Here is a 57,008-nt window from a genome sequence, read left to right on the forward strand (position 1 = left end):
TATCAAGACGACATAGGAAGAAAAATGATAAAAGCCCTCGAGAGTGAACTTCTCGAGGGCTTTTGTCTACAGTCTGAGAGCACCGTATAGACGGTGTTCTTATTTTAGGTTTGCACTTATACTAAATAGGAGGAGCTTTTATTTACATTTGAAGGGTGTGCTAATATGTCATACAATTTCCAACTTACCTCACCAAAAATACCTCCGAATCTTGACAAGGTAAATTTTCAGAATATTTTTTATGAGGAGGAACCCTATTTAACAAATTGCATGATTACAGATACGGTCATTGCTCACGAGAATATTGAACGATTAATCGTCTCTAATGTTATCTTTAAAAATGTCACATTCATCGATTGTACCTTTCCAAAAATTGATTTAACGGATGTCATTTTTGAAAACTGCGATTTATCTAACGCCAACTTAAGTGAAGGCATCATTCATAGAGTGGCCTTTAAAAATTGTAAATTATTAGGGTTGAATTTAACTGAATCGAACCTCGGCAATGTTTCATTTGAAAATTGCCTTGCAAACTTATGCAATTTCCCCGAAGTGCGCTTTAAACAAGTGCTATTTGATAACACCTCCCTACAAGGTGCAAATTTTTATGATTGTTTACTAAATAAAGTAGCGTTTCAGGAAAGTGATCTAAATGATGTGGATTTCTCCCAAACTTCCTTAAAAGGAATAGACATCAGTACATGTAAATTTAAAAGACTTCAAGTAACTCCAGAAAGTTTAAATGGGTGTGAAATCTCTACTGAACAGGCGATCGGTTTTGCTTCATTACTAGGATTGAAGGTTAAATACTAGTTTAAGGGCTTAAAAATTGAAGCGCTTATCCTTATGCTCGGATAGCGCTCAATTGTTGTAATTTGTAAAGCTTCTATTTTATCGTCTTTAGAATTTTATCCTTCCCTTTACAGGCTATCCCCCTAATTTGCGGGGCTATCCTTCACTTTAAGCGTTCTATCCGCTTCTTTTTCAGTTCTATCCGACACTTTTAGAATTTTATCCTGCTATTTGAGGGTTATCCCTCACTTTAAGCGTTCTATCCGCTTCTTTTTCAGTTCTATCCGACACTTTTAGAATTTTATCCTGCTATTTACAGGCTATCCTCCTAATATGCGGGGCTATCCCTCACTTTAAGCGTTCTATCCCCTTCTTTTTCAGTTCTATCCTCCACTTTTAGAATTCTATCCTGCTATTTACAGGTTATCCTCCACTTTAAATGCAAGGCGTCCGATAATTTATGCTATCGGACGCCTTGTATGTTCGTTATTAAATGAATATTATTATTCGACCGACAGCCTTTTATATAGCATTTCTATATGTTCTATTCCATCTTCTAAATAAACATCTGATGTCTTTTCAAATCCGAAGCCCTCATAGAATTTTAGCAAATATGCCTGCGCAGAAATGCGGATTGCGTCTTCTCCAATATCATCTAGAATGTAATCTATTGCTCTTTTAACCATTTCCAGAGCCAATCCCTTTTTTCTGTATGTTTGCTTTGTTAATACTCTTCCTATTGCTGCTTCTTGATATGCTATCCCTTTGGGTAGAATTCTTAAATACCCAACTACCTCTCCTTGGTCTTCACCAAATAAATGATAAGCATTTTCGTCTTTTGAATCGATATCCTGATAGACACACTCTTGCTCTACAACAAAAACTTCCGCACGAACCTTCAGTATTTCATATAGTTCTTTTACTGTTAACTCATCAAATTTTTTTATCTTCCAATCCACCTTTATATCCTCCTTATACTATTCAATTTAATAAAGTATAGCAAAAGTAGATATTAAAAGTGGATTATTGCATATTTATTCTCACCTTTTACAATGATTCATAATGTAAAAGATTAAACTACATATCTATCTAGAAATTTACTTGCGTCACTATTAAACTTCCATAGGATTCCGAATTCTAAATGATATGTTTTTACATCTCTTCTATGAGCAGTTTTCGTTTGGCTAATATCACCATATCATCCATCTCAGACCGTCAACTCATTTTCTAATTTTATATTCGTCACCTCTTGTAGAAGTCGTTGAAGGACAGCCGCAAAAATGGCGATAACCAATGAAGCAAAAATGATGAGGAGTCCCACTATTCCAAAAGGAGGATCCATTTTGTTTGTTATAAAATGAAAAAGTGGTGCACCTAATACATGCAAACCACTGATTATTATCGCACACCACTTTATGTACTTTAACGCTTTTACAGATAATTCCGAGAACGCTGTATTCGCATCAATGTATCGTAAAAGATTAAAAGCCTGATAGAGAGCAATGTAAAAAGGTACAGCCGATCCATACATCACAATGAAAATGAGATCGTTCATTGGGTAAAAATTCGGATATAAATTCGATGCGAAATGAGCCATTGGAGGTACAAAAAATATACATAGGGCAAAAATGACCATCCCAGCTAGAAGAATCATCACCTTTAAGAAAGTTGTTAATCCTCGTTTACCATTCACATAAAGCACCTCACTTATTTAATGACACTATAAATTTAGCACACAATTTATTGATTAACAATAAATAATAATTGTTTTCAATCATATTATTATTGTTATTTATATATTTGACATTCATTGAAATATTCACAAGAGCCTTACTACATTAGATTGTAGTAAGGCTCCATAAAGTTATTTAAAAAGCATTTGACTTTCCCCTGCACAGGAAACTGTATACTTGCATTAAGTTATTAGATTGGAGGTGATAGTTTGTTTAAAATCAGCGAATTTTCTAGGCTAAGCAAAGTATCTTTAAAAACATTGCGCTATTATGATCAGATTGGCATATTAAAGCCAAGAAAGGTGGACCATGATACTTGCTACCGATACTATTCAGCAGACCAGCTACTAGAGCTTAATCGAATCTTTCTCTATAAGGAATTGGGGTTTACCTTGCCACAGATTATACGCTTACTCCACGAAGATATTTCGTTAAAAGATATACAAGGGATGTTTAAGCTGAAAAAAAGTGAGATTCAACATATTATTCAGACGGAACAGGCCAAGCTTGCACGAATTGAAGAACGTATGCAACTTTTAGAACGAGAGGGTCAGGTGGAATCAGATCAAGAAATCCGCATCAAGGCAGTGGATGCTCAGCAATTCCTTTCTTTGAAAGCACGCGGGAGAGAAGAAGATATTCCAGACCTGTTTCGTACATTTAATCAATTACTAACAAAGGAAATGCGCCAACTAGCTCAAAGTCCTCAGGTTGTTTTATGGAAAGAAATAGAGGAGAAAGAAGACGAATTTGAATTTGAAGTCGGCTATTTTTTAACCAAGGAACTTCCCTCATTCCATGATACATTTCAACTACGGACTCTTCCGTCTGAGCCGATGATGGCCACAATGACCTTTCGCTCAGATTCTAACTTTGCTTGTACAGCCTGTGTTGATTTAGCGAAATGGATTGTAGAAAATAACTATCAAGTCAAGGAAAACGAACCAGGTAGAGAAATCTATTTACCATTATCTACAACCCAGAACGTCCAATTAATGGAGATACAAATACCTATTATAAATAGCTGAAGGAAGCGTGAATTGAGTTGAAAAATAAGCTGATTATCTATGTTTTATCACTCGTTGTTTTTCTAATCGGAACCATTGAGTACATTATTACAGGCGTTATTGAAATGATTGCCGTAGATTTTGGCGTAACGATTTCAGAAGCTGGGTTATTAGTGACTTTATTTGCCCTGGCAGCAGCCATTTTCGCTCCAATTCTCATTGCGCTTACGATCAATATGGATCGCAAAAAGTTACTTATGACTACCGTTAGTGTGTTCATTATTAGTAACGGATTCATGTTTATCAGCTCTTCTTTTGAGTACGCACTAGGGATACGCATTATTCAAGGGGTTAGCGGAGGAATTGCTACAGTGGTAGCCATGGCAGTAGCTACTCGATTAGTTGAAAAAGAACGAAGAGGTCGTGCTATTGGCATAATTTTGATGGGCTTAAGCAGTTCGCTCGTGCTGGGTGTTCCAATTGGCACATTTTTTAGCGAATTATTTGGATGGAGAGTTTTGTTTATGTTGATCGGTCTATTAACCATTCTTCCACTGCTTATCATCTATAAAAAAATTCCAGTTATTAAGGAGGAAGAAGCTGTTACACTCAGGTCGCAGCTTTCGGTTTTAAAAGATTCAAAAATTCTAACTGCCCTGGCTATTACTTTATTTTATGTCGGTGGCTACGCTACCCTATTTACTTATATTACGCCTTTCTTGCAAGCCACATCCCCTCTTTCTATGACCGAAATTAGTGGCATCCTATTTTTAGCTGGCATCTGTAGCTTTCTTGGCTCAAGAGTGGGCGGACAATTGGCTGATGCAAAGGGTTCGCGATTTACCATTTGTTTCGGATTGCTGTTACAAGCAGCAACGCTCCTCTTATTCGCACTAGCTGGTATCAATCTCTTTGTATTGATCTTGATTTTAATGATTTTTATGGTAGCAACTTGGAGTATTTCTCCTGCCCAGCAGCTCCTTCTTGTCACGCTGGTACCTCGAAATCCAGACATTGCCCTAAGCATAAATACCTCCTTTATCCAATTCGGTTTTGCCCTAGGGTCTGCATTAGGCGGGTTTGTCATCGGACATACCTCTGTCCTACATTTGAATTGGGTCGGTTTTGGTACTGTAAGCATGGCTTTATTCCTTGCCATCTGGCTATTCCAAAAATTGAATAGTAGAGTTGAAACCCCTATTATTACTAAAGTCAAATATTAATTTTTTTATCCTACCTTTATATTGAAAATGGCCTATTCAATATAAAGGTAGCTTTTCAAAATATGTACTCTTGATTAAATGTCCCTGTGGCAGCTTCCTCATCAATGCCATAGAGTCGGCAAAAGTTTCGGCTCTCTGCTGTATCAAGCGTAAACACATGAAATCCGCCTATATTATTTAAGGCATTAAAATCAGGCTTTAAAGCATACCGAGCATCCTTTGGTAGCTTTACATCCCAAAGACCTGTGCTAGAAGCTTGTGGTACTGGGCTGAAATTTTTATCTCCTATTTGACTTTTATCTATTTTAAAAAGGTTGCATAATCATCAAATGTTTTTCCTAGCTTAGGTTGATCGTTATCATCATGAATTTGCCAGATAAACGATCATCCTTCTAAACAACAATAAAAATCATTTAAAATTCCTTTCTATAACGAAAAGGACTCGCACTTTTACTGACACAAAAGCACGAGTCCTTTTTGATGAAAGCTAGAGTTTTATACCCAGTCTCTATTTTTAAGATTGTTGCGTGAGCACGCCATCTTCCATACGATAAACATGGTCACAGAACTGTAGCATTCGTTCATCATGGGTGACCATTATGGCAGCTTTGTTACGTTCTTTTGCTTCTTTGGCAAGAAGCTTCACCACCTCAAGTGCCCGTTTAGAGTCAAGGCTAGCAGTTGGTTCATCGGCTAAAATCACTTTTGAGTTATTCATGAATGCGCGCGCAATGGCAACACGTTGACGCTCACCTCCTGATAATTCATTCGGCATTTTTTTAAGTTTATCACTTAAGCCAAGCTCTGTAAGTAGTTGCTTTGCAAACTCTTTATCATCTTTTGTCACTTTACCACCCATTTTTTTCACAAGTAGTAATTGATCAAGTACATTTAAGTAAGGTACTAAGTTTGATGTTTGTAAAATGAAACCAAGCTCTTTTAAACGGAAACTTGCTAATTGTTTTGCTGAAAGATCAACAATATTCCTGCCGTTAATTTCTACAGTACCCTCTGACATCTGTAATAGAGCGCCTGCAATGGAAAGTAGTGTACTTTTACCTGAACCTGATGGACCGATAATGGCTACTAGCTCCCCAGCTTCTACTTCAAGTGTTGCTTGTTTTAATGCTTGGACAGTGCTAGCGCCTTCTTTATAGCTTTTAGAAACATTTTGTAGTGATAATAGCGCCATTTATTCCACTCTCCCTAATGCTGTTAATGGATCGATTTTAACGATTTGACGTACAGAAACAATTGAACTTAATAATGCAATAATTAATAAAACAATCGCATAGGTAATGATTAAGGTCGGTTCTAAGTCAAATGGCATACCCTCTGGTAAAATTTTAGCCGTTAAGTAAGTTAGGACTATACCAATAACGATACCTAATACTGATAGAATCGCTACTTGTGCAACAATTGCTTTACCGATGAAACCATTGCTAGCGCCAATTGCTTTCATGACACCAAATTGTTGTGTCTTTTGCATTGTAATGACGTAGAAGAATACAGCGATAATGAATGCAGAGATAACGATACAAAAAGCAAGCATCATCATAATAGTGCCGTTTTCTTCTTTATAACCTGGCATACCGTTGATTGCTGTTTTCTTTGTAACTGTTTCAACATCTTTTACGGCTTTGTCGATAGTAGTTGGATCTTCTAAGTTGGGAGCCTTTAGGAAGAAGGCTTGTACAGCTTTGTCTGTATCATTGTCAGAGCCGGGAGCTGCATATTGATAATCACGCCAGTTTTCCATTACTGTGAAAATAGCAGGTAAGTGATTATAGGTTTCTCCTTTTACATAACCTACCACTTCTAATTTCATGTCAGAGTTTGCTACTAGTAAGATATCACCAATCTTGTAGCCTGCTTCTTTTAACGTATCGTTAATAACAACTCCCTTTTTGTTGTCGTATGATAATTTTTCACCCTCGATTACCTCTGGCATAAAAAATGCGTCTGGCTCAACGCCTAAAAATGCGACATCTTCCTTCGAATCGGCATCTTTTGACTTTGTTTTGCCGACTGCAATTGTAGAAGCGCCAAACGCAGCGACTTTATCTACATTGTTTTGCTTTTCTAAATCATCTTGTAGATTTTCTGACAGGATCGATTTTGCGAATGTAGCCCCTGCTGTTTCTTCATATACAACGTATTCTGCGTCGATATTTTTCAGTGTAGCGGCACTCAAAGTCGCTAAACCGTTGCCAAGTCCCGATAAAATGAACACGAGCCATGCGATTAAAATGATAATTGTCGTCATCATTACATAGCGGAACTTCGCATATTTTAATTCTTTTAATGCTAAAAACATGATGTAGCCTCCATATTAGAAATAGAATTTATATGAGCAAAGATTGTATCCTGCTAAATATGAATTCTTTTTCATTATACACAAAAGTTACACATGTGTAACTAAAATAAGTGACACATTTGTTACTTATTTTGAAATACCATGTAAAATAAGCAATTTGATCTCTTTTAAAAAGCTTTCTATAGGCATATTGAGATGGTTTGGCATATCAATTAATTGAAAAATGAAGCTAAGCAAAATAAAGTCGTTACGATCTTCTGCAATTATCCCCTCTTCCTTACCCTGCTTGATTACTTGTTGAAGTGGTATGTAAAGTCCACCATGCATGTTATTTAATACTTCCTTTTTTTGCTTCACAACTAGTGATACGTCATTAATCTGTGAGGTGAATCCTAAAATTTGATGTAGGTCGCGCATATCAAACATACGAACAAGTAAATCCTCAAGCTGTTGTTCAAATGATTGCGAAAAATTAACATTTGAAAGGTTCTCGATGCTTTTTTCCATTTGCCAAACCATAAATTGAATAATAAGTTCTTCTTTATTTGGATATTGTTTATAAATTGCGGCCCTTGATACGCCAATACTTTGTGCAAGCAAGCTCATTGTAAACCCTTGATATCCAACAGATAGCAAAAGCTGATGCGTATGATGCCAAAGGTCTTGTTCAGAAAATTTTTTATCTCGTCCCATATAATACCTCCAATATTCTACAATGCTAACATTGAGACAAAAAAAAAGCGAGTAACCTTTAAACATGCATGACGTTTGAGTAAATTGCGTTTTTGTTAGAGGTAATTACCATTCTATAGAAGGTGACGACTATTTCATTTTCCAATCCCAAAATTCTCCATAGGTACTTATAACGTAAGAAAGATAAAAGGAATGACTTTCTTTCACTAATCAACAATTTTAATAATAATCTTGGTCTTCCAGAATTTTTTAGGCAATGGATCGCAAACTTTTCTAAAAAATTCTATTTCAAATCATCTGTGGTAAAAATAGAAATATACTGGTATATTATAGGTTATATTCTATTTATTTCATGAAGGATGGTGTGTTGATGGATAAAACACTGGAAGATTTACAAAAGGAAATGATTGGTGAAGTAAAAAAGGGATTTCCCATTTTACTTTCTGGTGCGGTTGTCTTTTTACTTTTTACTCTAATGCCCTTAGTTTTACCAATTGAAGCTGTACATTTAAGTTGGATATTTGGCTTAGGTGCCATTTTCCCTATCGGTTTTGGCATTAGTAAAATTCTTGGGATTAATTTAAACGCTACTGGCAATCCTTTAGGGACGTTAGGAGGAATTGTTGCCGCTCCTCAAGCTTTTTACATACCTGTATTTATCATTGTGTATATGAACATACCTGAATACCTTCCCTTTACAATAGGTTTACTTGCAGGCTCTCATTTTCTGCCATACATATGGATTTATAAAAGTAAGGCTTATTTATTTGTGACTTTAGGCGTCTGCTTCTCTGCTTTGATTTTTGGTGGGTTCTTTGTCGATCAAGCCTTCACACTTGTACCTTTAGCCATTTCTATTGTGTATGGAATGGGCGTTCTTTTAATTCTAAGAGAACTTAAAGTCAATCCGATTTAATCACCTTCCTCTAGGTGATTTTTTTTAATATTCCAGACCTCTTTCAACCAGAGAAATAAAGTATTCATTTCCTAGCCCGTACTTGTTCCTTTACAATAAACCTATTAATAAATGAAAGGATGAATAGATGTGCTATTTCCATATCGTAATGATCTTAGGAAAACGTTAATCCCTTACCTAAGCACACTTGATGAGGCATTTTGGTTTAAGACGTCTGATTTTTATCCAAATAATGTAGCATGGATTATTTCTCATTTATCAAGTAGCGAAGACTATTGGGTGAATGAAATTGGACTTAAAAATCCTTGTATATTAAACCTTCACGATGATTGTTCGCCTAAGGAAATACTAGATAGCTATATTCAAATTAGAAATTATACGGATGACATTCTACATACATTAGACGAATCGCAGCTCAATGAAATAGTCGAGGTGCCGAAGTTTTCCGATGGTTGGACGCCACCTTCCGTCCCTACACTTAACTGGTTGTTTCATCATGTTTACTCACATGAAGCTTACCATGTTGGGCAAATCTCTGTTATCGCGCATCTTAGTGGATTGCCAAAGCCTTTATTTTAATAAAAGGCAAAGCAATGAAAGGAATAGCTTTTTCAATGGAGGAACAGTAGTGGGAAAAGGCGTTATTTCCGTAACTTATGGCGACAAACAACCACAGAGCTATCTATTGTAGACTTTGACGAAGAAGGTTGGTTTAATTTGTGGCACACTCACCTTGATTTTTACGGGTACGGCAATGATGGTTTAAAGATAAGAAGAGAGCACATCAAAGCACATATAGCCCTATATAACCGCTTATCAGAAAAGCTCTCGACATTCGGAAAACCTTATCAAATATGGATGGAGTTTGTAGTGGAGGATGCTGGTTTGGATTCAGTTAATATACTTACAGCTACATTTCCCACTAACAATAGTAAATGTAGATTGGAATTGCCCTGTCCCCAAATTCCTTAAGGATTTAATCAACCTGAATGAGTGGAATGTAGGGCACTATAAGCAGGTATCAACTAACAGCTATTTCATCCAGTCTAATTATAATGAAATAAAATTGTAAGGTCGGAAACCATTTGTGGGTTTCCGACCATTTCCTTTAATCCAGATATTCTTGAGCTAGTTGTTGATTTTTATAGATGGCCATACCCGTTTTCAATTTTCTAAAGCCCATTTTTGCATAAAACGGTTCATTCCCTGTTGTGGCGATTAACTGAATGCAGGATACCTCCCTTAACTGTGCGATCATATCCTCCAGCAGTAAACGAGCAATCCCTGTACCTTGATAAGCTTGATGCACAACCACATCGTAAATGGCGGCATTAAATACGCCATCTGACAAAGCTCTAGCAAAGCCCACTATTTTTCCATCTACCACGGCGAATACTTGATGTGTGCTTGCATCGAAAACTTGTTTGATAATCTGTTCATCATGTTTCCTCCACCCAACAGATTGATAGACTTCCTTTAATACTGGCAAATCCTTCTCTTCCATCTTGTATTGAAGTATTACCATTTTCATCCTCCCTCTTTTTGCTTTCATGAAATCTCCCTATGAAAACGATGTGTATTCTATTATACTAATAAAAAATGACTTGAGGATGGTGGGATAATTATGATGTTTGCTCCATTATTTGAACAGGACGTACCAGCACTTCTTCTTCCTTAACGGTAGAAGCGCTTTTTCTCCGTTAAGGGCATAGGTATCTATGAAAACGGAGGAAAAAACATGAGAAATCTAGTAATCGGTGCCATCTTTTTATCGCTTGCTGCGAGTATTTGGGGTGCCATGTATGTAGTCGTTAAAGTAGTGGTGGAGGTTGTGCCACCATTAGAGCTTGTTTGGATGCGCTATTTAATTGCGGTGATTGCACTCGGTATCATTGGGATCATGATGAGGCAATCCTGGAAAATAGCTAAAAAAGATTGGCTGATCATTTTTCTTGTTGGCCTTATTGGGAACACGATTTCAATTGTGACACAGGAAATGGGCACAATGCTATCCACCGCGCAGATGGGAGCAATTATTACTGCTACAACCCCTGCTTTTATGGTTGTCTTCGCACGTTTGATTTTAAAAGAAAGTATTACGCTGAAAAAATGCTTGTCCATCGCTCTTGCCACGATTGGTGTTGGAATCATTGTAGGCAATGGTCAAATCGATGTGACACAGCAATTAGGCGGACACTATTTACTGCTTGCTGCCTTAACGTGGGCATTGATGTCGGTATTAGTCAAAAAGATACCAAGCCATTACTCACAAATTGTTGTCACAACCTATACATCTATGATTGCCGTGATGCTGTTGACCCCTTTTGTCCTTCCAAGGCTAAAGAATTTAGATCTGGCAAGTGTTTTACAGCCGACCATTTCAGGGGGCTTGCTTTACTTAGGCATTATCTCAACAGCTGGTGGTTTTTTATTATGGAATAAAGGGCTTCAACTAATGAATGCGTCTAGTGGCGGCTTATTTTTCTTCTTTCAACCAATTGTTGGCACATTTTTAGGCTGGCTCTTATTGGGAGAGACGATTGGGCTTTCCTTTTGGATAGGCTCCCTATTAATTTTTAGTGGCGTTTTTATTGTCATTCGAGACGAATAAATCGAAGTGCGTTTCTATGTTAGATAGAGACGCACTTTTTATGTTGGCTCAGCTTATGGTCATTGAATGACATGTTGGCACATATATTGCCAATGCCTAAAGGAGTTGATATTCTGAACATCTTTTTAGATAACTTAAAGGATTTTACTTTATTAATTTTTTTACTTGCTAGTATGATCTATTGTCGACAGCTAAAATTAACGAGGTGGCAACGAAAATTATCGATTGGTGAATGGAGCATGTATATCCTGCTCTCGATTGCCCTTCCCCTTTATGCAATTCTTTATCTTGCTTTTCTTTTAGGTGCATAGGAAAATAAGACATCATAGGCTATTTTTGGAGGGATTTCATGTTTCAAACAATCGATCATTTTTTACAGTCTTGGGCATTTGAAGCCGCTGCTACGCAAAAATTACTTAATCACCTTACAGATGAATCGCTACATCAGGCAATCACTCCTGAAAACTGGACTTTAGGACGCGTTGCTTGGCACACGGTTACTGCAATTCGAATTATTACCTCGAATTCGAATTTAGCGTTTGAAGCCCCAGCAAAGGATTTTCCAGTTCCTACTTCTGCTCAGTTCATTGCAGATGGCTATCACCAAGCGAGTGAAGCCTTTGTGGAAGCGATACAATCGCAATGGACTGACAAGACAATGACTGAAACGATTGAATTTATTGGTCAACAAATGCCCAATGGTTCCCTGTTATTATTTTTACTACAGCATCAAAGTCATCATCGCGGTCAAATGACGGTTCTGATGCGTCAGGCTGGTTTAACTGTTCCAGGTATTTATGGTCCAGCGAAAGAGGAATGGGCTCAGTTTGGGTTGGAGGCTCCTCAAATGTAGCTAAGCTTGTGCCAAATTATAAAGAGGTTGTCTATTCTAAGACAACCTCTTTTATTTATTGACTATAAAGATGCTAGCCAGTTATTAGTATCAGCGATGGTTGGGTTAGCGAGGTAATGTCCGCCTTCAATTTGCAATGTTTGGCCCGTCATAAATTTTGATTCGTCAGAGGCTAAAAATACAACTGCATGGCCAATATCATCCGCTTCTCCATGATATGGTAGCGCATTAAATTTCGCATAAATTGCCAGCATTTCTTCTGGCATATTGTTTTTCGCGGCTGGTGTTAAAATAAGACCTGGTGCAACCGCATTACAACGGATATGCTCCTTCCCAAATTGTGTGGCAATGTTTCTTGTCATATTCACCACACCTGCTTTTGTTGCCCCATAGGCTGTTCGGATTTGGTCACTGGCGAACGCAGCCATAGAAGCCGTATTAATAATTGAGCCCCCACCAGCTTTTTGCATATGTGGAATGGCAAAACGACTTCCTAGTAATATGGATTTTAAATTCACATTGACTAAGCGGTCCCACTCATCTAAATCAATATTTAATACATCTAAATCTTTCTTCAAGTTAGTTAGACCAACATTATTAAAGAGCACCGTTAATGAGCCGAATCGTTCTACAGTGAAGTTCACGGCCGCTTCAATGGAGGAAGCATCCCCTGCATCAAGGAAAATGGCTGCCGCCTCATACCCATCATTGACTAAATTTGCTGCAACTTCTTTAGCACCCTCTACATTAAAATCAGCAATGACTACTTTTGCGCCCTCTTTTGCTAACAAGCTAGCTGCTGATAAACCAATACCAGAAGCTCCACCTGTCACTAATGCCACTTTATTTTTTACTCGATTCATTTTCAATTCCTCCTTCAAATCACACGAAAAAGAGCAAATCAGCTCTCTTAACGTAAAATAGTTTAACATTAAACCATTTAATTTTAAACTAATATCCCTAAATGTGAACGCGTATATTTTCATCCTGAAACGAAATACTTCTATAAAGTGCTATTTAAATAAGGACGTGCAAGCAAATGCTAAAGAAAATTACTTTTTCACTATGTATTTTTTTAATTTACCAAACCATGGAACATGCAAGTGCGCAAACAAAGCCACCCACTTTTGAGGAAAAATTTGATGAAGCTGGCTATCAATCAGTAGAAGCTGCTGTGAAGGAATTTGAACAGCATTATAGTAAGGTTAAACTACCAACTGTTTTACCCCCGTTTTCCATCACACATAAGTTTGGTCGATTTTACAAAGATCATCAATATGGCATGAATGATTCACTTAACATTCTCTATGTTCATAACGAAATGAAACAGCATATTTTTAAAATGGATATTCGACCTATTCAACCAAAAGTGAGCTTTTCAGGAAAAGCATATACACTGCAAGATGGTAGTCAGGGAATTTATTTTGAGCACCTGCTTTTTAACTTCTTTGTCTTTGAAGAAAGCAATTTACAATATCTTCTCGGCATTTATAAAGATAGCACGAATCAGGAAACACCCAATCTTTTCGTACAAATAGCCAATTCGATAAAGTCAAATGAAGTCGCAACATCTATATATTTTCCTTCATCTATACAATGAATATGTTGTTATGCTATAATACTTTAGAAAACCTCAAAGGGTATCAACCAATTCTGAGCTACAGTGATGCATATCGCTGTAGTTTTTTCTATGCTATAATTTCCTTAAACTTACATTAAGAGGTGAGAATATGGAAACAAATACATATAGTTGTAAAGCCTGTGGCGGTCAATCTTTTTCTGAAGGGAAATTAGATGGCTATGCTGCTTTAAGACCCGTGAATACTATCTTTTCCTCAGGTTCACCCCTTATTTTCACTGTTTGTACGCAATGTGGAGAAATTGCCTCTATTAAAGCCACAAAACCTGAAAAGTTCAAGTAAAAAACAAGAGAGCATCATTTCAAAAAATGAAATTTGCTCTCTTGCTTTATGTTTCTTTCTTATTCTTCTTTCCCCATTGATACGGCTTTTTGGACCAATTCCACATCCAAACAAAGAAATAGATGAAGACCATTGTGATGACCATCATCGTCACATTTTCTCCCCATGCAATCGGCTCATGTTTCCTCCATTGGTTCACCGTTCTAACAATGAAGTACAAAAAAGGATAAATAAAATAACCTACTTGATCCCGTCGCATCTAAACACGCCTCCTCTTAGAAAAGATGATTTTCCCTACTCACCAATCATCGTCGCAAGCTTCATCATCGTTTTCCAATTGCGAACTGTAGCAGGCACTTCTAGCTTATGCAGTTGTTGACTAAGCTTGGCATTGCGAATGCTATCGCAAAATAAAAGATAGACATCTCTCCCCTTGATAATGCAGCGCTCTTTTTCACTTACATACTGTAATAACTTAGCACCGTTCTCTTCAGTTGGAACTGTTGAAAGTAGTGCAACATGGAGACTTTCCCCTGTAGCTGTTGCACTTGCATCTGCTAAGTCTTGTTCTGAGAAAGGACAATTGTTCACAATAGAGCGGAATTCTTCAGCTGTACGGATGATCACTGTACTCGTAATAATGAAGGTAGTTTGGATGGTCTCTTGAATTTGCTGTTGCAAAAGTTCTGCTGATTCACTCGATTCAAACAGAATATTGCCACTTTGAATATAGGTCCGAATGTTTTGGAGCCCTAGTGGTTGCAGCGCGTCTCTCAATTCAGCCATTTTTAATTTATTGTGCCCACCTACATTAATACCTCTTAAAAGTGCTACGTATTTAGTCATTCGCTTCACCTTTCCTTTTATCTATAGTATAGCAATAATTAGGGAATAATAGAAAAAAACTGCATCCTTTCATGCAAGGTGCAGCTTGATTGGTTATACTAATTGGTGGATGTCGTCTATTAAACGATCCACATTTTCTTTGGTCGTAGCCCAGCTTGTGCAAAAGCGCACAACCGTATGAGTATCATCGTATGCTTCCCAAATGGAGAAGGAATATTTTTCTTCTAACGTTGGAAGTAGATGGTTTGGTAAAATTGGAAATTGCTGATTCGTTTTTGAATCATAACGCATTGTGAAGCCTTTATCGAGAAATGCCTGTCGTATCAGCATTGCCATATCTACCGCATGATGCGAAATATCCATATAGAGCGTATCTTCAAATAGCGTTTCGAACTGAATGCCTAATAATCGACCTTTGGCAAGCAGCCCCCCTCTTTGCTTGATCATGTAGCGAAAATCCTTTTGATAAGCAGGATTCACAATGATGACTGCTTCGCCAAACAATGCACCCATTTTAGTGCCACCAATATAAAATACATCACAAAGCTTAGCGATATCAGCGAGAGATAAATCACTGTCTTGTGCCACTAGCCCATAGCCTAAACGAGCACCATCGATAAACAGCGGTAAGTCACAGTCTCGGCAAACTTCACGTAAAGCTGTTAATTCTGCCTTACTATAGGTCGTGCCATTTTCTGTAGGATGAGATATGTACACTAAGCCTGGCTGCACCATATGCTCATGTGTGCTATCCAGCCAGTGCGCATCATAGCAGGCTTTCACCTGTGCCGCAGTTAGTTTGCCATCATCGCTAGGCAATGTCAGCACCTTATGACCCGTTGCCTCAATGGCTCCTGTTTCATGCACCGCAATATGCCCTGTACTCGCAGAAATGACGCCCTGATGAGGACGCAAAATAGACGCTATCACGGTTGTATTCGTTTGTGTACCACCAACTAAAAAGTGAATGTCTGCCTGCTCCGCTGCAATCTCCTTTTTTATATAGGCTCTTGCTTTTTCGGAATGCTCGTCCATACCATACCCTGGAGATTGTTCTTCATTTGTTGCCACTAACCGCTGCAAAATTTGTGGATGGGCACCTTCTGCATAATCATTTTCGAATCGAATCATATCTACTACTACCTCCAAATTCTCTATCTATTCCTCTATCTTACGCCTGTTGCTTCATTTTCGCTATATCTTAAAGACAGTAGTTGTTAGTTATGAGATGATGAAATTTTAAATATGTACTTCGGAGGAGATCGATGCCCAGCAGATCTCATCCGCTTTGATCACGCTATAAACAATTTCCTCTTTGTTTGATTACTTTGAATCCTCTTTAGGGAGGTTCTACTACAGGGGAAGCAGGTTTCATCCTTTGTTAGATCACTTTGGATTCATTTTGGAGCAGATTCAACTTAGTTTGGATCACCTTGGACTCTCTTTAGAGCGGCTTCTCCTTAGTTTGGATCACCTTGGACTCTCTTTGGAGCGGCTTCTCCTTAGTTTGGATCACCTCAATCAATCTCTCAATAATTCAGAAGGGTCACTTTCATTCCCCGCCAGAGCCACAAGATGAGTCACTCGTAGTAGCACTAGAATCAGCACATTGTTGACTGTCTTGGGAGGAAAGATATGCATCATTTGTTGAAAATTCGTTAGTGGAATGGATATGGTGGTTGTGCTCATTCGATTTCCTGTGATTTTTATTTGCATTACTGACGATGCCTATAACAACGACAACCCCAACAAATACGATAAATATAATCATTTATTCCAGCTCCTTTCATTCATTCTATAAATTGTAACATTAAATCAACGATTGTTAGTAGAGAACTATGTAAAAGTGGCAATAGATAAAATAACACCACAATCGAAAAAGATTGTGGTGTTTACGTTATGATTGCGATTTGCGTGTGGCAGATTTTTTTGAACGATTTCCTTCGTTCGAATTTTTCTTTTGCTCTTGTGTTAAAGCATTTTCTTCGCGCACATCTAAATCATCTGGACTTAAATCTGTCGCTAATTCCGCCAACTCTGACTGACGTTTATATTGCTTGCCCTTTGTCAAAATGATCACCTCCAAGTAGTATTACATTGCCCTATTTGGTTTGATCTATTCCCGCGACGGTATGAAATGATTATTTCTAGCTAAACTAATTGCACCATCTGCTGGTTCAAAAGATGGTGATAAGCTTGTAAATCTTGCTCATATAAACGCTGATAGGTCGCTAGGCTATGCTGTTTGATATTGTCAAAGTCCTTTTCAGGAACTAAGTGATGTGTATTATTAAGCATCCATGCATTTTCCCAAGCCGTTTGCTCAAATTGAAGATTCATTTCATGTTCTTCAATCAGCATGGCTAGTAGTTGTTCCTGACGATATATTTCTTTTAAGGCATGTTGCTTTTTCATTGTAAAGATTTCTATTGTACGTGGAAGTGATGCCTGTAATGCTTCTCGATCCACTGCATGACCTAGCTCATGTAGGGTCATTGTTTTGACATAAATTTCAAGTGAAGTTGGAAGCATTAGTTCATTTCTTGCCTCTACTAATCGTTTCGCATCAAATCCTACATAATCCCCAATAAAGTTATAACTCATATTAATACCTGAATCGTCTTGTTTTATCTTAACCGTCATGTTCACAGTCTGCACGACGGATTGTATTACCTGAAATAGTTCTTTTTCTTTAAGTTGTGTCATTCTCTCTATCCTCATTTCCGCTAAAAACAAGTAGAAGCGGATTAAATATTATACTACAATTAGGAGAAATTCAACAAATTTATCCTGTGGATTGAGAGGAACTTAACAACAAAAAAGGCGCTTGTAGTTTAAAACTACAAACGCCCTGTGTGTGAAGGGTTTCGACCTATTTAAAAGTGATTAGTTATTATTGTTATTTCGACGATTTTGGTTGCCGTTGGAGTTGTTACTACGCTGTTTACTGCGTGCTTCTCCACCTTTACGTCCTATTTCTTCATAAAAATCGTCGTCGTGCTTTTCAGAGGTAGCTTCTCCGCCTTTGCGGCCAATTTCTTCATAAAATTCTTCGCCGTGGTTTTCAGCCGTAGCTTCTCCACCTTTGCGACCAATTTCTTGATAAAATTCATGTCCATGATTTTTAGACGTAGCCTCGCCGCCTTTACGTCCTATTTCTTCATAAAAATCACGGTCATGATTTCTGGAGGTAGCTTCTCCGCCTTTACGTCCCGCTTCTTCGACAGTCATGTTTTCATTGTTGTTTCTGTTGCGATTGTTTTGCTTGTTAGCCATTTCTATTCCTCCTAAATATTTTTTTGAGCTTTTTACTAGCTCGCTATTTATATTCCCAGTCAAAACACATCTAAACATATTTTTTTAAAAAATTGATTTTCTTATTGTAATAGAACACTGTTAGGAGCGGATTGTTAACAAACCCATCAATCATATACATGTACCCTTTCCAATATAATACTAATCTATAGTATGTCATCGATGATGAAAGAAGGGTGATGGAAACATGACGACGCTCACAAAGCCATCTATTGGTTTAACACAATTTACTGACTTCACAATGAAGGGAAGTGCAGCAAAAACAAAGTTTGTGAAGGATATAAAATATCAGGGAGAGTACCATCCAATAAAAGATTATTGGAAAGCCTTGCGTGATGGATTAAAAAAATACCATGAACATCGTTTTAATGATACCTATTTACTCGACCTCGTGGATAATGCCCTACCTGCACGCCAGAAAAATTACCAAGAAGCCGTTAAAGCCTATATAAAATTTGTAAAAAATAAAAACGTTCAGTGGTTTGAACCAGGTAAGGCGAATTGGTATTGCGACGATTTAATTGTGCGTTCCAATCCTGAGCTCGGTTTAATCATTGATGATGTACCCTATTTAATCAAGCTGTATTTTAAAGGAAAAAATGAGCGCATCGATAAACATAAATGTCGATCTGCCCTCACTCTTCTAAAAGACTCCCACTATGCGATTGAACATCCAGACTCTGTTAAGCATGCTATTTTAAACGTGCAAAAAGGTCGCTTGATCACAGATGATGATTCAACGGACTATCATCAAATTGCCCTCGAATCGGATGCAGCTCAATTTATGTTTATTTGGAATAGGCTCTAGCTACTTGTAAATTGGTACTTCCTTCTCTATAAAGTGACTGACAAAAATATATTCAGATATGATATTTTATATTCTAATATGATATGCTTTTATTCCATTACAAAAAGACATTCTTTATAGGATAATAAAAATAATCTAGAAAACAGAAAAAAAGGAAGTGCTACTTTGAATGCTGAATTGGTGATGCAGGAGCTAGAGGCTCTTGGCAAGGAACGGACGAAAAAAATGTATATGTCAAATGGCGCCCATGAGCCGTTATTTGGTGTGGCAACAGGTGCCATGAAGCCTATTGCGAAGAAAATTAAAATCGATCAAACTCTAGCAGAAGAGCTTTATGCTACTGGCAACTATGATGCAATGTACTTTGCTGGCGTCATTGCAGATCCAAAAGCCATGACTGTGGAAGATTTTAATCGATGGATCGAGGCAGCTTATTTTTATATGCTGTCGGATTATGTAGTAGCGGTTACTTTAGCAGAGGCACCGATTTCTCAGGAAGTGGCGGATGCGTGGATTGCCAGTGGTGAGGAATTGAAAATGTCTGCAGGCTGGAGCTGCTATTGCTGGCTATTAGGGAATCGCAAGGATAGCGAATTTTCCGAGAGCAAGCTAGCTCATATGCTGGAAATCGTGAAAAATACCATTCACGATGCACCTGAACGCACAAAATCGGCCATGAATAATTTTTTGTACACAGTGGCTATTTCCTATGTGCCGCTCCACGAACAAGCAGTAGCAACCGCACAGGCGATTGGTCCTGTAGAGATGAAGCGAGACAACAAAAAAAGCACGCAGCTAAATGCTTATGAAACAATTCAAAAGGAAATAGAGCGAGGCAGAATTGGCTTTAAACGTAAATATGTGAGATGTTAATCATCGCATTTTAAAGGCATCTATCCCATAAGGATGGATGTCTTTTTAAATGAAAAATCAATGAATGATAATATTTTTTTATTGAAAAACGATAAATTTTATTTTAAAATCAATATATCATTACCAGTGAGGTGTTTTGTATGAAACATAAAAAGGGGTCAACCATTTTCCTAAAGAGTGTGATTATGCTGCTAGGTATCCCTGTATTAGCTTTAGGGCTATTTTGGTTACCTGGGATAGCCAGTAGAGATGCAGCGGCACATCCCGAATCCTCCTATTTGTCTTATCTTTTTTTACTCTATGTGTATGTACTATGTATTCCCTATTACACAGCGTTGCATCAGACCTATCGCCTCTTAACGAACATCGACCAGCATAAAGCTTTCTCCAAATCATCTGTACGGGCTTTGAGAACGGTCAAAAATTGTGCTCTCACGATTGTAGCCGGCCTTGCGCTAGGTATTGCAACAATTATGATGATGTTTACTGGCAAGGAAGATATTACAGGAATTATTACGCTGACACTCATAAGCATCTTTGTAACCAGTACGATTGCAACCTTTGCAGCCGTTCTGCATCGACTACTCCAAAAAGCCATTGATCTCCAAAACGAAAATCAATTAACCGTATAACAAAATGGCACTAACCAATCTTGAATGGTAGTGCCTTTTAATGTTTCGATAGTATTTTTTAAAACTAATTTCCTATAAAAACATATCAAAATTCTCTTTTCAATAGTATAATAATTACATATTTTGAGAATTGGAGGATTTATATGAAGAAATTGGTTTTGTTGATGGCGATGCTTACATTATTTTTCACCACAGCCTCTATTGCGAGCGCACATCCAGGGCGTTTAGATAGCAACGGCGGTCACAACTGTTCTGACAAATCAAAGGCTAAAGGGCTTTGTTCTGGCTATCATTATCATAATGGCAATAGTGGCAATAATACAGGGTCTTCTTCAGGCGGTCAAAGTTATTCTACGCCAACACCTAAAGCAACGGTAGCGCCCGTATTAACGAAGGTTGCTGTCTATTTAAATGACGTGAAGCAAAATTATACACCTGGCGCTTATATGAAAAATGGCACAACCTTAGTGCCGATGAAGGCAATTTTTGAATCTCTTGGGGCAACGGTTAGCTATGATAATGCAACGAAAAAAGTAACGGCGACAAAGGACAGTAAAAAAATTGTGATTGGTGTGGGGAATAAAACGGCTTATGTTGATACAAATGGTTCTGCATCAACAATCACACTCAGCCATCCTGCTGATATATATCAAGGTACAACAATGGTGCCTTTACGCTTTGTCAGTCAAGCACTTGGCGCAAATGTAACATTTGATGAGGCAGCACTTGTTGTTTATATCTCAACTAAATAATGAACAAGTCTTAAGCAGTATGCTCCTACAAGGTGCTGCTTTTTTATTGTTTCCTAAAGTTAAAATCATACTTCTTGTTGATTTTACCAGCAATCGTTTCTAGAAATAAAGCCACTGTCATATTCTCGACTTCATTTGTATACCATGCTAGCTTTGCACCATAGTTCTTTTTATTATAATTCACTTCTAATGGCCAGAAATTTTTTGTTTTATACGTATAATCAAATTTTACATAGAGTTGCTTACCATCGGGACATTCCATCACCACCTGGTATAATGGATTTTTTCTTTCTTGTTCAAATTTTACTTTTCTTATTTTGGTTAACATCAAAACCCCTCCTCTCTTCTACTACATTCGACAAAATTTTGAAAAAACCTTTATTTAATGAAAAAGGATAAAGCTCTTGATGACTAGGAGCTTTATCCTGCACAATTAGTTGGCTATAAATTTGTCGTAATAGCGTTTCAGCATGGTCGCCATTTGCTCTCTTGTTAAAGCGCCTGCTGGATTCATGTTCTTACTTCCATCGCCTCGGATAATGCCTTGGCTAATAGCCCACTCCCAAGCCTCTTTATGGGCTGCCCCCACTTCTCTGCTTGTTTGTAAACTAGCTTTTTCAGCTAGTAAGCTTTTCAACGTCTCTATTTCTTGTTTTAGCTCATTATATTGTGACACTGTTAATCCCTCCTCAAGCCCATTTTTAATATCTTGCTGGAACTGTGCTTCTGTAATCCCCATACTTTTTAAATAGTCAAAAGGATCTTTGTGCGTAGTGCCTCCTAGATTTTCCGCAATCCATCGATGTGACTTAATACCGTTGCCGCTACCATCTAAAACAGTGGGAACACCTGCCTCTATAGCAAGCTTACGTAACAGCCAAATATAAGCTGCATAGTCCTTTTTAAATTGTTCCTTGTCAGCAGTCCGTGCCAGTTCCACCTGGGCATAGCTATATGGATTTCCCTTTGGTCCACAGCCATATTGCACGCGATTGACTGGGGCTACTTGCACGATTCTTCCACCACCACCTACCCAGTGAGAAACAAAGGCATTGGCTTTATTTCGATTCATATAGGCGATTTCGTTTTCCAATGCATTTGGACCTGTATTGCTGCCATTACCTGATTCATGCGCCACAATGTATTTGACTGCCGTTAGCGTCAGATTCGGTAGCCCTGACATCATCTGTTTTTCAATAACATAACTCATATTGCACCATCCTTTCCTATTATTTTTTAGCGACTGACGCCATGTTATTTTTGTCTTTTTGTGTTTTTTTAGGGTAAGCAACAGATAATTAGAGGTTCCTTTTGAGGCTTATTAGCTTCTTTTCGCGCTCAAGGCTACTGCGATCGTTTCACCTCTCTTTCCTCGAAGCTATGAAGTGTGAATATCACAAGGACATCCACTTACTATTAGTAAATGCTCGCACAAAAGTGTTTTCTAGTTAGTTGTGCTCTTTTACTATTTTTTCATTATGATTTTATAACCGCTTTCCTCGATTCCAAGCATTGACAAAGTATTATTTCCTGTAGTATTTTAGATCTTCTAAAATATTGAAAGCGAGGAAAGAAAGTGTGCAGGCAATAGAGATTATTCGTCAATTACCAAGCTTAAACGGCTTTACACAGCTGGTGAAAATTTACAAAGGCTATTCACCTGATAGCAAATATCTGGTAACAGTTGGTGAAACACGCTATTTGGTGCGCTTGTCAGATCTAGCACATCATGACAAACGTGCAGTAGAGTTTTCCTTGCTCCAAGAGTTAGCAAAGCAGGGCGTAAGAACACATAAAGCCGTTGACTATACCTTGTTTCAGGAAGCCAACGTATCCGCAATGGTCGTTAGCTTTTTAGAAGAAACACCAGCAGATGAAATTATTCAGGAACTTTCTGACTCTGAGCAATTCCACCTTGGTCTTGCCGCGGGGAAAGAATTGAGAAAAATACATCAAGTGAGCCCTCCGCAAATAATTCATTGGGAGACAACACAGCTCAAAAAGTTTTCTAGCTATTTGAAGGCATACCAACAAGATGCCTATCAACTTCCACAAGAAGCTAAACTATTGCGCTTTATTGAAACGCACTTACCACTGTTAAAGCAACGCCCCATCACCCTGCTTCATGATGATTTTCATCTCGGTCACATTATTTGTAAAGGACATACTTACAATGGGGTGATAGATTTTAATGGCTATGATGTGGGTGATCCTTATCATGACTTTTATAATCTTGCCTTGTTTAGTAGACGACAAAGTATCCCCTATTGTATTGGGCAGATTGATGGCTATTTTTCATCTGCACCAGACGATATGTTTTGGCGGTTATATGCTCTCTATGCAGCCATGACTGTCTTTTCAACCATTGCTTGGACTCGTCACTATGATCCACGCTCCTTTGACGATGCGTTGGAAAGAATTCACATGATTTTACAGGACCATGATGACTTTTCATCGATTAAGCCTTTATGGTATGTGGAGAATTTATTCACTCCGTAAGAGGGCTAATATTTTTTGTCGTTCTGCTGCAAAATCAATTGTTGGCTGAGATTTTGGTTCCTGATCGCCACGCTGCTGAAACCACTGCGGAATGATTTCCCGTCGTCTGACTTTAGAATGTGATGACACTTGCTGCTTGCGGGCTTGAAAACGCTGCTGGTCGATAGCAATATCTGCAAGATTCTTTATATTCTGATCACACCAATTTTGTAAGATTCTCTCGACATACCGCCAGCGTAAAACATTATGCTCCACCGCTAGCTTCATCGCATAGATGACCATGTCCTCTGAAAAAATAGTGAGCCAATGACGAATTTTACTAGCAATATAGGCTGTTTGTTTGCCAAAGCCTTGTTGCACATAAAAGTGGTAGGCAGTGTTAGTAGACTCCTTATCATCTTTATCTTTTAGTAATTGATTATTTAGTAAATTATTATTTAGTAGTGTGGGCTTTTCCGTCGATGGTACGACCGTTGACGAATTTCCCGTTGACGGTATAGCAGCACGTTTTGATGCTTCATAGACGAAAAATTCTACCCTACCGAACTTGCCGTCTTTTCCTCGTTCCTGTACTTTTTGAAGATAGCCCGCCTCTATGAGTTCATCCAAAATTTTGGCTGTCGCTTCCCGCCCACATTTACTACGTATTGCTAAATCTGCAAGACTAAATGACCAATCATCTGGCAAAGACAGCATATAGGCAAGCAGACCCTTTGCTTTCCAGCTTAATTGCTCATCATTTAAAAATGCTTTATCCAAAACCACAAAATTCTCCTTTTTAGCTACTCGATAAATCATGACGCTCCCTCTTTCCATCTAATGTCCTTTCTAACTATATAAAGAAAATTTTTAAAAATGGGACATAAAAAAAAAGAACATGCCATGAAGCATGCCCTTTTAAGCAGATGAAATGAATTTTTTAGCGAATTCCTATTAAGACAAAGGCATTCCAATTCATGCTATAAAACGTTTTGATGACTTTGCCTACTTCAAGATTTAGATGGAAATATAATCATGATCTGTAAGGGTAATGAAAGCAGCAGAAACAAACAATTGCTTCTGCTTTTTTATTCATAAAGCTCTTTATAGACGATGACTTTTAAAGCGGCAATCTCTTCATCGGATAATTTGCCTTCCACCATTTGCAGAGCTTCTTCCTGCGTCATCGAGCCGTCCTGCAATTTAACACGCATGTCGTTCAAATCGGTAATGCCCACTTTTTGAATTAGGACTTTCGTTGCCTCTTCTTTTGTCGTAAACGGTAATGTACTGCTATCGACCGTTTTCGCCTCTTCCATATAGGCTTTTAATTGTGGGTCATTTTCAATGGTACTTTTGATGTTTTCCTTTTGTCCGCTATTTTCTAATTCTGTCGACAAGGTATCTACAATTTTTTCAGAGGCGAATTTTGTGCCGAAATGTAGCACACCATACCCCACTACACCAACGAATATAGCAATTACCACTAGAAATTTAATCAATCTCAACTACGCTCACTCCTTTATACACGTTCATCATACTATATGAAGCGGGTGTTGAGAAACAATTCTCCCTAGAAATTATGTAAAAAAACCCCATCTATGAAGATGAGGCTTATTTAACGTATTTCAAATACTTCCGCACAAATTCTACAATGTAGAGAACTTCCTCTTCTGTCATCGTTAGCAGCTTGCAAACACGCTGTAGTCTAGCAGGTAATGCTAAATGCTGACGCACCTGATGAATATACATATATTTACATTTTCGCGGATTTACTTTGTCTCGTATTTGCTTATATCGTAGATAAGCATAGCGGGCAAAGGCGTTGAGCATCTCCCGCTCCTGCTCATCACGCTCCCTTTTTTTAGCAGCCTCATCAATGATATCCGTGTCAAATATCTGTGTACCATCTGTTAATTGCATAGTACCACCTCTCTATTGCAAATGTACTCCTCTCTATTAAATGCAACAAAAAAAGCCACACCTAGGGTAGATGTGACATTTTTTATGATTTTTATATGTAATGATTGATGGATAGAATTCTAAATGTGACGGATAGAATTCTATTTTTGACGGATACAATGTCTAATCTGACGGATACAACGCTTATTTTGATGGATAGGGTCGCTTAGATTGGATTGCTCATTCAAATCAATGGTTTAATACAATGCTTATTCTGATTGTTGGCTACTCTCTGTACCCCATATGAGAATGGAGCATATCACACCTAGAATGGACAAGATGGTGCCAATGCCTATATACTTCATTTTCAGCCCCCCTTCGTTTATTATACGGCTAACCGCTCTTTTTCGTTTCAATAAACCCCTATTTACCTATACAAAATTTTTCCTTTTCCAGTAAAATAACTATAAAGAGGGAGGCTATGCAAATGAAAGACAAAATAAGTGCATTAACGAAAATGACCTTAGATGATTTAGTACATAATAGATATGAGAAACTTCAACAAGAGAAGATATTAACAGAGGATACTGCTGTTTTTCTGCAGGAGGTTTTCGCCTTGCAAGGTACCTTAACATGGCCGCTGGATGAAGCTTCCGTTGCTATTGATGTGTATGAAATGGATGACCAAAGTTGCTTTACAACAGAAATCCGCTATTTATGGTTTGATGATGAAGAAAGTGCTGTGGTTCTTTTTTGCAAGGCCTATACAAATGCAGATCAAACGGAAATCACTGCTTTTATGATTGATACGGTTGATGCCTAGTATAGTATCCGCACCAAACGTTCATAGTAAGTATGGTGTGAAACTCACGCCGAATCATACGACGGAGGGATCAATTTATGAATGGAATTCGTGAAGGTTTAATCCCCACTATACTTGGGTCAGCTGTTACAGCGGCAGGCTATGCAATGAAGCAAAAACATGGCTCTAACAAAATGGTAGCCAATACGATTTTTGGCTTTGGCTTAGCGCACATTGTGTTAGGTGCGATTGACCTGGTAGAGCATCGTCGTTAACGAGAGAAGGGCACGCTAGGTGCTCTTCTTTTTTTGTATTTTTTTCTATTAAATGCTAACATTGTCATAAAAGCTTAAGGAGTACAGTGATGGCAACAATAGAAGATTTTATAGCACTTGATATACGAATCGGCACGGTATTAGAGGCAGAGGAACTACCAAAGGCTCGGGTTCCTGCGATTAAAATGAAAATTGATTTTGGTGAAGAGCTGGGCATTAAACAGTCTTCTGCACAAATTACGAAGCGTTACACACCCGAAGACATTATTGGGAAGCAAGTTGTGGCGATTGTGAATTTCCCACCACGTCGCGTTGCGGGTTTTAAGTCAGAGGTATTAGTGATTGGTGGTGTACCTGTGGAGGGTGATGTAATCCTGTTAACGCCCGATCAGCAGCTGCCCAATGGAACGAAAATACAGTAAAAAGCCTCTCGCATTATGCAAGAAGCTTTTTTTTCTGAAGAGGTATCCAGATTTCACTTGTAAAGGTTGGTGAGGAAAAATCCGTGCTTGTATGACGCACGATTTCTGGACCAGCAACCTGTTCATAGCCAGATGATGGGAACCACTCCGCATAAATGCGCCCCCATGTTTCCTGCAGTGTTTGTGGGAATGGTCCAACTGCTTCAAAGACAACCCATGTACAAGCGGGTACATCCAACTGTGAAAAATGGTGAGACGTTTCGGTAGTGGCTACGCCGATATAATGATCAAGCTCGCCCTTTTCCTCCATCCTGCTCTCGGAAAAGTTAGTGGAGGCTTGGATAATTCCCATTGGTTCTACATTCGCTAGCTTTTTTAGGTGCCCAATATCCTCCATTGTTAATGAACGTGCCATTTCAGTTATCGCTTGATTTTCTCCTTGAAAAACGATGGGTACTCTTTTCATAAGACCCACGATGTGAAACGCTTCTTTTTGTTCGAGTCGGCAATTCATTTCACAACCTCCTTGTATGGTAAGTTGGAAGGTCATTCGTGGAAACGCTTTTAGGTGCTGACCATTTTGCCTCGCCTCTGATGGCGTGATGCCATGCATTTGCTGAAAGGCTCTTGTAAATGCATCTGCAGAGCGATAGCCATAACGAATCGCGATATCGAGAATTCTCATAGATGAATCTGATAGTTCCAGTGCGGCAAGCGTTAGACGCCTACGACGAATATACTCGGACAGCGAGATGCCTGCCAGAAAGGAAAACATACGTTTAAAATGATATTCCGAGCAATAAGCTAATCTCGCAGCCTCTTGCACATCAATTTCCTCTGTTAGATTGGCCTCGATATACGCAATTGCCTCATTCAACCTTGTTAAAGAATCCACTTCTATCACCTTCCTTATCATTACTTTAGCAGGAATAGTAGCCCTCCATCCGACAATTGGTGCCCCATTTAGTCGCCTTCCAAAAAATAATCTATCGAACAGGCAGATAACTAGCTTTTGAAGCTACTTTCACATACATATAATAGTGTAAAGCTAATTTTAGCCTTACACCTCCTGACTTGATACTTAGGGTCACTGCTCGCACAGTGGCCCTATGAAATAAAAGATCATTGTGTCGCATCATAATTTTCGTTACAATATTTGTAAGAATAGTCTATTGAGCTGGAGGCAGCAACATGGATCGACTTTTCCAGTGGTACAAGTATTTAAAATACATACTCATTCCTATAATTATTTTAAAATACTTTCATGATGGGGATGTAACAACTAAGCATCCTCTATTCGTTCTTGAATATGCTCTCCTATTTGGGGTGAGCTTTTTACTCATTATTCTACAGGATTTTTTCGCCATTCGTAAAAAAACAAAATTCCTACTGCGTCTCATCATACTGATTATTTTACTGTTTTTAGCTATAACTGCCATTGTCTATCAAGCGATAATGTCTATTATTTTTTCAATCCTACTACTAGGCGTGTTAGGTATGGTACTTTTTTCACATAGAAATGACGAGGGAGAACAATAAATGGTACATGAAAATAATAGTAAGCGATTACTTTTAATCATCGGTTGGGTCAATGTGGTAGCTGCCCTTCTCCTATTCCAAGCTTTTAGTGGGCTCATGGCTATCTGTATGGGGATTGTACTTAAAAAGGATTATCAAGCACCAACCCATGGGCTGGTCTTGATAGTAGTTGGTATCTTGAGTACTGTTATAGGTTGGTTGCTCAATCACTTCTATATGTAAAAATGACCAAGAACCTCGATTCTTGGTCATTTTATAATTAGCGATAACTATTGTGTGTGGGTTCAAATAATGCTTCGTCGGCGTTTCGCACAAGTGAGAAATGATCCACATTATAATGGCCGTGCAGGATGTCGTTATGGTGTGCAACTGTATCTTCTGGTGATAAGTATTGGGAACCATTTGTTGAATGACCATCTCCCACCAATGTGACATCAAAGCCCTGAATAGTTGCTGCTCTAACTGCTGTATCCACGCAATGCTCGGTTTTGCAGCCCATCATCACCAAATGCTCTACCTTATTGGCCTGTAAATAATCGAGTAAGCCTGTCTTATAAAAAGCGTTCGTAGCCAGTTTATCAAAATAAACAGCGGTAGTCGGTACTTGGATCGCTTGATGTACCTGAAAGCCTTCCCCTTCTCCACCAGCTACATCCTGATCACGCACAAAGATAATATGTGCCTCTGCCTCAATAGCTTTTTGAATAACGGCATTGATGGTTTTGAGCAATTCATCCTTGCGATAGACGGCTTGTTCATCCTGATTTCCCTCGATTAATTCTTGCTGTGTATCAATGACCACTAGTGCTTGCTTCAAAAGCATCTCTCCCTTATTGTTTGTTAACAATATTTTACCATTAATAGTTAATTTCTGATATGCATTATTTTTTAACTTTTGAAACCGTCATGCCATCCCCAATGGCGCTTGGGTGTTGCCATAGGCTAAATAATTTTCATAGTTATCCTTATCAGCATCAATGAAAAAGAAATCAAAACACTGTCCAGTTGCCACAAGCTTTTCAAGGCTTTCCAATGCAGGATCTGTCATATACGTTACCTGCTCAGCAAAGCCTGCCTTGGCAAAATTCTTGGCTGCCAGCAGTGCATATTTTTCCTTTGACTCTAGGGAGGTCACTTTGCCTTCCCCTTCCATTCCTCTCGCCAGACCAATTTCTAAAATAGCCTTTGACCTAGTAATCGATACAAGCATCGTCAACAGCTTTCCTGATGATCGAGACACAGGAATAGCAGGCATACCATTTTCGGCAATGGAGGACAGGACATCCTCTAATAGGGCATCGTACTGATAAAATACCTCATCTATATAATTTTGTTTCATGTGTGTTATCTTCCTCTTGTAGACTGTCGTTGATTACACTTTCTTGAATATCAAACAACTGGCTAAATTCTTGGATAACCAGATCGATTGCATCTAATCGACTAAAATTTGCTGAATTGATTGAAATTCTGGCTGTTCTAATTGCTGATTAATGATAGCCCGCTTCACATGCAGCATTTCAAAAATGAAATCGCTTTGCCTTTTGCTCCTCGCTGTAGCGCTCCTTCCATGCCGCTGTGGCGTCCTCCACGGTGATTTTCCTCTCTCATATGCTCTCTAAATCCAGATCCTTCATTTCTAAAACACCCCTTTTGTATACAAATTGCCAATTAAACATAATGCTTTCATGCTTCAACATATGTTAGACAATAGGGTAGACGTATCGAAATGGGGGTAAGATGAGTGAAAAGGGTTACAAAATATGTGTTGGGCATCGCGACATTATTGATACTGTCAGGCATATTTTTGATTGGGGCACAATCTCACTATAATCAGAAGGAAATTAAAATTGCCAGTAAGCTATGTCTTGAAAATGGCGGACAGCCTACTATCATACGCGATTATTTGGCTTTGAATTACTCCTTTTCCTGTCAGAAGAACTAAGGTAGTACATATTTGGATGGTGAACTGCGATGCTAGTAAATCGAGGAAATTTCATCTATCTGTCAGGCAAATGGCTAGCTAACAAGATTACTTTTACATACAAATAGTAGTGTAAAGCAAATCTAGCCTTTCCACAGCTCTCCTGTTTTGAGGTCACTTTCCTTGGAAGGTGGCCTTTTTGGCATGAAAAAAGACGTCATGTCGACGTCTTTAATGTTTGATCGATATCCTCAATCAACCTATCCACTTGTTCCTTTGTTATCTTGATGACATATAATTCTGTCGTTTCGATTCCATCAAGGCTTGTTAGGTGTTTAGGATATTGATAGTTATTTGATATCTCCTTGTCCATACAATCACCTCTTCAATAGATATATTCGACATAAAGTATAGCAAACCTTCTATAAAAAGGAAAATAACAGTATATTTTTTCACTAAAATAGCTATCATTTGGACGATTTAGGGTAAAAAAAGGTTAAAACGTTAAGTCCATTTAGACTATCCTTGTGTAAAAGTGATTATTGCTTACCAAATTTCGCAATTTTTTTGAGGTAGAATGACCCGGTGAAAACAATGATACCTCCATAGACTTTCAGCATCACATTTCTAACAGGCGCTTCTTCAATGGTTATACTGAGAAAGGCACACCAAGCGAAAATGATTACCATCCCGATGATGGCAAGAATATATTTCACCGTATCTCCCCTTTTCTAGTAGGCAAGTCCGACACGTGTTTTCATGAATTCCTCGCTAAAGATTTGTTGATAGGCAAAATCTGCTGTATCCGCTACAGAAATTTCGCTACCTCCCTCTGGCAAGAAGTTGCGTTCTGCTCGATAGTTTCCTGTCCAGGGTCCATCAGGTAAATAAGTAGGACAAACAATTGTCCAATCCATAGCAGATTGCTGTAACTGTTCGAATACACGCTGGTGCTCCTGTGCAGCAAAGGTGGATTTTCGTTTCGATTCCGTTGATTGGTAACGAAGAAGAGTCGGCGTTACACGACTTTGTAAGATCCCAGCTGTTCCAATCGTAATGATTCTTGTCACCTGTTGCTTTGTCATCGCTTCAAGAATCAATGGTAAGCTAGCCGATAATGTAGTGCCTCCATCTGTATTTAATGCACTCACCACCACATCGACATGATGCATTGCCTGCTCGATATCCTGCTTGTTTAAAACATCACCTTTTATTACACACAGCTGTTGGTGATGGTGCGGTAATTTATCAGGATTTCGAACTAAAAGGGTGACCTCATGCTGATCCTTTATTGCTAGTTCCACCAACTGGCTGCCGACACGTCCACTCGCGCCTAATATTAATATTTTCATTTCTTTCACCTCTTTTATCATTATATTACAATTCCCTTTATATGTAAAAAGTCACAGATCACAGTGCCTTCCCTCGACTATTCAAGCTCTATTAGTTGAACATCGACCATAAATAGATGCATATTATTCTTTTGGGCCAGCTCATCGATAATCGATTGAATTTCACTTTCTGTACTTACATCAATTTCTTCCCCATCGTGTAATTGAATAGTGATGACTTGATGCGCTGGAGAGTCTATTAGATAACCGACTGTACTATCAGGTGAGTAGCCTGCCGCTCGTATGGCCTGTAACACTTGTTTTGTAAAATTCGTAGCTTGTAATTTTTCGCCAAGCTCCTCTGCATAGGGAGTTGCTCTTTCAGGGCTCGGGGCTATAATAGAAGGCTCCTTTTGTGCCTTCCACAATGAAATCACAACCAGTAAGCACATGAATAAAAAGAAGATTTGCAGAACACTTTTCATACATTCGCTCCATTTCTCCATGAAATTTACAGGCGGAGGTCTAGCAATCTTTTTCCCTGAAATTGTTATTATTCTCACAGCTATGTATGGCTATTTCTCTCTTTAATTAGTAAAAAATAATTTTCTTCTTGTACAGAGGGCAAATTACCAAGAAGTTTTGTTTGTGGCTTCATAGATTAGAAATGTAAAGGTTAGCGCTACCATTACTAAAAAACTAACAAAAAGGGAGATTAAAAGATGCAGGATAGTAGATTTAGTCAATATATGAATTGGAATCATAAAAAAGAAAAGTGCTGTGAACAATATGTAAAATGCTATTGTCATTTAGAAAAAAAATGTGAACACAAACAAGAAGAATGCAAATGCAAACAGAAGCATGAGCATTGCAAATGGGAACAGAAACACCAGCGATGTATGTGTCATGAAAAGGATGACCATTGTAAATGGGAACAGAAGAAGGATTCTTGCTCTTGCAAAAAAGAGGAGGAAGAGTACTACTACGAGATGGATTATTCCAAAGATCACAAGTGTAAAGGCTGTATTTGTCATCAATTAAGATGCTTATCTCCTGGCACTTTGGTAGATGTTATTTTAGCAGGTGGCGGTAGCTTTGTAGGAATTTTCTTCATCAGCTTAGATCCTAAAACTTGCTGTGCTACATTCTTAGAGGTAGATGCAGCAGCAGCAACACCACTTATCATTGATTGCCAGCAAATTATTGCCATTAGAAACGCGTAACTGTTCCATTATCCTATTTGACACCAATTCATATACCATAATCCTACCACTATAAGCACATTTAATCTTCTGCCAGGTTCGCGAAAACCATACCTGGCAGAATTCATATTTTTCAGCTATTCATTGACAATGACTTTGACAATGGGCTCTAATTTTCCTCTATTCACATCGCCAAGATAATCAACATCCACTACGACAGCTCGTGGCTCAAAACGTTGGATACATTCAATGAGGCGTTTTGTGTTTATTTTCTTCATACGCTGGAAGGGTTTACGAATATCAGTCCTTGTCACATATTCGCGGAGCGGACAAGGAATCGTAAACGTCGATAAAATAAATGCTACATTTTGTAATATACCTTCCACGCCTGTAGCATTACCATTAACATTACTTAAAGCCGTTACTTGATGTGTCATTCTATCAACCTTTCTTCTAAGTTCATACGATTGGTACGTTGGAAAAAGAGCACTTTGTTATTTATGCTTGCTCATTAAAAATTATGAACGCTTTGTTTTTATGTACCCAATGTTATTTTTATTCAAACAACATTTTAGTTGATAGGTTGACCTACAGGCTTAGCGCATGATGGCATAGTAAATAACATACAGCCAGCTAAAACAGCCGTGGATAATTGCCCAAATGATGGAGTGATGCACACTCCATGAGATCGTAATCGCTAAAACCGAACCAAAGCCAATGCCATTTTTGACCACCGTTTTATGCTCCACTTTTCTCACCTTCCTTGTGCTTTTTAACTCTCCTTCTTGCCTTCGCAATCGGTTTCCCTCCTATCTTTTTCTATGTTTATGCATGAACGAACAAGGGCAATCTGAAAGAAAGGATGTGATATTATGACATTTTTCATGCTGACTGCCACGATTGGCATCCCCAGCCTTATGGTGTATCTTCAGCACAAATGGGCTAGCTTTCGATTTCTTTTCAACATACTAGGCGTCATTGCTGCGATTCTGTTTAGCACGATTGCCGCTACAGCTATAACGAACATTATTCTTGAGGATTTGGTCTTTATGACAACGATTCATGCTGTGTTCTTAAACCCTGTCTTTCTGATTACAGGCGCATACGTTGGCTTATACCTGATTTATCGGTTCATCATGATAACAATTCATGAAAGAGACAAGCCCTCCACCCTTTAGTAGAAATCACAATAGATGTGCCAAGTGTGGTTTATTGGATTGTAGAAAAAATAAAAATTGCCATGATCCACAATGTTCAAACGTGCTTTTGCATCGGAGGCAATTTGAAGGACAAATGGCGCATCGTCACCAAAATCAACGCCACTTTGACAAAAGCTTGGATAGCCACCAATTTTATGGAACGGATAGAGGTCTTCCACGATATCCTCAAAATAGTCGAGCTGTTCTTCATGCTCCAATGTCAGAATATCTTCCTCCAATTGAGCAGGAATACCGCCCCCATCCCATGTTGGATAGTCATTTGTAATATGTTGCGGTAGGAGTGGAAACGCGCGAATTTGTTTATGCTGCCATTCGCGCTTCACCAAGCCTTCCAAAGTGGTGTACGTTCTAATATCAAAATAAGAACAAAGATCATCCTCCATGAGATGATCTAATAGACGTTCATCGACAAAGACTGTGACTAATTGAAAAGGCTTTAATGCCATCGGTACGTAGGGTAGGTCTTTTAGAAAGAACGTAGCGAGCGGCTGATAGCCAGATGTTGGCTGTTCTTCTGGTAAGGACCAGCCAACATAGCCAATCCAGCTTTCCAATAAATCATGCGTGGGTCGAATACCACCCGTTTGAAAAATCGTGGCCTGCTTGGCTAATTGAGCCCGAATTTGTTCAATGGCCATCCGCTAGCTCCTTTTGTCGACAGCAGCAATCCGTTGTATGGTCGTTTACCATGCCCACTGCCTGCATAAAGGAATAACATATTGTACTACCGATAAATTTAAAGCCATCTTTCTTCAATTGCTTGCTCATACGATCACTAACTTCTGTCGTCACAGGCACCTCTTTGATGGATGCCCACTCATTCATAACTGGTTTGTGATCTACAAAGCCCCAAATATAATCTGAGAATGAGCCATGCTTTTCCTGTATTTGGAGATATGCTTTAGCATTTGTCACCACGCTAGCTATTTTTAATTTATTGCGTACAATCCGTGTGTCTTGCTGCAATTCCTCTAGCTTGTCTGCTGTATAATGGATAATTTTTTCCACATCGAATTGATCAAATGCCTCACGATAGCCTTCACGCTTTTGGAGAATCGTCCACCAGCTCAAGCCAGCCTGTGCCCCCTCCAAGCAAAGCATCTCGAATAAATGCTGGTCATCATAGACCGGTACACCCCACTCCTTGTCATGGTATTCCACATACAAAGGCTCATCTAGCTTGACCCAATCACATCTTTTCATTTTTATTCCCTCCATTTTATGTATCCTTTACTTAATAGCTGTAATGCAAAGCCATCCTTTACTTGATTTTTCCGTGACATAAACGGTTTGAAAACCGATACGTTCTAATAGTTGCTTCGTTGCCTCAGGTGTTTGATAGGCTTTCATATGATAGTTCATCTTGTAGAGCTCTGCTATGATAATAAATTTCCCACCGTTTTTCAGAACCCGCCATACTTCCTCTACATCCTGCTCCAAGGATGGCCAAAAATAGTGCGTTTGAAAGGCGGTAATCGCATCAAAAAACTGATCATCGTATGGAATGTTTGAAACGCTTGCTTCTTTCACAAAGACCCTACCACTGGCAACATTTGCTTTATTCAATTTGATTGATTCCTTCACTGCCTGTGTGGAAAAATCTATCCCATATATTATACCATTTGGATTCAATTTGGATAAAATTTGGAGCGTTTTCCCACCACCACAACCTATGTCTAATACACGATCACCGTCATTGATAGCTCCTTGCCTAATGAACCATGCATTCATACCACGATGGGCAAAATTCATAATTTGTAGCATCGTTGAGCCAATCCATCCATTTGGCTTTTTCGCTTGTTCAATTAACGTTTGTAAGAGTGACATGATTGGATTCCCCCCTTCAAGTAAGATTGTTAAAATAAAACTTAGAGCTTTAAAATAAAAACGCTTACTAGTTTGTACGTACTTCAAAACAATTTGTTTCATTTTTTACAAAGGAGGAAGATTTTATGATACAACAAGCAAAGCAGAGGGACGCTCATGCTGCTGCCTCATTAGCCTTACTGCTCTGGCCCAATCATACACTAGAGGAATTTACTGAAGAGATGACACAGCTGCTAAAGGAAGAAAACGCAGCTATTTTCCTTGCCTTTGATGATGACAAAGCAGTTGGATTTGCCCAATGCCAGTTAAGAACAGATTATGTAGAAGGTACCGACTCGAGTCCAGTCGGCTATTTAGAAGGCCTTTTCGTGAGGGAGGACTATCGCCAGCAGGGCTATGCAAGACTGCTTGTGGAGAAATGTGAGCAATGGGCAAAGCATAGGGGCTGTCTAGAGTTTGCCAGTGACTGTGAATGGGACAATGATGAAAGCCTAAGGGTTCATCTTCAGCTCGGTTTTACAGAAGCCAATCGCATCATTTGCTTCACAAAAAAATTATAAAAATGGCTGACAAAAAAATCACAGGCGTTGCAAACATAACACCTGTGATTTTTCGACATTTTTTAGTTTAGATATGTATTGTTGGAAATATTTCGTTCGCGCTCATCTATGATTAAATGGATCATTAATGCGAGTTGTTGTTCGATTCGCATATTATTTAGATGTAAGATATCAGCAATCACATTCTTTTGCTTCTCTGCTAATTCCATCTCCTCTAGCATTAACATAATTTCTTCTTTTGTCAGCCCAAACATACTCATATCACCCCAATACTCTCTCTTTTTATTATTGTAAAATCATTACTCCCATTTCATATTTAGCGAATTTTTATCTTATTTCGTGAACCATTTTTACTAATTATAGGTTTAAACATGGAAAATAATCAATCTATTATCTACATTTATTTAATATTTTTTTTACATTAAGTAAAAACTTTTATTATGTTTGTTATAACTTATACAAAGATTGTATAAGTTTTCCTGTGGAATATTTCAAAATATTGCAGTAATTGCAACAAGACATCTATACCATTATAAAAATATTCTTGCATTTTGTCGAATTATAGATTTTTTTTGCACAAATTATAATTAATTTACAGCCCAAACGTATTCCTTTACCCATTTTTCACATATATAAAATATCAATACACGAATCCATAAAAAAAGTAATTTCAAAATTGAAACTACTTGTCTTATTTGTATAATCGGCTTTTATATTATTTTTTTAATATCATGTTTCACTATTTCTATTTTCATGTCCTCAATTTGGGAAACCTTTGATGCTGTATCCTTCTGCCATGTCGCTGACTGTACATGTCCTTGCACAAATAATTGGCTGTTTTCCTGGACCACCGCTGGAGCCTTTACTGCAGCTATATCTGTATGACGCATTTCCAATAATGATTTATTGGACAACGCTAAAAATGGTCTAGCCGCCTTATCCACCCTACAATTTTCAATACGCCCCATTGATTGATCTGACCAAATCATGGCATAAGGGCTTTCTTGATCATCTTTAAAATAGCTATTAGCTATCTCAAAAATTGCATCAATGCACGTGATTCCGTTTGCTTCCATTTGTTCAAAGGTGCAATAGTGTGTAAATAATCGGGCATTGTTGATATAGATATGGTGGCTTTGCAGCTCTCGAATCGTTGTATGATGCATCATAATTTTGGCATGTTCATTACCATAAACACCACCTGATTGCCCAAATTGAATAATCGATTGCTGTAGCTTTAATCCACTAGCATCAACAATAATATGAAATTGCTGATGGTTTTGAATTTTACATTGGTTCATCGAAACATTTGCCTCATCCACAATGGTAAGCCCGACAGCCATGCCATTACGAACATGACATGTATGAAATTCCACCTTGCTATTTTCAATCAACACCTGTGCCTTGACATGCCGTGAAACTTGACAATCATAGAACTTGGCTTCGGTTTTTTCTCCAAGATACAGCCCATGACTTTGACCATCTGAAAAAATAGAATCAGATACCATTAGTTCACTGCGATGAACCACCATATTCGTATCAAGATGCTCTTTTATTTCACAGCCATCCATCCTGAAAGTCGTGCTATCAAACAATTGAATGCCTACCCCTTGCCCTTGGTGAACTAAACAATTGGTCATCGTCATCTCACTTGACGCAGCCATTACTTGTGCCTTGTCATGCCCATGAATTTCACAGTCCTCCATTGTCAGCTTGACATGACGAATCGCAAAAACACCATGCTTCTTCCCTTCCAACAGCATACAATTCGTCAGGCTTAGCTCACAGTTTTGAGCGATAATCTGTGCCTTCCTATGATGCTCAAATGTCGTGTCGACTAGAATAACACTAGAGCCATTCGCCACACGCAAACCAAAATGATTCAGTGGCGTTGCAAGCACTGCACAATTTTTCATCAGCAAACTACCATAGCTCACCATCATCTGCGTTCGAATCAATTGCTCCTCAATCACACAATTCTCAAGCTGTAAATCGCCTTTCACATACAGCCCCTGCCCTTGCCGGAACCGTAAATTACGCATCGCGACAGGTGTTTGATAACGAATAAATACGCCACCCTTGATGGTCACATTGCCAACCCCATACAACGTCAGCCGCTTGGCAATATCCAAGCTTTCCTCATAAATCCCATCCCGAATTTCAATCATATCCCCAGGCGCCGCCTCTTCAATCGCCTGCCCGATACTTTGATAACGATGCATAATACTCCTCTTCACCACAAGTACAGCCATTTACACACTCCTAACCAAAAAATGTTCATACCCTATTTATATACCGAACATGCTTGTGCTTATTCAATTTTGTGTAAAATTGCTGGAATATGCAGGCGTTTATTTGGAATGTTTGACGGTTTAATGAAAGTGGGGTGGTTTTAGGCTTAAATATGAACAGCGGTTAAGGGTCTGCTGTTCGTTTTTTGGGTTGGTATCGGGGTTTTAGAGTCTATTTATATTACACTTAGTTAATGTAAAACAATGACGGTATTTATTGAAGTTGCTGAGAATGACGAATCCTCAGCAACTTATATTCCACTTAGTTAATGTAAAACATTTCGAGATTGCCAGATGGTTGAGTAAATGCTCCATTTATATTCCACTTAGTTAATGTAAAACAGTCACAGGTGGAGGCTCAATTTCAACGTGGTGAAATATTTATATTCCACTTAGTTAATGTAAAACACGTTTGCGCAACGTTGGACGATTGTTAGGTGCTTTATTTATATTCCACTTAGTTAATGTAAAACTGGCAGTGCTATACAACGACATCGAAAATCTTCACCATTTATATTCCACTTAGTTAATGTAAAACGTTGTTGATTCTGTCGGTTACTATGCAACATGCTATATTTATATTCCACTTAGTTAATGTAAAACTATTTTCGTTTTAGCAATGCCTGCGTCGATAAGAAATTTATATTCCACTTAGTTAATGTAAAACAAAAAGCGAGCAACGAGTCGTTACTTTCGCATAATCATTTATATTCCACTTAGTTAATGTAAAACGTTAAGCACGCAGGCAAATAAGTAACACGCTTCGTTATTTATATTCCACTTAGTTAATGTAAAACGTCAATAGCGTTACTTAACGGACAGAAACGTAGAAATTTATATTCCACTTAGTTAATGTAAAACATTTCTGCATTTGTTTGTTATATTCATTAATCATTCTTATTTATATTCCACTTAGTTAATGTAAAACATTTCTGCATTTGTTTGTTATATTCATTAATCATTCTTATTTATATTCCACTTAGTTAATGTAAAACGCCTGGGCAGCTCTGTTTATAGCTCTCGATAAAACAAATTTATATTCCACTTAGTTAATGTAAAACCTTGGCACAACAGCGTCTACTGATAAAAGTGGAGCTATTTATATTCCACTTAGTTAATGTAAAACCTTAGGAGGTCTAGGGATGTTAAACACCACATCTATATTTATATTCCACTTAGTTAATGTAAAACCCATTAGCAAATTTAAGCATTAATCTACCTGCAACATTTATATTCCACTTAGTTAATGTAAAACGAAAAAGTTAGAGGATAAATCAACAGCATTAATGTTTATTTATATTCCACTTAGTTAATGTAAAACGAAAAAGTTAGAGGATAAATCAACAGCATTAATGTTTATTTATATTCCACTTAGTTAATGTAAAACTTACCTTGCCGACTGTCGTATCGATTGCATTGGTAATATTTATATTCCACTTAGTTAATGTAAAACGTAATACCTCAGTGGATTCAGACGTATATGAATCATCATTTATATTCCACTTAGTTAATGTAAAACTGTTTGGTATATTTATAGACTCCAAAATATTCATGATTTATATTCCACTTAGTTAATGTAAAACTTTTGTCGGCTATTCGTACTCTTAGCGCTATTTTGATTTATATTCCACTTAGTTAATGTAAAACTTTATTGACTTTGAGGGTAGGACCACTTTTTACACCATTTATATTCCACTTAGTTAATGTAAAACGTAATGGTGCTTGGGATTAATAGAAAGATATTGTGCATTTATATTCCACTTAGTTAATGTAAAACCTCGTCAAAACTACGTTCCTATCCTTAACCCTGATATTTATATTCCACTTAGTTAATGTAAAACTGAAGGTGAGAAAGATGAACGAAACAGCCAAAGCTATTTATATTCCACTTAGTTAATGTAAAACCGTATTTTCCTCTATGTTCCAATGGTTATATTCATATTTATATTCCACTTAGTTAATGTAAAACGCAGAATCTTACAACACAAACGCCAAGATTATCAATATTTATATTCCACTTAGTTAATGTAAAACGTTCAACCTCTGCCTTTTTAATATCCTGTTCACATATTTATATTCCACTTAGTTAATGTAAAACCGCATTTGATTGTAATTCGTGAAATCCCGTTCAATATTTATATTCCACTTAGTTAATGTAAAACGGCAGAGCTATCAAGATTACAAAATTATCAAAATAGAATTTATATTCCACTTAGTTAATGTAAAACGAATTATCACGCTCTAAGCTGTGCGTATAATCTGTCATTTATATTCCACTTAGTTAATGTAAAACATCGTTCTATATTGTTCAGTAAGCGCTACTCATTTATTTATATTCCACTTAGTTAATGTAAAACACTTACCTTATTTGTTTCTTTATCTATCCATAAAAAATTTATATTCCACTTAGTTAATGTAAAACTCGTTGAATGACCAACTGTGGAGAGCGTTCATTAATTTATATTCCACTTAGTTAATGTAAAACGGTTGGTCTTTCTCCTATACGTGTTACGTTTACTACATTTATATTCCACTTAGTTAATGTAAAACTCTATCTTTTCAGCAGCAATACCAGTCACTTCTGATAATTTATATTCCACTTAGTTAATGTAAAACTGCTATGAAACTACCAAAATCATCGTGCATTTCAAATTTATATTCCACTTAGTTAATGTAAAACTTTGTGCCGCTATCCGTTCTTTGGCGGTTGTTGCGTATTTATATTCCACTTAGTTAATGTAAAACCTTTTGCGTAGTCATACAGTTCTTGCAACTCTTTAATTTATATTCCACTTAGTTAATGTAAAACCGCCGGCAACTGTTCCTGTATAAGAAATACCTTTATTTATATTCCACTTAGTTAATGTAAAACCAGTGTGTGCTGCCAAAATTTCAGAGAGACGAAAAAATTTATATTCCACTTAGTTAATGTAAAACGTAAACAGCACATGTTTAAAGATGCTAAATGATTTGATTTATATTCCACTTAGTTAATGTAAAACCCGTATCATCAAATAATGTGTAGGAGTTAAGCTAACATTTATATTCCACTTAGTTAATGTAAAACCCCACCTTAAGCATAATCAAAAAACCCTTATTTTTCAACGCTTTGACGGCTTGTAATTTACGACAAATATGATTATTTGCAGTCAATCGGTAGTCCAGAAATTTGCCTTTACAATCAAAGTGCCCTCAAAGCTAGGTATGATATGCCTGGAAGGAATATTATGTTGTAAAATGATTCACTGCAATTCTACTAAAAGAGAGTTTGAATACAATCGATACTCACTTTTCTAGTCTTTACTAATAGAATAGATGACTATAAAAACATGCTTTCAAAATCTTTCTCGACCCCATACACAGTTTTTTTCATATTTTCGGGATTGGCAATTCGGTAAACATAAATTGAATCAATATTCGGATTAGCCTTTGTTGCTAATTCAGCTAGGCATTGTTTTAAAAGTCCTTCAGTAATTTCTCCTTCAAATAAAGAATTTTGTGTCCACGTTAAATATTTTTTCAATACTTTATGGACTTTTCCCACCGTTTCACATCCACATCATACGCAATCAGTACATACACGCTACCACCACGCTTTCAATGCTTTATAATCTTCATCACCAATCAGATGTTTAATTAATTTATAACATTCTAGACGAATTAAAAATCGGTAAGAGGTTTGTCTGTTTAATTTTCGATGTTTAATGGTCGTGCTCATTCGTTTTTCGAATTCAGCAATAAAAATTTTACGTCCTGTTTCGTTTAATAAGCAAATATGTTCTTCGATATATTCGAAATGTTCCGCACGAATCATCTTTTTGTTTATTAACATAAAAATTAAATTATCCATTAACAACGGTTTGAAGATTTCTGCAATATCCAGAGATAGGGAAAATCTTCGAGAACCTGGTTCATGTAAATAGCTAATTGTTGGGTTTAATTGCGTTTTGTACATTTCAGATAATACAGCTGTATACATTAAACTATTGCCAAATGAAATAAGTGCATTAATTGGATTTGTAGGCGGACGTTTTTCTCTCTTTGTAAATTGAAAATCAGGATTTTTAATAATCGCATTAAAGCATTGATAGTAAGTAAAGCGAATTTTCCCCTCTATGCCCATTAAGGTTTGTATATCCGTAGCATCTGCAACTTGTTTCTTTAGTTGCGTTATTTCATTGATGAATGGCTCTACCTCATCTTTGTAGCGACGAATATTGCGTAACATATGATGAATAGCACTATAGACAAATTGTTGTGCAATATACAACCTTTTATTCAAGTCCATTACATGGGCTGCTTGCTGGACATCAACGAAGCCCGCCACTTTTTTTCGTCTAGGTGTGTAACTACCTGAATAGTAGCCGTAGTAATTATAAAAATGTATATTTACATCTTTTTGATTCATCAAATTAAAAAAAGAGGTGTTAAAGTCCATTTCCGCAAATACATGTAGATTTTCTGTATTTTCTATTGGTAATGTTTTTTTCGTACCATCTTCGAATATTAAATAAATAGTAGAATCTTTTCTTTGAATCCTTCCGTTATTAAATAAATATACATTTTTCATTCCTCTTCACCTACCCAGCAAAATGAATAATAAGCACATTTTGTACAATATCTTAATTTTTTCTTCTTAGGAGGCTTGTCTAGCTGAATAATTTGTTGGATTTGGGCTAACCATTTAGGAATGGCCTCTCTATCCTCTTCCGTTAATTCAATTTCATCAACACGTTTTTCTTTTGGATAATGTATTTTGCCTTTTCGATATATCCCCATTTGCTCAAGTACGAATAAATAATATAGAAGCTGCGCCTTATCAGCCTGTTCCATTTTACTACTAGATTTCACTTCTCCTACATAATGCTTGTCCATCATATCAATCCGAATTAAATTTTCTATCAATACTTCTTTTGACTTTTGGCGTTGATAGGACGTATCGTGCAATACTTTCCCTTGTTGTACTTTATCGTCCTCATCCTCAAAGCCAAGTTGATGTGAATGTAACCATAGCTTGTGCTCGCATACTTTCAAATATTGGACTTGCAAACCGGTTGCCTTTAAATCGTCCCATTGCATATGCTTTCACCCCTTGTATGGCATTTTCCATAATTAATGAAAGAAGCTATCTACATCATTTGCAAGAATTAAGCCGAGTTCCTCTGTATATTGATAGGTCACAACTGGGTATTCTGTATAGCGATCAACTCTAATTGTTGAAATAATCTCTCCATTTTTTCGTTTTCTTGCATTATCGTATGCCCAAGTGGCGATTGGCACTGTGAATTTTTGTAACTCAATTAACAAATTAATCTTCGCCTGCCATGCTAATCTTTTAGATAATTCATTCTTTATATTCTCTATTTCTAATTCATTTTCCCTATAAACACCATATGGTATCACCAATTGATTTTGAATATCTCTTAAGGTCGGCTTATTCTCCTCTTGATAAGGTAATAAATCCTCATACCAAGCTAATGTTTCATCGAATGTTTGAATATATTCGCACTCTGCTCCTAAAGCTTCTCTACTATACACTTGCTCCACAATTTCCATTTTAATTTTCTCATCCATTAGCTGATTGTTATATTGCAGTAGCACTTCCTTGGATTTAGAAAAAATTGTAAAATCAACAACAGATTTTTTGTTGTTCGCAATACCTGATGGCAATGGCTGGCCTGTAAAAACGTAAATATTTGGTATGTTTTTTTCATAATCTCGCGTTCGATAAATACGTCCCATACGTTGAAATAAACCTGATGCCTCTGAAAGCTCAGTAAATAAAATATCAAAATCAATATCAACGCTTGCCTCTACTAACTGTGTAGTAATCCATATTCCCGTGTTTAGGCAATCTTTGTTTCCTAATGCTAAAATTGCATCTTCCTTTTCTTGACGGTGCTTGGTGATAAAACGACTGTGTAAAAGAGAAGCCTTTACCCCTGTTTCTTCAAATTCTTTATATAATTGCTGTGCTTTCGTGACCGTATTCACAATGATTAATACCTTTTTTTCCATTGGATGCTTTAAAATTTCTTCTATCGTCAAATCCTTTTCAACAATTTGCATAAAATGACGCTTAATTGGCTGATTATTGGCAGCGAATTTTAAAAATGGGTCTTCTCGTTTTTCAAATGGCACTTCCAATCGTTTCAACGCTTCTATGAAAAGTGGTGGCAATGTGGCAGTCATAATTAAAAACTTACCGCCTATATCCGTAACATACTTCAACCCTAATACGATAAAGGCAGCTAATCTTGCGCTGTACATTTGAATTTCATCAATGATAATTTTGCTATAGGCTAATGTGGCAAGTTTCATTTCAAAGCCTGGATATAACCCGACAAAATCAATAATTTGATCGATTGTCGTCACTGTAAGCGGCATAGATAAATTTTTCGCATGTGTAATCGTTTTTAAATCAAGGTCTTGCTCATCTGCACGTTTGACATATTCAGCATGCATACCACTATGTAGCAATCCTGTATTCTTTTTGCTGCAACCAATTTCATTAATCAATCTGTCATAAATCGCATTGATGGACACTTTTAATGGCAGCGTGAAAATGCCCTTGTCATTACCAAGCCACCAAAGAGCTGCTTCTGTTTTACCAATCCCCGTTGACGCAATGACTATATGATTCTCTTGTTGGAGAGTATATAAATAGTCTTGCAACTCATTCCTAGTGCGCTTTTTATTATCAAAATACTTTTTCATTTTTTGCGGTAAATCTTCAGGAGGAATTTCAACTTCATAATCTCCACTTGCCGCATAATCCAACTTGTTTAAAAAGCCCTTTATGCGAACGAAACGATACAGTTGCTCACGGTTTTTAAGAAATGTTCGATCGGTAAATTTTCGATAATCAAATTTAGGTTCTTCACGAATATTAAAATCATCATTTAATAGTGACACATATTTTTGTAAATCCTTTTTAATCTCATCACCACTCTCGTACATATTTTGCTCTGCTCGTTCGTGGTGATAATAAACAGCTAAAATTAATAACGTAGCATCCTCTTTACCATAGTGAGTGATTAGATTTTTAATCGGCATAAAAGCACAGCTTAAGTAATTGTGAGGAATTTCATCTATTTCAGGAAATAAATCCTCTATACGCTCTTCTATTGTGCGTACTTTATTCTGAAATTTGGTATTTGCCTTTCCTAAATCATGGTACTTCACCGCTTGTAATAAAATGTCCCAATCTTTCTTTGACAGTGCATTTGGATAAATCTTACGAAATATTTCCCATTTTTTTATTAAATGGTTTGTATGCTCAATAATCGTTTGTGCGGCGGATGTTTTTGTTGCTGATTTTGCTAGTAGCTTTTCAAACATCTACAAACCTCCTTATAAAAAAAGAATGGAGAACATTCCCCCACTCTTATACTAAAAATACGGTATAGCCATCCTTATCGAAAAGCACGTTTTCATATGCAGCAAGATAGTTAGTTGAAGAAGCCGGTACATGGGAAACAATCACCTTTTCCCACTGACGAATGTGCTTTCCTTTAGCAATTTCTAATAATTTATATGTTTTATTTAAACGATAGGATGTACCGACTTTTCCATAAATATCATTCTTGGTCATCGCTTGCGGAATAAAAATATCAAAATCAACTCTCTTGTCTTCATCCATTTTTTGAATTTCTAACTCCACTTCCGTCACTACATTAATCTGCAATAAATCCTCGCGTCTACCTAGTGATAAATATTCAGCAGGTGATTTTAGTGCGTCAATAATGATTGGAATGTATTGCTTGTCCTCTGGTACAATATGCAATACTAGTTCGACATCTACTAATAGCTCTGTTGTGGAAACACCGCGTGTAATCCCCTGTGCTTTCCCATCTGATAACTCCACTTTCAACTGATGGCGACCTTGCTCATACGAACTACCAGCAAACTCATAGCGCGTCCATAAATCATTGACCTTTGCATGATATTTCCCCTGAATACTCACCTGCATTGGCACATAACTTGTAAAGCCACATGCCGCATGCACCATGCCAATAACAGTTGAGTACGGGGGCAGTGGATATGATTCCTTTAATTGAAAACTCGTAGGCTTTTTGTAGTTCACTAGGTTCTGATAAGCCTCAATCCGAATCCCCTTCATATGTTCACCTGCTTACTTATAATAATCTGATACAGACTGCTCTAGCTGCGCGAAGAAGTCTGCCATTGGTTTTGCTTGTAAACTTTGCTCAATTTCCTCGTCGTTTGCTAATAATCCTTTGACTAAGCCAACATTTGTATGTTGTTGAATATGTGAATCCAATGCTAAAATTCCCTCAACCGTTGCAACGGCAAGCTTATTATTTTGAAGCTTTAACCGATTTTCGAAAAATGGATTTTTTAAATCATAGACACCACCGATCGCAAAAATTGGAGTTAAATTCTCTCGACGCCCTTTTATATCACGATATAAAAATTTTAATGTACGTAATAAAGAAATAACACGTTTAGCACGTTCCTCTAATGGAATTTCAATTTGATCGTTTGTATCAATCCCAATCTTATCTAAATCCACCGTCAGTGTGTAAGCATAAAAGGATTTATGAATTTCACTTTGTGCAATATTTCCACCTCTTAATTCCTCATTAGCTGTTGCACTTTTATGGCGGTCAAACAACCCTTTATTCGTTAAAAATTCTAAATCTGTATTATAACTTTCCAATGCGACAGCATTGGATAAGCGTACCACGGCAGCACGAGTTCTCGTTGGTTTTACCGTTTTCATATAGCCGAACAAATCAATTTCAGGATAATCTGCGATTGTTGCATCTGGGTGAAATTGAATAACGGAGCCATCCATACCTAATGGCGTATGATTGATATCCATTTGTTCGACAATGTTATAACGCAATGCTTGACGTGAAATATACGTGTACACTTCATGATCTCCGCGGGAAATTTTTTTCAAAGAAGCAACGTTGCCAACACCCTCACCATAGTTGGCACTTTCTGCTTCAACTATCATACTGACTGTTAATCCTTTTTTATTCATTTACTTGCTCCTCCTTTGCCATATCCTCTTTTTCGAAATCTTTTCCATTTAATCCTATTAAAAATGCGTAGCCAATTGTTTGGAATTTTTCAATATCACTGAGTGTTGTTGTGAAAAATAGGGGGATACCTAATTTTTCATGGCGTTTATAGCTATACGCCTGTACAATTGTTTCCATAAATTTATTAGGATTTTTTACTTTTAAAGCATTTAACAAACGGTGTGAAATAGCATTTAATTTTGTTTCTTGACCTCGATATACTTTTCTTAATTCGTAGCCGCTAATCCGAATATTTCTTAACTCTTTATCTGTCATATAATGCGAACCTCCATTTAATGCATAATTTGAAATTTTCAGAATTTTACAGATGGAAAAAGTATCCGTATATTTATCATCGATTACTAAACGTATTAAACGATAGAGTAAATCACTAAAGCGTTGTCCATTATAAAAACGTCGAATAACTTCTTGATAGAGGCTTATATAGTCTCCATTTTCCTTAACAAATTTCCCCGTCAAGTAATGGAAGTCATTCCGGCTATCATAAAGCTGCTGTGCTTTGTCACGGGATAACATATTGAATGTATAAGGTCTGGATTCATTATTTTTGTCATATTTAACAATCTGGATATTATCAATTTCTAAATTCTTCTTGTTTTCTGCGTGTTGATACATTTCATTGATAATTTTTGAATATGCCATTTCCTCCAGCTTATCGCGTGTATATTCTTCTCCTCTATCGTTGCGCAACTGGATTTTATTGTAAGCTAGTAACTCGACAATGGATTGATTGCTATTGATAAAGAGACCTATCCCATTTTTCAATGTGAAGCCTAATGGCAGACAACTATACACAATATTACAGATTGGACAAATAAATAGATTGCGATGATGGTTCCAATAATGTGAGGATTTTCTTGCCCCATCAACCCCTAAATTTTGTACCCAGGTAAGATCAAATGCCTCTGAGATAGACTTCATTTTATTGTCACAGCACGCACATGTTAATTTATTTTTTCCATACTTTTTTTCATCTTTTTTTGACGTTAGAAAATCTTGAGCAGGTTTGATGAAGTAATTAAAATATTCTTCATAGAGATCCTTTTTACTCGCATTGCTATTTAGGAAAGAGACATTGGACCAAAAACCTTGAATAACTTGATATGTAAGGACACGTGGGATGATAAATCGCTTTGCATCCTTATGCTTTAAATGCTCGACAATTTGTAGTAATGCGTCCACAGCGTCTCCAATTTGAGGCTGAATTTTTTCCAAGGTTTCTTTTTTCCTCTGTGTTACCTTTTTTAAACTTTTTGCAGCCTCTAAAAAATCAAATGGAATCGCAGACAGAAATGGATAGACATTCTTATAACTATTCGATGACAGCCAGTATTTCACTTTTTCAATATGGGCATTGAGCCGTTCTAAGTTTTTTTCATCTCCAATGTCAGTTTTCGCTCTTAATAAAAACTCTACAATAGTAGGATTAGTCATTTTATAGTAATTTGTTTCATGTCCATATTGAGCAGATAAATAGGCAAAATAATGTTCTTCGAAGTTCGCTAAATTGCTTTCTGGAAAACTAATAGTCTGATAATCGCTCTTACTATACTCTAGCTTTGCATAGTCAAATACACGGCAAAGTCCCAAAATACTGGCATTGTAAATTGTTTCATCTAACTGTAGTTCAATCATTCACTTCACCTCCTATTCATTCACCATTTCAATGCAGCCTAGCATTTGTGATCTTCTAAAACCAATACCCGTCTGCGTTAATAAAGCTAAATCTTCTGGATGTCCTCCTAGTACAAAGCTTCCTTCAAAACCATTCAAATAAAGAATTCCTTTTTCATTTAAATTTTTAAGCTTGTCATGCTTTAACTGCACAACTTTTTTATGCATCATTACTGATGTAAAAACTAGTGGCTGATGCAATGTCCGCCCAGCAACAGATTTTAGGCATTCATTTGCTGCATAATTCAATTCCTTCTCATAATCAGGATCATCAATATTTAAATATTGATTGTTTTTATCTTTAATAACGATGGTGCTGTTTGTTTTAAATAGAGCTTGAGATTTTGTAGGTAATTTTTCAGATAAAAATTTAACATGCTTAATGTGTAGGGTGTATGACTTATATTGCATTTGCTGATGCTCAAGTAAGCCATTATACAGAGTTATCATAAAATTTATATCAGAAGAAGAAATGGTCATACGAATGTCTTGATGGATGATAAATTCATCACCTTCTAGCGTATAACCATTTAAATAAATCGCTCCTGTAAAAGGACGCATCGCCTTGTTAGCTTGATGTTCCTCAAAGCTATACAAACTTTCCTTTAATTCTGGATTGACAGAAGATAGTCCGGCTTTAACTACACTCCCAGCTAAAAAATGATAATGCTTAGGTATTTTCTCCGCTTCCATAATGATCTGCAACCTCATTTGGCTTCACCTCCTTTTTATTTCATAGACTACTCCTAGATATAGTAAGGATATTTTTAGGAGTTAATTTACATTTATAGTAATTTATTTTTCACAATTAGTCAATATTTTCTAAAAATTAAATTATTATTAAAACTATATAGGATAACTATTTATTTTGTGATTTTATTCTCATTTATTTTCTTAGCTTTTATTGATAAGATAGGAAAATCATGTTTAACTAAGTGGAATTTAAATATATATTTTTAAATAATGTTTAATTTTTTAGAAAACTATCTCATTTTTTATTAACTATGTGGAAATTTACTTACTTCAAGTTCTTACTTTCTTAAAAAAAACTACAAAAGAGCCTACTTGAGACTATTTCGAGTAGGTTTTTTACATAGCTGATTACTTTTAGTAATTCTAACTAAACTTCATTTAATTTCCTTTACCCTCTTCACTATACGCCGATTACACATGATGAGGATGTAACACAAGTAAGGCAAATTTATAAAGCATGAAAATATTTAACATAGATACAAAACTCCCTATGAGAATGTGCTCGACATGAACTATTACTTGAATGAAATGGATTTTCCCCTCTTTATAAAAATTGCAGTGAATCATTTTACAACATTAAATCCCTTCAATGCTTTCCATGCCAAGCATTGAGGCACTTGAATAACAAAGGGAAATTTTCAAACTACAGATTGACTGCAAAAAAATGATATTAGTCTCAAAGTACAACCTGATAAAGCGTTGAAAAATAAGGTTTTTTTGATTATGCTTAAGGTGGGGTTTTCATTAACTAAGTGGAATTTAAATATTCACAAGCTGCTGAACTATCAGAACAGTCACTTGGGTTTTCATTAACTAAGTGGAATTTAAATATGATGTAATGGACTTTTTTGGTAACACACTTTCTGTTTTCATTAACTAAGTGGAATTTAAATTCGCCATCACCATCATCACCAGAACCCACAACTTCAGGTTTTCATTAACTAAGTGGAATTTAAATCTTAAATATCAACTTTTATATAGGCTAAAATCTTCTTGGTTTTCATTAACTAAGTGGAATTTAAATATAACAACGGCCACTGTCTTAAATTGATCTGTTTCTTGGTTTTCATTAACTAAGTGGAATTTAAATATTTTACGAAAATATTTCGATAACTCGCTACAAACTGTTTTCATTAACTAAGTGGATTTTAAATTGCATGCTCGTGATGCCATTCATGGTGCGCAAGGTGGGTTTTCATTAACTAAGTGGAATTTAAATTTATCATCTGTATAGCCACTATAAGCAAAAAGTTCGGTTTTCATTAACTAAGTGGATTTTAAATCATTGTGGTATAGGCTGGGTTCAAGCAAGTTCAGAGGTTTTCATTAACTAAGTGGATTTTAAATAAATCATCGTGCATTTCAAAAGATACAGCTGGCTCATGGTTTTCATTAACTAAGTGGATTTTAAATTACTCAGCAAAAAAATCTATTTTATATAAAGAATTAGGTTTTCATTAACTAAGTGGATTTTAAATTTTTGGGGTCCTGCTGTTGACGCTGGAAGGGATTATTGGTTTTCATTAACTAAGTGGATTTTAAATGTATGTTGTCATAACGCATACTGAAACAGATAATCGTTTTTCATTAACTAAGTGGATTTTAAATGTATGTTGTCATAACGCATACTGAAACAGATAATCGTTTTTCATTAACTAAGTGGATTTTAAATGTAGTAATGGCGCAACAAGTGGCTCAAACTCCTACGTTTTTCATTAACTAAGTGGATTTTAAATGCAGTATTAGAGGTCATTAGCAGTTCGATTGCACCTGTTTTTCATTAACTAAGTTTCATATAAATAGTAAGTTTTCACTGGCTCCCAGCCATTCACTTCACGTTTTTTATTAACTAAGTGGATTTTAAATCCGACTAGTCGATCACGTCCAATTGCCGTACCAGCTGTTTTTATTAACTAAGTGGAATTTAAATTTTGTGAAGAGATCGACAGCTGATAAAGATATTTCGTTTTTCATTAACTAAGTGGATTTATAATAAGTAAATAGGTTAGGAAGATATTGTTCAACTGAAGGCATTTTTATTTTTATTAGCAAGTGGCATTTAAACCCTTGCAATCTATTATTCCCTAAAAAAACCAACAACAACCGAATCCCCTCGATCATTGCTGGTTCTTTTCATTTACATTATTTCTTGCGTTTCACAAATACAATAACAAAAATAGCGGCTAAGGCTGCTAGGATGGCGATCATCCATACTGTGTTTGAGTTGGATGTTGTGTCATCTGCTGCGGCTGCTTGTTGCTCTTCTCTTGGTGTAGCGTTCGAAGACTCCATTTCTTTGGCATCCTCTTTCACCACTTGTGCAGTGCTAATTTGTACATATTGTAGTGTTGCTTCATTCGAGGCGGATGTTTCATGCTCGTGGCTATCGCCATGGCCTTCTGCATGATCCCCGTGGCTTTCCTCTTGCCCACCGTCATGACCATGATGGTGATCCGCTGCTGTTGTAAAAATAGAACGTTCTAGCTGTTGCCCTACCCAGCTTTTGGCATCTGTTGAATCGGCAAAGATGCGAGGGTGTCCTGACAGCATGTATGTTTTACCGTCGATGATGATTCCTGTTTGGTCACCTGTGACAACGTCTTCAATCGTACCCGTTGGTCCTTCTGCAAAGCCGCCCATTTGAATAAGCGTATGTCCGCCCATATCAAATGTAAGGTGCTCTGTTAAGAATGCAATGTATTCTTCTTTCGACATGGTTGCGTCAGGATTGGTTAGCTCAAGTTTATGATGAAAAAGTGCTGTATTTATTTCCTTGTACGTAATATCTCCCTCTAGAGAAGACACGTAATCCTCTTTTTGAGCTGCTTGTGCTAGCTCATCCACTGTTGCTCCGTCAAGGCCGAAAAAGCCACCTACCCAGCCTGCAAAGTCCTTGCGTGAGAGATTGTCTGTTGGGTTTAAGGCCATATCTTTGCCATTGTACCCAAGAAGCCCAATACTGTGTAGTACCATAATGTCCTGAATATTGACGGCTGTTTCAGGGACATCCGTGAATAGTGTACTTTTATCCATCGTATGGGCGTAGGCAACGGGTGCCATGAATAAAGTACTCATCAATAATAAAAGTAAATATTTTCTCAAAATGATTCCACCTTCCAATGCAATAGTATACAGCGTAAATGTGTTGGAAGTTTGAAATCAAGCACAATTTTCTATAGTTTGAATCGACGAATGAGGCCATTTAATTGTTCGGCCATTTCTGCTAAATGCTCGGCACTATGTTTAATTTCCTCCATAGAGCTTGCAGCCTGTTCAATGGTCGCCGATGTTTCCTGAATGCCTGCCGCTGACTGTTCAGAGACAGCCGCAATTTCATCGACTGCTTTATTAATCGTGACAGTATTGTGAAGAACCTCTGCTAGCTCCACTGACATACCTTCAATGCCTGTCGCAATGGCCTCAATAGCATCCGCAATTCGATTGAATGTCGTATTGGTTGCGGCCATTTGTGTTGTGCCCTTTTCGACTTCCTCATAGCCTTGCTCTAGCGAGGAGGCTACTGTATCGGAATCATCCTGGATTTTTCTTACAATCGCTGTAATATCATCGACGGAAAAGGCGACCTGTTCGGCTAACGTTCGAACCTCGTCAGCCACCACGGCAAAGCCTTTCCCCTGTTCCCCAGCTCTAGCTGCTTCAATCGCTGCGTTCAGTGCTAATAAATTTGTCTGTGCCGCAATATTTTGAATGACCGCTACAAGCTTAGAAATTTCTTGTGTTTGTTTACTGAAACCAGTTACCTGATCCACCGCGTTCTTTACCATCTGCTGAATCGCTTCCATTTGCTTTGTGGAAGAGGTCATTGCATCTCTACCTTCTTCTGTTAAAGCTTTGACTTCCTGCGAATATAGTTGAACGTCTTTACTGCCGTCATGAATAGTCGTTACTTTGACAGCAAAGTCGTTTATGGAGGAAGCGACATCTGCTGCATGGTTTGCCTGTCGTTCTGTACCGCTGGCGATTTCTGTTACAGTATGGGCAACTTGTTCTGTACCTGTTTTTACCTCTGTGGTTGACTGCAAAAGCTCCTCACTATGAGCCGCTACCTCATCCGACACTGTTTGAATATGTTTCAAGAGTCGATTTAAAATATCTGCCATTGTGTTGGTCGCTTCCATCAACTGGCCCACTTCATCCTTTGATTGAATAGGTAAAGGGGGCTCGCTTAAATCCCCCTTCGTCATTCGTTGCATACGTTCTGTTAATGTAATAATGGGTCTTGAAATACCACGAGCACTTAATAGCTCAATTATCACTGCTAGAAGAACAATCACCACACCTACGATAATGGCAATTCGCTGTTTCTGTTCCCCAGCGGCAACACTGTCTTTCCCTACTTCATTAATGGCTAGTTTTCGTTGCTCAGCTAAGCCTTCGTAGCCTTCACGAATAGACGTGGCTGTGTCATCCATTTTTGTGAGGTTTTGAGTAGCCAGATTGGTGTTCCCTTGGTCATATACCGCAAATACCTCTTGTTCAATATAACGGTTCCATTCTTTAGACATCTCCGCAAATTGTCCGAATTCGCCTGAGGAAGATAATGCTGATCGTTTTTCTTCGTTGCTTAGTTCCTTTGCAACATTATCCTGAAATATCTCTTTATACTTTTCTCTACCAGAAAGCACATAGCCTCTAGCTGCCGCTATTCTTAAATCAATGGACTGTGCCTGCTCGTAATCGATGATTAATAGTTGTAATTCTTGCTGTACAATTTGCTCTGTCGCATCATTGCTTTGCTTGATGGCAAAGTAATTGTAAACAATGTATCCCATCACGATTGCAATCACAATGCTAAAGGAAAAAACAATGCGTCTACTAATTGTTTTGAACTTCATTTGCAAAAACCCCTTATTTTCCTAATCTATTCCATCATTAAAAATCTACCATTTAATAAGGGCGATTAGCGGTTTTAGGAATTTTTTCTATATTTCCAGAAATAACTTGGTCAATATAATGTTTTTTATAGCATCTTTTATCTTACGCCTTTAGCACTATTCTTAATCCCAGCCATTAAACATTACATCGCCAATGGTTTGGCTATTAAAATAAGAGACGTATTTCCATTCTGTAGTAGATAGACTATGTAACGCCTCATCCTTTATTAGTAATGTTGTAAGTGTCTCCGCTTCCAAGCATTTTCGCATAGGAAAATATTTATGCAGGTGAGGCTTGGATAAAAAGGTAAAGCTACTCTCCTCCTGCTTGGCAAAGGCGATGTACGGCATCAAACGATGATGAAGAATCGTCAGTGTTTCTCCATCGATTTCGATCAATGCCTGCATATAGACAAAGGGCGTTTGATCGATAAATTGCCGTACCTTCGCTCGTTGTTCGCTTGTCACTAAATGGTACACCATCGACTGAAACATGCGCATGTCCTGCTCAATTAAATGCGCTGCATCGAAACCAGAAATTCCTTTTGTTAAACGCAAGCCATCCATCACTCCTTGTTATTTGCCTCTATATAGGACCTTCTCGTTCGGATGAGGCATTTCCTGCAAATCTATCCATTTCGTTTAATATGATAATCAATTTGTAAAAAGGGAATACCAAATAACGTCATCTGATGGCGTGCTGACAATGTCTTGTCATCTACCGCAGAAATTTGAAAATGCTCCTGTAAGGGTAGCCTCATTACATTTTTTCCTATCGCCAAATAAATTCCTGCATCTCCATCATGGCGACTTGTTAGGTGTAGCTGACCATTTTCTTCATAGGCATACAAAATGCCAACCATTGTTGAGAACGGGAGTGGTAAGGCTATATTCATATAGGTCGTTTCGTCGCTTGTGTGCTTCGAATAAATCGCGACAAAAACGGTTTGCTGTTGAATTGTCCGAATCCATGCACGTGGAGACGGACGGCTATCTTGTGCAGAATCAACCTGAACAATGCTACCCGTCATTTCAATTTGCTTACTGGAAAAGGGTAAATTGAGCTGTTGGAGAAAACGCCCCATGCCTTGATACAGAAAGGCAAAAGGTCGAAACCAAGTCTTCCATTGCACCGTCGAAAACAGACGATAGGTCGTTGTATGCTCATAAAAATGTGGAATGACAGGCGGTAGCTTTGCTGTATCGACAAAGTCCTGTAAGGCATCGACCAAGCCAGGGTGTGGTATATTCTCGTGATGTAGCTTCCCGCGAATTTGGCTTACAGGGAACTCAAACGGACGCTGTGTTGTTGGGGGGACAGCCATTAGCCAGGCGATGACCCCTAAAGCCCCAAAGAAAACACCATTGATCACACCATGGAATTGAAGCATTTCTGGAATGCCGATGGAAAAGTTTCCGCTGACACGACTGTAAACATACAGACAAGACCCAAGAATTGTCAGACAGAGCGCTCCATAGGAATTCCTCAGCAATAGCCCCTGTCCAAAAGGAAGCTTTGTTTTGAGCGCTACGAAAAACAAGCCGTAAA

Annotated in this window: 66 protein-coding genes, 1 pseudogene and 2 CRISPR repeat arrays (1 of these 69 running past the window's edge); of the genes and pseudogenes, 23 read left to right on the forward strand and 44 right to left on the reverse strand. The window is 37.5% G+C overall.

Annotated elements, in window-relative coordinates:
- The first annotated feature begins 165 nt into the window (after positions 1-165).
- Positions 166-813 (forward strand): pentapeptide repeat-containing protein, encoded by a 648-nt coding sequence (locus HCH28_RS21635; protein ID WP_221683037.1) that lies wholly within the window; start codon positions 166-168, stop codon positions 811-813.
- Between the two features lie 482 nt (positions 814-1,295).
- On the opposite strand, the gene HCH28_RS21640 is transcribed toward HCH28_RS21635, so the two are convergent.
- Both HCH28_RS21640 and HCH28_RS21645 read right to left on the reverse strand, forming a co-directional pair.
- Positions 1,296-1,751, reverse strand: coding sequence for a GNAT family N-acetyltransferase (locus HCH28_RS21640; protein ID WP_221683038.1), 456 nt, complete (start codon positions 1,749-1,751; stop codon positions 1,296-1,298).
- A gap of 248 nt (positions 1,752-1,999) precedes the next feature.
- On the reverse strand, positions 2,000-2,485 hold the full coding sequence (locus HCH28_RS21645) for a DUF2975 domain-containing protein (protein WP_221683039.1): 486 nt from the start codon (positions 2,483-2,485) through the stop codon (positions 2,000-2,002).
- A gap of 249 nt (positions 2,486-2,734) precedes the next feature.
- On the opposite strand from HCH28_RS21645, the gene HCH28_RS21650 reads away from it, so the two are divergent.
- Both HCH28_RS21650 and HCH28_RS21655 read left to right on the forward strand, forming a co-directional pair.
- Positions 2,735-3,553, forward strand: a complete 819-nt coding sequence (locus tag HCH28_RS21650) for a MerR family transcriptional regulator (protein ID WP_221683040.1) — start codon at positions 2,735-2,737, stop codon at positions 3,551-3,553.
- Between the two features lie 17 nt (positions 3,554-3,570).
- The gene (locus HCH28_RS21655) at positions 3,571-4,755 is read left to right on the forward strand and encodes an MFS transporter (RefSeq protein WP_221683041.1); all 1,185 of its coding nucleotides are present in this window, start codon (positions 3,571-3,573) and stop codon (positions 4,753-4,755) included.
- Positions 4,756-5,269: 514 nt separating this feature from the next.
- On the opposite strand, the gene HCH28_RS21665 is transcribed toward HCH28_RS21655, so the two are convergent.
- From HCH28_RS21665 to HCH28_RS21675, 3 genes are all read right to left on the reverse strand, one after another.
- Positions 5,270-5,947 (reverse strand): ABC transporter ATP-binding protein, encoded by a 678-nt coding sequence (locus tag HCH28_RS21665; RefSeq protein ID WP_221683042.1) that lies wholly within the window; start codon positions 5,945-5,947, stop codon positions 5,270-5,272.
- Positions 5,948-7,072: an ABC transporter permease gene (locus HCH28_RS21670; RefSeq protein ID WP_221683043.1), complete on the reverse strand. Its 1,125-nt coding sequence runs from the start codon at positions 7,070-7,072 to the stop codon at positions 5,948-5,950.
- A 126-nt stretch (positions 7,073-7,198) separates the two neighbouring features.
- Positions 7,199-7,765 carry a TetR/AcrR family transcriptional regulator gene (locus HCH28_RS21675; RefSeq protein ID WP_221683044.1) on the reverse strand — a complete coding sequence of 189 codons (567 nt, stop codon included), beginning with the start codon at positions 7,763-7,765 and terminating at the stop codon, positions 7,199-7,201.
- Between the two features lie 370 nt (positions 7,766-8,135).
- On the opposite strand from HCH28_RS21675, the gene HCH28_RS21680 reads away from it, so the two are divergent.
- Both HCH28_RS21680 and HCH28_RS21685 read left to right on the forward strand, forming a co-directional pair.
- Positions 8,136-8,681, forward strand: a complete 546-nt coding sequence (locus HCH28_RS21680; RefSeq protein WP_221683045.1) for a DUF7010 family protein — start codon at positions 8,136-8,138, stop codon at positions 8,679-8,681.
- 129 nt (positions 8,682-8,810) lie between these two features.
- On the forward strand, positions 8,811-9,260 hold the full coding sequence (locus HCH28_RS21685; RefSeq protein WP_112117957.1) for a DinB family protein: 450 nt from the start codon (positions 8,811-8,813) through the stop codon (positions 9,258-9,260).
- 529 nt (positions 9,261-9,789) lie between these two features.
- Here HCH28_RS21685 and HCH28_RS21690 read toward each other — a convergent pair.
- The gene (locus HCH28_RS21690) at positions 9,790-10,206 is read right to left on the reverse strand and encodes a GNAT family N-acetyltransferase (RefSeq protein WP_221683046.1); all 417 of its coding nucleotides are present in this window, start codon (positions 10,204-10,206) and stop codon (positions 9,790-9,792) included.
- 213 nt (positions 10,207-10,419) lie between these two features.
- Between HCH28_RS21690 and HCH28_RS21695 the strand changes: the two genes are divergently transcribed.
- Both HCH28_RS21695 and HCH28_RS21700 read left to right on the forward strand, forming a co-directional pair.
- Positions 10,420-11,292 (forward strand): DMT family transporter, encoded by an 873-nt coding sequence (locus HCH28_RS21695; protein ID WP_221683047.1) that lies wholly within the window; start codon positions 10,420-10,422, stop codon positions 11,290-11,292.
- 349 nt (positions 11,293-11,641) lie between these two features.
- Positions 11,642-12,145 carry a DinB family protein gene (locus HCH28_RS21700; protein ID WP_048393832.1) on the forward strand — a complete coding sequence of 168 codons (504 nt, stop codon included), beginning with the start codon at positions 11,642-11,644 and terminating at the stop codon, positions 12,143-12,145.
- Positions 12,146-12,207: 62 nt separating this feature from the next.
- Here HCH28_RS21700 and HCH28_RS21705 read toward each other — a convergent pair whose 3' ends face one another.
- A complete protein-coding gene (locus HCH28_RS21705) occupies positions 12,208-13,008 on the reverse strand; it encodes an SDR family NAD(P)-dependent oxidoreductase (RefSeq protein WP_221683048.1) in 801 nt (266 codons plus the stop codon).
- 176 nt (positions 13,009-13,184) lie between these two features.
- On the opposite strand from HCH28_RS21705, the gene HCH28_RS21710 reads away from it, so the two are divergent.
- Both HCH28_RS21710 and HCH28_RS21715 read left to right on the forward strand, forming a co-directional pair.
- Positions 13,185-13,745: a carbon monoxide dehydrogenase gene (locus HCH28_RS21710; protein WP_221683049.1), complete on the forward strand. Its 561-nt coding sequence runs from the start codon at positions 13,185-13,187 to the stop codon at positions 13,743-13,745.
- A gap of 130 nt (positions 13,746-13,875) precedes the next feature.
- Positions 13,876-14,067: a hypothetical protein gene (locus tag HCH28_RS21715; RefSeq protein WP_115673749.1), complete on the forward strand. Its 192-nt coding sequence runs from the start codon at positions 13,876-13,878 to the stop codon at positions 14,065-14,067.
- Positions 14,068-14,113: 46 nt separating this feature from the next.
- On the opposite strand, the gene HCH28_RS21720 is transcribed toward HCH28_RS21715, so the two are convergent.
- The 6 genes from HCH28_RS21720 to HCH28_RS21745 form a co-directional block, all read right to left on the reverse strand.
- Positions 14,114-14,326 carry a hypothetical protein gene (locus tag HCH28_RS21720; RefSeq protein ID WP_221683050.1) on the reverse strand — a complete coding sequence of 71 codons (213 nt, stop codon included), beginning with the start codon at positions 14,324-14,326 and terminating at the stop codon, positions 14,114-14,116.
- A gap of 35 nt (positions 14,327-14,361) precedes the next feature.
- Positions 14,362-14,913: a DUF1697 domain-containing protein gene (locus HCH28_RS21725; protein WP_221683051.1), complete on the reverse strand. Its 552-nt coding sequence runs from the start codon at positions 14,911-14,913 to the stop codon at positions 14,362-14,364.
- Positions 14,914-15,006: 93 nt separating this feature from the next.
- Positions 15,007-16,044, reverse strand: coding sequence for a threonine aldolase family protein (locus HCH28_RS21730; RefSeq protein WP_221683052.1), 1,038 nt, complete (start codon positions 16,042-16,044; stop codon positions 15,007-15,009).
- Between the two features lie 766 nt (positions 16,045-16,810).
- Entirely contained in the window at positions 16,811-16,993 is a 183-nt protein-coding gene (locus tag HCH28_RS21735) for a hypothetical protein (RefSeq protein ID WP_243456430.1), read from the reverse strand.
- Positions 16,994-17,064: 71 nt separating this feature from the next.
- Positions 17,065-17,619, reverse strand: coding sequence for an integrase (locus HCH28_RS21740; RefSeq protein WP_221683053.1), 555 nt, complete (start codon positions 17,617-17,619; stop codon positions 17,065-17,067).
- A gap of 180 nt (positions 17,620-17,799) precedes the next feature.
- Positions 17,800-18,189 carry a KGG domain-containing protein gene (locus HCH28_RS21745; protein ID WP_066038479.1) on the reverse strand — a complete coding sequence of 130 codons (390 nt, stop codon included), beginning with the start codon at positions 18,187-18,189 and terminating at the stop codon, positions 17,800-17,802.
- A gap of 226 nt (positions 18,190-18,415) precedes the next feature.
- Here HCH28_RS21745 and HCH28_RS21750 point away from each other — a divergent pair, with 226 nt between their 5' ends.
- The 4 genes from HCH28_RS21750 (at position 18,416) to HCH28_RS21765 (ending at position 21,293) form a co-directional block, all read left to right on the forward strand.
- A complete protein-coding gene (locus tag HCH28_RS21750) occupies positions 18,416-19,036 on the forward strand; it encodes a hypothetical protein (protein ID WP_221683054.1) in 621 nt (206 codons plus the stop codon).
- Positions 19,037-19,201: 165 nt separating this feature from the next.
- On the forward strand, positions 19,202-19,909 hold the full coding sequence (locus tag HCH28_RS21755) for a DNA alkylation repair protein (RefSeq protein WP_221683055.1): 708 nt from the start codon (positions 19,202-19,204) through the stop codon (positions 19,907-19,909).
- A 140-nt stretch (positions 19,910-20,049) separates the two neighbouring features.
- Entirely contained in the window at positions 20,050-20,541 is a 492-nt protein-coding gene (locus HCH28_RS21760) for a DUF2975 domain-containing protein (protein WP_221683056.1), read from the forward strand.
- Between the two features lie 143 nt (positions 20,542-20,684).
- A complete protein-coding gene (locus HCH28_RS21765; RefSeq protein ID WP_221683057.1) occupies positions 20,685-21,293 on the forward strand; it encodes a copper amine oxidase N-terminal domain-containing protein in 609 nt (202 codons plus the stop codon).
- 43 nt (positions 21,294-21,336) lie between these two features.
- Here HCH28_RS21765 and HCH28_RS21770 read toward each other — a convergent pair whose 3' ends face one another.
- The gene (locus HCH28_RS21770; protein ID WP_004228621.1) at positions 21,337-21,621 is read right to left on the reverse strand and encodes a hypothetical protein; all 285 of its coding nucleotides are present in this window, start codon (positions 21,619-21,621) and stop codon (positions 21,337-21,339) included.
- A 105-nt stretch (positions 21,622-21,726) separates the two neighbouring features.
- A complete protein-coding gene (locus HCH28_RS21775; RefSeq protein ID WP_221683058.1) occupies positions 21,727-22,503 on the reverse strand; it encodes an N-acetylmuramoyl-L-alanine amidase in 777 nt (258 codons plus the stop codon).
- A 368-nt stretch (positions 22,504-22,871) separates the two neighbouring features.
- Here HCH28_RS21775 and HCH28_RS21780 point away from each other — a divergent pair, with 368 nt between their 5' ends.
- Positions 22,872-23,792, forward strand: a complete 921-nt coding sequence (locus HCH28_RS21780; RefSeq protein ID WP_221683059.1) for a phosphotransferase family protein — start codon at positions 22,872-22,874, stop codon at positions 23,790-23,792.
- On the opposite strand, the gene HCH28_RS21785 is transcribed toward HCH28_RS21780, so the two are convergent.
- The 3 genes from HCH28_RS21785 to HCH28_RS21795 form a co-directional block, all read right to left on the reverse strand.
- A complete protein-coding gene (locus HCH28_RS21785; protein WP_221683060.1) occupies positions 23,778-24,590 on the reverse strand; it encodes a DnaD domain protein in 813 nt (270 codons plus the stop codon). The genes HCH28_RS21780 and HCH28_RS21785 overlap by 15 nt on opposite strands.
- Before the next feature lie 269 nt (positions 24,591-24,859).
- Positions 24,860-25,279, reverse strand: coding sequence for a hypothetical protein (locus HCH28_RS21790; RefSeq protein WP_221683061.1), 420 nt, complete (start codon positions 25,277-25,279; stop codon positions 24,860-24,862).
- 106 nt (positions 25,280-25,385) lie between these two features.
- Positions 25,386-25,694 (reverse strand): hypothetical protein, encoded by a 309-nt coding sequence (locus HCH28_RS21795; RefSeq protein WP_221683062.1) that lies wholly within the window; start codon positions 25,692-25,694, stop codon positions 25,386-25,388.
- Positions 25,695-26,160: 466 nt separating this feature from the next.
- On the opposite strand from HCH28_RS21795, the gene HCH28_RS21800 reads away from it, so the two are divergent.
- The 3 genes from HCH28_RS21800 (at position 26,161) to csaA (ending at position 27,172) form a co-directional block, all read left to right on the forward strand.
- Positions 26,161-26,496 (forward strand): DUF7668 domain-containing protein, encoded by a 336-nt coding sequence (locus HCH28_RS21800; RefSeq protein ID WP_255601722.1) that lies wholly within the window; start codon positions 26,161-26,163, stop codon positions 26,494-26,496.
- 77 nt (positions 26,497-26,573) lie between these two features.
- Positions 26,574-26,750, forward strand: coding sequence for a hypothetical protein (locus tag HCH28_RS21805; protein WP_004228639.1), 177 nt, complete (start codon positions 26,574-26,576; stop codon positions 26,748-26,750).
- Positions 26,751-26,839: 89 nt separating this feature from the next.
- Positions 26,840-27,172 (forward strand): chaperone CsaA, encoded by a 333-nt coding sequence (gene csaA / locus HCH28_RS21810; RefSeq protein WP_221683064.1) that lies wholly within the window; start codon positions 26,840-26,842, stop codon positions 27,170-27,172.
- 13 nt (positions 27,173-27,185) lie between these two features.
- Here csaA and HCH28_RS21815 read toward each other — a convergent pair whose 3' ends face one another.
- Positions 27,186-28,067 carry an AraC family transcriptional regulator gene (locus HCH28_RS21815; protein WP_221683065.1) on the reverse strand — a complete coding sequence of 294 codons (882 nt, stop codon included), beginning with the start codon at positions 28,065-28,067 and terminating at the stop codon, positions 27,186-27,188.
- A gap of 296 nt (positions 28,068-28,363) precedes the next feature.
- Between HCH28_RS21815 and HCH28_RS21820 the strand changes: the two genes are divergently transcribed.
- Positions 28,364-28,711: a hypothetical protein gene (locus HCH28_RS21820; RefSeq protein ID WP_221683066.1), complete on the forward strand. Its 348-nt coding sequence runs from the start codon at positions 28,364-28,366 to the stop codon at positions 28,709-28,711.
- Positions 28,712-28,933 carry a hypothetical protein gene (locus tag HCH28_RS21825; protein ID WP_221683067.1) on the forward strand — a complete coding sequence of 74 codons (222 nt, stop codon included), beginning with the start codon at positions 28,712-28,714 and terminating at the stop codon, positions 28,931-28,933.
- Positions 28,934-28,970: 37 nt separating this feature from the next.
- Here HCH28_RS21825 and HCH28_RS21830 read toward each other — a convergent pair whose 3' ends face one another.
- Entirely contained in the window at positions 28,971-29,528 is a 558-nt protein-coding gene (locus HCH28_RS21830) for an isochorismatase family protein (RefSeq protein WP_221683068.1), read from the reverse strand.
- 120 nt (positions 29,529-29,648) lie between these two features.
- Positions 29,649-30,050 (reverse strand): annotated as a pseudogene (locus tag HCH28_RS21835) (O-methyltransferase); the annotation flags it as partial.
- 402 nt (positions 30,051-30,452) lie between these two features.
- Here HCH28_RS21835 and HCH28_RS21840 point away from each other — a divergent pair.
- Positions 30,453-30,653: a hypothetical protein gene (locus HCH28_RS21840; protein ID WP_221683070.1), complete on the forward strand. Its 201-nt coding sequence runs from the start codon at positions 30,453-30,455 to the stop codon at positions 30,651-30,653.
- A 196-nt stretch (positions 30,654-30,849) separates the two neighbouring features.
- Here the strand turns inward: HCH28_RS21840 and HCH28_RS21845 are convergent, their stop codons facing one another.
- The 4 genes from HCH28_RS21845 to HCH28_RS21860 all read right to left on the reverse strand — a co-directional run bounded on the left by HCH28_RS21845 (position 30,850) and on the right by HCH28_RS21860 (position 32,448).
- On the reverse strand, positions 30,850-31,005 hold the full coding sequence (locus tag HCH28_RS21845; protein WP_016993988.1) for a hypothetical protein: 156 nt from the start codon (positions 31,003-31,005) through the stop codon (positions 30,850-30,852).
- 166 nt (positions 31,006-31,171) lie between these two features.
- Positions 31,172-31,348: a hypothetical protein gene (locus HCH28_RS21850; RefSeq protein ID WP_221683071.1), complete on the reverse strand. Its 177-nt coding sequence runs from the start codon at positions 31,346-31,348 to the stop codon at positions 31,172-31,174.
- Between the two features lie 15 nt (positions 31,349-31,363).
- Entirely contained in the window at positions 31,364-32,005 is a 642-nt protein-coding gene (locus HCH28_RS21855; protein WP_369354727.1) for an NAD(P)-dependent oxidoreductase, read from the reverse strand.
- A gap of 56 nt (positions 32,006-32,061) precedes the next feature.
- Complete coding sequence (locus HCH28_RS21860; protein WP_221683073.1) at positions 32,062-32,448, reverse strand: hypothetical protein; 387 nt, start codon at positions 32,446-32,448, stop codon at positions 32,062-32,064.
- 504 nt (positions 32,449-32,952) lie between these two features.
- On the opposite strand from HCH28_RS21860, the gene HCH28_RS25220 reads away from it, so the two are divergent.
- On the forward strand, positions 32,953-33,186 hold the full coding sequence (locus HCH28_RS25220) for a hypothetical protein (protein ID WP_225340918.1): 234 nt from the start codon (positions 32,953-32,955) through the stop codon (positions 33,184-33,186).
- Between the two features lie 116 nt (positions 33,187-33,302).
- Here the strand turns inward: HCH28_RS25220 and HCH28_RS21870 are convergent, their stop codons facing one another.
- Complete coding sequence (locus HCH28_RS21870; RefSeq protein ID WP_004228664.1) at positions 33,303-33,602, reverse strand: GPW/gp25 family protein; 300 nt, start codon at positions 33,600-33,602, stop codon at positions 33,303-33,305.
- A 159-nt stretch (positions 33,603-33,761) separates the two neighbouring features.
- Complete coding sequence (locus tag HCH28_RS21875; RefSeq protein ID WP_221683075.1) at positions 33,762-33,962, reverse strand: hypothetical protein; 201 nt, start codon at positions 33,960-33,962, stop codon at positions 33,762-33,764.
- A 75-nt stretch (positions 33,963-34,037) separates the two neighbouring features.
- On the opposite strand from HCH28_RS21875, the gene HCH28_RS21880 reads away from it, so the two are divergent.
- Positions 34,038-34,343, forward strand: coding sequence for a transposase (locus tag HCH28_RS21880; RefSeq protein ID WP_221683076.1), 306 nt, complete (start codon positions 34,038-34,040; stop codon positions 34,341-34,343).
- On the opposite strand, the gene HCH28_RS21885 is transcribed toward HCH28_RS21880, so the two are convergent.
- The 3 genes from HCH28_RS21885 to HCH28_RS21895 are packed head-to-tail and all read right to left on the reverse strand — an operon-like array spanning position 34,340 to position 36,212.
- On the reverse strand, positions 34,340-35,023 hold the full coding sequence (locus HCH28_RS21885) for a DUF1963 domain-containing protein (protein ID WP_221683077.1): 684 nt from the start codon (positions 35,021-35,023) through the stop codon (positions 34,340-34,342). The genes HCH28_RS21880 and HCH28_RS21885 overlap by 4 nt on opposite strands.
- On the reverse strand, positions 35,013-35,588 hold the full coding sequence (locus tag HCH28_RS21890) for a DNA-3-methyladenine glycosylase I (protein WP_221683078.1): 576 nt from the start codon (positions 35,586-35,588) through the stop codon (positions 35,013-35,015). The genes HCH28_RS21885 and HCH28_RS21890 overlap by 11 nt, the downstream gene beginning before the upstream one ends.
- 27 nt (positions 35,589-35,615) lie before the next feature.
- The gene (locus HCH28_RS21895; RefSeq protein ID WP_221683079.1) at positions 35,616-36,212 is read right to left on the reverse strand and encodes a class I SAM-dependent methyltransferase; all 597 of its coding nucleotides are present in this window, start codon (positions 36,210-36,212) and stop codon (positions 35,616-35,618) included.
- Positions 36,213-36,337: 125 nt separating this feature from the next.
- Here HCH28_RS21895 and aac(6') point away from each other — a divergent pair, with 125 nt between their 5' ends.
- Positions 36,338-36,772: an aminoglycoside 6'-N-acetyltransferase gene (gene aac(6'), locus HCH28_RS21900; RefSeq protein ID WP_221683080.1), complete on the forward strand. Its 435-nt coding sequence runs from the start codon at positions 36,338-36,340 to the stop codon at positions 36,770-36,772.
- A 62-nt stretch (positions 36,773-36,834) separates the two neighbouring features.
- Here the strand turns inward: aac(6') and HCH28_RS21905 are convergent, their stop codons facing one another.
- From HCH28_RS21905 to HCH28_RS21970, 14 genes are all read right to left on the reverse strand, one after another.
- Positions 36,835-37,026 (reverse strand): hypothetical protein, encoded by a 192-nt coding sequence (locus HCH28_RS21905; protein ID WP_004228683.1) that lies wholly within the window; start codon positions 37,024-37,026, stop codon positions 36,835-36,837.
- A gap of 456 nt (positions 37,027-37,482) precedes the next feature.
- Positions 37,483-39,024 (reverse strand): right-handed parallel beta-helix repeat-containing protein, encoded by a 1,542-nt coding sequence (locus tag HCH28_RS21910; protein ID WP_221683081.1) that lies wholly within the window; start codon positions 39,022-39,024, stop codon positions 37,483-37,485.
- A 213-nt stretch (positions 39,025-39,237) separates the two neighbouring features.
- Positions 39,238-42,130: direct repeats of the CRISPR family, unit length 29 nt; unit sequence ATTTATATTCCACTTAGTTAATGTAAAAC.
- A 252-nt stretch (positions 42,131-42,382) separates the two neighbouring features.
- On the reverse strand, positions 42,383-42,607 hold the full coding sequence (gene cas2 / locus HCH28_RS21915) for a CRISPR-associated endonuclease Cas2 (RefSeq protein ID WP_370635395.1): 225 nt from the start codon (positions 42,605-42,607) through the stop codon (positions 42,383-42,385).
- 39 nt (positions 42,608-42,646) lie between these two features.
- On the reverse strand, positions 42,647-43,633 hold the full coding sequence (cas1b, locus tag HCH28_RS21920) for a type I-B CRISPR-associated endonuclease Cas1b (RefSeq protein WP_221683082.1): 987 nt from the start codon (positions 43,631-43,633) through the stop codon (positions 42,647-42,649).
- Positions 43,630-44,142, reverse strand: a complete 513-nt coding sequence (cas4, locus tag HCH28_RS21925; RefSeq protein WP_221683083.1) for a CRISPR-associated protein Cas4 — start codon at positions 44,140-44,142, stop codon at positions 43,630-43,632. The genes cas1b and cas4 overlap by 4 nt, the downstream gene beginning before the upstream one ends.
- Positions 44,143-44,175: 33 nt before the next feature.
- Positions 44,176-46,404 (reverse strand): CRISPR-associated helicase Cas3', encoded by a 2,229-nt coding sequence (gene cas3, locus HCH28_RS21930; RefSeq protein WP_221683084.1) that lies wholly within the window; start codon positions 46,402-46,404, stop codon positions 44,176-44,178.
- A gap of 46 nt (positions 46,405-46,450) precedes the next feature.
- Entirely contained in the window at positions 46,451-47,185 is a 735-nt protein-coding gene (cas5b, locus tag HCH28_RS21935; protein ID WP_004228695.1) for a type I-B CRISPR-associated protein Cas5b, read from the reverse strand.
- Positions 47,186-47,197: 12 nt separating this feature from the next.
- Complete coding sequence (gene cas7i, locus HCH28_RS21940) at positions 47,198-48,076, reverse strand: type I-B CRISPR-associated protein Cas7/Cst2/DevR (RefSeq protein WP_221683085.1); 879 nt, start codon at positions 48,074-48,076, stop codon at positions 47,198-47,200.
- Positions 48,069-49,772, reverse strand: a complete 1,704-nt coding sequence (locus tag HCH28_RS21945; protein WP_255601723.1) for a Cas8a1 family CRISPR/Cas system-associated protein — start codon at positions 49,770-49,772, stop codon at positions 48,069-48,071. Before HCH28_RS21945 ends, cas7i begins: the two co-directional genes overlap by 8 nt.
- 12 nt (positions 49,773-49,784) lie before the next feature.
- Positions 49,785-50,522, reverse strand: coding sequence for a CRISPR-associated endoribonuclease Cas6 (gene cas6 / locus HCH28_RS21950; RefSeq protein WP_004228706.1), 738 nt, complete (start codon positions 50,520-50,522; stop codon positions 49,785-49,787).
- A gap of 778 nt (positions 50,523-51,300) precedes the next feature.
- Positions 51,301-52,301: direct repeats of the CRISPR family, unit length 29 nt; unit sequence GGTTTTCATTAACTAAGTGGATTTTAAAT.
- A 405-nt stretch (positions 52,302-52,706) separates the two neighbouring features.
- Positions 52,707-53,666: a hypothetical protein gene (locus tag HCH28_RS21955; RefSeq protein ID WP_221683086.1), complete on the reverse strand. Its 960-nt coding sequence runs from the start codon at positions 53,664-53,666 to the stop codon at positions 52,707-52,709.
- A 71-nt stretch (positions 53,667-53,737) separates the two neighbouring features.
- Complete coding sequence (locus HCH28_RS21960) at positions 53,738-55,420, reverse strand: methyl-accepting chemotaxis protein (RefSeq protein ID WP_221683087.1); 1,683 nt, start codon at positions 55,418-55,420, stop codon at positions 53,738-53,740.
- A gap of 162 nt (positions 55,421-55,582) precedes the next feature.
- Positions 55,583-56,026 carry a hypothetical protein gene (locus HCH28_RS21965; RefSeq protein ID WP_221683088.1) on the reverse strand — a complete coding sequence of 148 codons (444 nt, stop codon included), beginning with the start codon at positions 56,024-56,026 and terminating at the stop codon, positions 55,583-55,585.
- A gap of 62 nt (positions 56,027-56,088) precedes the next feature.
- Positions 56,089-57,008 carry the 3' portion of a YndJ family protein gene (locus HCH28_RS21970; RefSeq protein ID WP_221683089.1) on the reverse strand. The gene runs 637 nt beyond the window's last position, so only the last 920 of its 1,557 coding nucleotides appear in the window; its start codon lies off the right edge, out of view; the stop codon is at positions 56,089-56,091.

Source organism: Lysinibacillus sp. K60 (assembly GCF_019731275.1).
GTDB classification, from domain to species: Bacteria; Bacillota; Bacilli; order Bacillales_A; family Planococcaceae; genus Lysinibacillus; species Lysinibacillus capsici.

Excerpts from the sequence above, each read along its gene's own strand:
- HCH28_RS21635 (WP_221683037.1), top strand. The coding sequence starts at position 166 with ATGTCATACAATTTCCAACTTACCTCACCAAAAATACCTCCGAATCTT.
- HCH28_RS21665 (WP_221683042.1), bottom strand. The coding sequence starts at position 5,947 with ATGGCGCTATTATCACTACAAAATGTTTCTAAAAGCTATAAAGAAGGC.
- HCH28_RS21670 (WP_221683043.1), bottom strand. The coding sequence starts at position 7,072 with ATGTTTTTAGCATTAAAAGAATTAAAATATGCGAAGTTCCGCTATGTA.
- HCH28_RS21675 (WP_221683044.1), bottom strand. The coding sequence starts at position 7,765 with ATGGGACGAGATAAAAAATTTTCTGAACAAGACCTTTGGCATCATACG.
- HCH28_RS21680 (WP_221683045.1), top strand. The coding sequence starts at position 8,136 with ATGGATAAAACACTGGAAGATTTACAAAAGGAAATGATTGGTGAAGTA.
- HCH28_RS21690 (WP_221683046.1), bottom strand. The coding sequence starts at position 10,206 with ATGGTAATACTTCAATACAAGATGGAAGAGAAGGATTTGCCAGTATTA.
- HCH28_RS21695 (WP_221683047.1), top strand. The coding sequence starts at position 10,420 with ATGAGAAATCTAGTAATCGGTGCCATCTTTTTATCGCTTGCTGCGAGT.
- HCH28_RS21700 (WP_048393832.1), top strand. The coding sequence starts at position 11,642 with ATGTTTCAAACAATCGATCATTTTTTACAGTCTTGGGCATTTGAAGCC.
- HCH28_RS21705 (WP_221683048.1), bottom strand. The coding sequence starts at position 13,008 with ATGAATCGAGTAAAAAATAAAGTGGCATTAGTGACAGGTGGAGCTTCT.
- HCH28_RS21710 (WP_221683049.1), top strand. The coding sequence starts at position 13,185 with ATGCTAAAGAAAATTACTTTTTCACTATGTATTTTTTTAATTTACCAA.
- HCH28_RS21715 (WP_115673749.1), top strand. The coding sequence starts at position 13,876 with ATGGAAACAAATACATATAGTTGTAAAGCCTGTGGCGGTCAATCTTTT.
- HCH28_RS21720 (WP_221683050.1), bottom strand. The coding sequence starts at position 14,326 with ATGCGACGGGATCAAGTAGGTTATTTTATTTATCCTTTTTTGTACTTC.
- HCH28_RS21725 (WP_221683051.1), bottom strand. The coding sequence starts at position 14,913 with ATGACTAAATACGTAGCACTTTTAAGAGGTATTAATGTAGGTGGGCAC.
- HCH28_RS21730 (WP_221683052.1), bottom strand. The coding sequence starts at position 16,044 with ATGATTCGATTCGAAAATGATTATGCAGAAGGTGCCCATCCACAAATT.
- HCH28_RS21740 (WP_221683053.1), bottom strand. The coding sequence starts at position 17,619 with ATGACACAACTTAAAGAAAAAGAACTATTTCAGGTAATACAATCCGTC.
- HCH28_RS21745 (WP_066038479.1), bottom strand. The coding sequence starts at position 18,189 with ATGGCTAACAAGCAAAACAATCGCAACAGAAACAACAATGAAAACATG.
- HCH28_RS21750 (WP_221683054.1), top strand. The coding sequence starts at position 18,416 with ATGACGACGCTCACAAAGCCATCTATTGGTTTAACACAATTTACTGAC.
- HCH28_RS21760 (WP_221683056.1), top strand. The coding sequence starts at position 20,050 with ATGAAACATAAAAAGGGGTCAACCATTTTCCTAAAGAGTGTGATTATG.
- HCH28_RS21765 (WP_221683057.1), top strand. The coding sequence starts at position 20,685 with ATGAAGAAATTGGTTTTGTTGATGGCGATGCTTACATTATTTTTCACC.
- HCH28_RS21770 (WP_004228621.1), bottom strand. The coding sequence starts at position 21,621 with ATGTTAACCAAAATAAGAAAAGTAAAATTTGAACAAGAAAGAAAAAAT.
- HCH28_RS21775 (WP_221683058.1), bottom strand. The coding sequence starts at position 22,503 with ATGAGTTATGTTATTGAAAAACAGATGATGTCAGGGCTACCGAATCTG.
- HCH28_RS21785 (WP_221683060.1), bottom strand. The coding sequence starts at position 24,590 with ATGATTTATCGAGTAGCTAAAAAGGAGAATTTTGTGGTTTTGGATAAA.
- HCH28_RS21795 (WP_221683062.1), bottom strand. The coding sequence starts at position 25,694 with ATGCAATTAACAGATGGTACACAGATATTTGACACGGATATCATTGAT.
- HCH28_RS21800 (WP_255601722.1), top strand. The coding sequence starts at position 26,161 with ATGAAAGACAAAATAAGTGCATTAACGAAAATGACCTTAGATGATTTA.
- HCH28_RS21805 (WP_004228639.1), top strand. The coding sequence starts at position 26,574 with ATGAATGGAATTCGTGAAGGTTTAATCCCCACTATACTTGGGTCAGCT.
- csaA (WP_221683064.1), top strand. The coding sequence starts at position 26,840 with ATGGCAACAATAGAAGATTTTATAGCACTTGATATACGAATCGGCACG.
- HCH28_RS21820 (WP_221683066.1), top strand. The coding sequence starts at position 28,364 with ATGGATCGACTTTTCCAGTGGTACAAGTATTTAAAATACATACTCATT.
- HCH28_RS21825 (WP_221683067.1), top strand. The coding sequence starts at position 28,712 with ATGGTACATGAAAATAATAGTAAGCGATTACTTTTAATCATCGGTTGG.
- HCH28_RS21845 (WP_016993988.1), bottom strand. The coding sequence starts at position 31,005 with ATGGACAAGGAGATATCAAATAACTATCAATATCCTAAACACCTAACA.
- HCH28_RS21855 (WP_369354727.1), bottom strand. The coding sequence starts at position 32,005 with ATGATAAAAGAGGTGAAAGAAATGAAAATATTAATATTAGGCGCGAGT.
- HCH28_RS21860 (WP_221683073.1), bottom strand. The coding sequence starts at position 32,448 with ATGAAAAGTGTTCTGCAAATCTTCTTTTTATTCATGTGCTTACTGGTT.
- HCH28_RS25220 (WP_225340918.1), top strand. The coding sequence starts at position 32,953 with ATGGATTATTCCAAAGATCACAAGTGTAAAGGCTGTATTTGTCATCAA.
- HCH28_RS21870 (WP_004228664.1), bottom strand. The coding sequence starts at position 33,602 with ATGACACATCAAGTAACGGCTTTAAGTAATGTTAATGGTAATGCTACA.
- HCH28_RS21880 (WP_221683076.1), top strand. The coding sequence starts at position 34,038 with ATGACATTTTTCATGCTGACTGCCACGATTGGCATCCCCAGCCTTATG.
- HCH28_RS21885 (WP_221683077.1), bottom strand. The coding sequence starts at position 35,023 with ATGGCCATTGAACAAATTCGGGCTCAATTAGCCAAGCAGGCCACGATT.
- HCH28_RS21890 (WP_221683078.1), bottom strand. The coding sequence starts at position 35,588 with ATGAAAAGATGTGATTGGGTCAAGCTAGATGAGCCTTTGTATGTGGAA.
- HCH28_RS21895 (WP_221683079.1), bottom strand. The coding sequence starts at position 36,212 with ATGTCACTCTTACAAACGTTAATTGAACAAGCGAAAAAGCCAAATGGA.
- HCH28_RS21905 (WP_004228683.1), bottom strand. The coding sequence starts at position 37,026 with ATGTTTGGGCTGACAAAAGAAGAAATTATGTTAATGCTAGAGGAGATG.
- HCH28_RS21910 (WP_221683081.1), bottom strand. The coding sequence starts at position 39,024 with ATGGCTGTACTTGTGGTGAAGAGGAGTATTATGCATCGTTATCAAAGT.
- cas1b (WP_221683082.1), bottom strand. The coding sequence starts at position 43,633 with ATGAAAAATGTATATTTATTTAATAACGGAAGGATTCAAAGAAAAGAT.
- cas4 (WP_221683083.1), bottom strand. The coding sequence starts at position 44,142 with ATGCAATGGGACGATTTAAAGGCAACCGGTTTGCAAGTCCAATATTTG.
- cas3 (WP_221683084.1), bottom strand. The coding sequence starts at position 46,404 with ATGTTTGAAAAGCTACTAGCAAAATCAGCAACAAAAACATCCGCCGCA.
- cas5b (WP_004228695.1), bottom strand. The coding sequence starts at position 47,185 with ATGAAGGGGATTCGGATTGAGGCTTATCAGAACCTAGTGAACTACAAA.
- cas7i (WP_221683085.1), bottom strand. The coding sequence starts at position 48,076 with ATGAATAAAAAAGGATTAACAGTCAGTATGATAGTTGAAGCAGAAAGT.
- HCH28_RS21945 (WP_255601723.1), bottom strand. The coding sequence starts at position 49,772 with ATGATTGAACTACAGTTAGATGAAACAATTTACAATGCCAGTATTTTG.
- cas6 (WP_004228706.1), bottom strand. The coding sequence starts at position 50,522 with ATGAGGTTGCAGATCATTATGGAAGCGGAGAAAATACCTAAGCATTAT.
- HCH28_RS21960 (WP_221683087.1), bottom strand. The coding sequence starts at position 55,420 with ATGAAGTTCAAAACAATTAGTAGACGCATTGTTTTTTCCTTTAGCATT.
- HCH28_RS21965 (WP_221683088.1), bottom strand. The coding sequence starts at position 56,026 with ATGGATGGCTTGCGTTTAACAAAAGGAATTTCTGGTTTCGATGCAGCG.